52 protein-coding genes (1 of these 52 running past the window's edge) are annotated in these 57,671 nt (G+C 46.3%); 31 read left to right on the forward strand and 21 right to left on the reverse strand.

The features are described 5' to 3' along the window. Together ABUE20_RS11805 and pepT are read right to left on the reverse strand one after the other, a co-directional pair. Window positions 1–3,782, reverse strand: a 3,782-nt coding sequence (locus ABUE20_RS11805) for a DUF6531 domain-containing protein (RefSeq protein ID WP_408620135.1), incomplete at its 3' end; no start/stop codon positions are given. A gap of 257 nt (window positions 3,783–4,039) precedes the next feature. Beyond that, entirely contained in the window at window positions 4,040–5,266 is a 1,227-nt protein-coding gene (gene pepT / locus ABUE20_RS11810) for a peptidase T (RefSeq protein WP_408620136.1), read from the reverse strand. A 269-nt stretch (window positions 5,267–5,535) separates the two neighbouring features. Here pepT and ABUE20_RS11815 point away from each other — a divergent pair, with 269 nt between their 5' ends. Further along, a complete protein-coding gene (locus tag ABUE20_RS11815; RefSeq protein WP_408620137.1) occupies window positions 5,536–6,438 on the forward strand; it encodes an SDR family NAD(P)-dependent oxidoreductase in 903 nt (300 codons plus the stop codon). Here ABUE20_RS11815 and ABUE20_RS11820 read toward each other — a convergent pair. Continuing rightward, window positions 6,435–6,992, reverse strand: a complete 558-nt coding sequence (locus tag ABUE20_RS11820; protein WP_408620138.1) for an RBBP9/YdeN family alpha/beta hydrolase — start codon at window positions 6,990–6,992, stop codon at window positions 6,435–6,437. The genes ABUE20_RS11815 and ABUE20_RS11820 overlap by 4 nt on opposite strands. A 343-nt stretch (window positions 6,993–7,335) precedes the next feature. Between ABUE20_RS11820 and ABUE20_RS11825 the strand changes: the two genes are divergently transcribed. Continuing rightward, a complete protein-coding gene (locus ABUE20_RS11825; RefSeq protein ID WP_408620139.1) occupies window positions 7,336–7,848 on the forward strand; it encodes a cytochrome b/b6 domain-containing protein in 513 nt (170 codons plus the stop codon). A gap of 12 nt (window positions 7,849–7,860) precedes the next feature. On the opposite strand, the gene ABUE20_RS11830 is transcribed toward ABUE20_RS11825, so the two are convergent. Continuing rightward, window positions 7,861–8,664, reverse strand: a complete 804-nt coding sequence (locus ABUE20_RS11830) for a PhzF family phenazine biosynthesis protein (protein WP_408620140.1) — start codon at window positions 8,662–8,664, stop codon at window positions 7,861–7,863. A gap of 661 nt (window positions 8,665–9,325) precedes the next feature. After that, entirely contained in the window at window positions 9,326–10,921 is a 1,596-nt protein-coding gene (locus ABUE20_RS11835; RefSeq protein WP_408620141.1) for an ABC-F family ATPase, read from the reverse strand. 547 nt (window positions 10,922–11,468) lie between these two features. Here ABUE20_RS11835 and ABUE20_RS11840 point away from each other — a divergent pair. Then, window positions 11,469–11,798 carry a hypothetical protein gene (locus ABUE20_RS11840; protein ID WP_408620142.1) on the forward strand — a complete coding sequence of 110 codons (330 nt, stop codon included), beginning with the start codon at window positions 11,469–11,471 and terminating at the stop codon, window positions 11,796–11,798. 235 nt (window positions 11,799–12,033) lie between these two features. Here the strand turns inward: ABUE20_RS11840 and ABUE20_RS11845 are convergent, their stop codons facing one another. Then, a complete protein-coding gene (locus ABUE20_RS11845; RefSeq protein WP_408620143.1) occupies window positions 12,034–12,177 on the reverse strand; it encodes a hypothetical protein in 144 nt (47 codons plus the stop codon). A 174-nt stretch (window positions 12,178–12,351) separates the two neighbouring features. Beyond that, the gene (locus ABUE20_RS11850; RefSeq protein WP_408620144.1) at window positions 12,352–13,230 is read right to left on the reverse strand and encodes a LysR family transcriptional regulator; all 879 of its coding nucleotides are present in this window, start codon (window positions 13,228–13,230) and stop codon (window positions 12,352–12,354) included. Between the two features lie 101 nt (window positions 13,231–13,331). Between ABUE20_RS11850 and ABUE20_RS11855 the strand changes: the two genes are divergently transcribed. The 7 genes from ABUE20_RS11855 to ABUE20_RS11885 all read left to right on the forward strand — a co-directional run bounded on the left by ABUE20_RS11855 (window position 13,332) and on the right by ABUE20_RS11885 (window position 21,152). Then, entirely contained in the window at window positions 13,332–14,294 is a 963-nt protein-coding gene (locus ABUE20_RS11855; protein ID WP_408620145.1) for an agmatinase, read from the forward strand. A gap of 33 nt (window positions 14,295–14,327) precedes the next feature. After that, complete coding sequence (locus ABUE20_RS11860; protein WP_408620146.1) at window positions 14,328–15,059, forward strand: transporter substrate-binding domain-containing protein; 732 nt, start codon at window positions 14,328–14,330, stop codon at window positions 15,057–15,059. A gap of 9 nt (window positions 15,060–15,068) precedes the next feature. Continuing rightward, complete coding sequence (locus ABUE20_RS11865; protein ID WP_408620147.1) at window positions 15,069–15,740, forward strand: amino acid ABC transporter permease; 672 nt, start codon at window positions 15,069–15,071, stop codon at window positions 15,738–15,740. Beyond that, entirely contained in the window at window positions 15,737–16,483 is a 747-nt protein-coding gene (locus tag ABUE20_RS11870) for an amino acid ABC transporter ATP-binding protein (protein ID WP_408620148.1), read from the forward strand. The genes ABUE20_RS11865 and ABUE20_RS11870 overlap by 4 nt, the downstream gene beginning before the upstream one ends. A gap of 13 nt (window positions 16,484–16,496) precedes the next feature. Next, window positions 16,497–16,742, forward strand: a complete 246-nt coding sequence (locus ABUE20_RS11875; RefSeq protein ID WP_408620149.1) for a hypothetical protein — start codon at window positions 16,497–16,499, stop codon at window positions 16,740–16,742. A 178-nt stretch (window positions 16,743–16,920) separates the two neighbouring features. Next, the gene (locus ABUE20_RS11880) at window positions 16,921–20,262 is read left to right on the forward strand and encodes a hybrid sensor histidine kinase/response regulator (protein WP_408620150.1); all 3,342 of its coding nucleotides are present in this window, start codon (window positions 16,921–16,923) and stop codon (window positions 20,260–20,262) included. Beyond that, entirely contained in the window at window positions 20,259–21,152 is an 894-nt protein-coding gene (locus ABUE20_RS11885; RefSeq protein ID WP_408620151.1) for a response regulator, read from the forward strand. Before ABUE20_RS11880 ends, ABUE20_RS11885 begins: the two co-directional genes overlap by 4 nt. Window positions 21,153–21,444: 292 nt before the next feature. Here the strand turns inward: ABUE20_RS11885 and ABUE20_RS11890 are convergent, their stop codons facing one another. The 3 genes from ABUE20_RS11890 to ABUE20_RS11900 form a co-directional block, all read right to left on the reverse strand. After that, window positions 21,445–24,681 carry a leucine-rich repeat domain-containing protein gene (locus ABUE20_RS11890; RefSeq protein ID WP_408620153.1) on the reverse strand — a complete coding sequence of 1,079 codons (3,237 nt, stop codon included), beginning with the start codon at window positions 24,679–24,681 and terminating at the stop codon, window positions 21,445–21,447. A gap of 218 nt (window positions 24,682–24,899) precedes the next feature. Next, a complete protein-coding gene (locus tag ABUE20_RS11895; RefSeq protein ID WP_408620154.1) occupies window positions 24,900–25,325 on the reverse strand; it encodes an organic hydroperoxide resistance protein in 426 nt (141 codons plus the stop codon). A gap of 57 nt (window positions 25,326–25,382) precedes the next feature. Continuing rightward, the gene (locus ABUE20_RS11900) at window positions 25,383–25,829 is read right to left on the reverse strand and encodes a MarR family winged helix-turn-helix transcriptional regulator (RefSeq protein WP_408620155.1); all 447 of its coding nucleotides are present in this window, start codon (window positions 25,827–25,829) and stop codon (window positions 25,383–25,385) included. Between the two features lie 249 nt (window positions 25,830–26,078). On the opposite strand from ABUE20_RS11900, the gene urtA reads away from it, so the two are divergent. From urtA to ABUE20_RS11970, 14 genes are all read left to right on the forward strand, one after another. Further along, window positions 26,079–27,365, forward strand: a complete 1,287-nt coding sequence (gene urtA, locus ABUE20_RS11905) for an urea ABC transporter substrate-binding protein (RefSeq protein WP_408620156.1) — start codon at window positions 26,079–26,081, stop codon at window positions 27,363–27,365. 51 nt (window positions 27,366–27,416) lie between these two features. Continuing rightward, a complete protein-coding gene (gene urtB / locus ABUE20_RS11910; RefSeq protein WP_408620157.1) occupies window positions 27,417–29,042 on the forward strand; it encodes an urea ABC transporter permease subunit UrtB in 1,626 nt (541 codons plus the stop codon). After that, window positions 29,042–30,133 (forward strand): urea ABC transporter permease subunit UrtC, encoded by a 1,092-nt coding sequence (gene urtC, locus ABUE20_RS11915; protein WP_408620158.1) that lies wholly within the window; start codon window positions 29,042–29,044, stop codon window positions 30,131–30,133. The genes urtB and urtC overlap by 1 nt, the downstream gene beginning before the upstream one ends. Then, on the forward strand, window positions 30,133–30,942 hold the full coding sequence (gene urtD / locus ABUE20_RS11920; RefSeq protein WP_408620159.1) for an urea ABC transporter ATP-binding protein UrtD: 810 nt from the start codon (window positions 30,133–30,135) through the stop codon (window positions 30,940–30,942). The genes urtC and urtD overlap by 1 nt, the downstream gene beginning before the upstream one ends. Continuing rightward, entirely contained in the window at window positions 30,939–31,628 is a 690-nt protein-coding gene (gene urtE, locus ABUE20_RS11925; protein ID WP_408620160.1) for an urea ABC transporter ATP-binding subunit UrtE, read from the forward strand. Before urtD ends, urtE begins: the two co-directional genes overlap by 4 nt. Before the next feature lies 1 nt (window position 31,629). Further along, on the forward strand, window positions 31,630–32,499 hold the full coding sequence (locus tag ABUE20_RS11930; RefSeq protein WP_408620161.1) for an urease accessory protein UreD: 870 nt from the start codon (window positions 31,630–31,632) through the stop codon (window positions 32,497–32,499). A 17-nt stretch (window positions 32,500–32,516) separates the two neighbouring features. Then, window positions 32,517–32,819 (forward strand): urease subunit gamma, encoded by a 303-nt coding sequence (locus ABUE20_RS11935; protein ID WP_408620162.1) that lies wholly within the window; start codon window positions 32,517–32,519, stop codon window positions 32,817–32,819. A gap of 9 nt (window positions 32,820–32,828) precedes the next feature. Next, the gene (locus ABUE20_RS11940; RefSeq protein WP_408620163.1) at window positions 32,829–33,149 is read left to right on the forward strand and encodes an urease subunit beta; all 321 of its coding nucleotides are present in this window, start codon (window positions 32,829–32,831) and stop codon (window positions 33,147–33,149) included. Continuing rightward, window positions 33,146–34,852, forward strand: coding sequence for an urease subunit alpha (gene ureC / locus ABUE20_RS11945; RefSeq protein ID WP_408620164.1), 1,707 nt, complete (start codon window positions 33,146–33,148; stop codon window positions 34,850–34,852). The genes ABUE20_RS11940 and ureC overlap by 4 nt, the downstream gene beginning before the upstream one ends. Window positions 34,853–34,864: 12 nt before the next feature. Beyond that, window positions 34,865–35,308 carry an urease accessory protein UreE gene (ureE, locus tag ABUE20_RS11950; protein WP_408620165.1) on the forward strand — a complete coding sequence of 148 codons (444 nt, stop codon included), beginning with the start codon at window positions 34,865–34,867 and terminating at the stop codon, window positions 35,306–35,308. Next, window positions 35,289–35,966, forward strand: coding sequence for an urease accessory protein UreF (locus tag ABUE20_RS11955; RefSeq protein ID WP_408620166.1), 678 nt, complete (start codon window positions 35,289–35,291; stop codon window positions 35,964–35,966). Before ureE ends, ABUE20_RS11955 begins: the two co-directional genes overlap by 20 nt. An 18-nt stretch (window positions 35,967–35,984) precedes the next feature. Beyond that, on the forward strand, window positions 35,985–36,626 hold the full coding sequence (gene ureG, locus ABUE20_RS11960; RefSeq protein WP_408620167.1) for an urease accessory protein UreG: 642 nt from the start codon (window positions 35,985–35,987) through the stop codon (window positions 36,624–36,626). A gap of 491 nt (window positions 36,627–37,117) precedes the next feature. Further along, window positions 37,118–38,080 carry an ADP-ribosylglycohydrolase family protein gene (locus ABUE20_RS11965; RefSeq protein ID WP_408620264.1) on the forward strand — a complete coding sequence of 321 codons (963 nt, stop codon included), beginning with the start codon at window positions 37,118–37,120 and terminating at the stop codon, window positions 38,078–38,080. A 17-nt stretch (window positions 38,081–38,097) separates the two neighbouring features. Beyond that, window positions 38,098–38,925, forward strand: coding sequence for an NAD(+)--dinitrogen-reductase ADP-D-ribosyltransferase (locus tag ABUE20_RS11970; RefSeq protein ID WP_408620168.1), 828 nt, complete (start codon window positions 38,098–38,100; stop codon window positions 38,923–38,925). A gap of 48 nt (window positions 38,926–38,973) precedes the next feature. Here the strand turns inward: ABUE20_RS11970 and ABUE20_RS11975 are convergent, their stop codons facing one another. Together ABUE20_RS11975 and ABUE20_RS11980 are read right to left on the reverse strand one after the other, a co-directional pair. Further along, on the reverse strand, window positions 38,974–39,585 hold the full coding sequence (locus ABUE20_RS11975) for a LysE family translocator (protein WP_408620169.1): 612 nt from the start codon (window positions 39,583–39,585) through the stop codon (window positions 38,974–38,976). A 24-nt stretch (window positions 39,586–39,609) separates the two neighbouring features. Further along, window positions 39,610–40,440 carry a helix-turn-helix domain-containing protein gene (locus ABUE20_RS11980; protein WP_408620265.1) on the reverse strand — a complete coding sequence of 277 codons (831 nt, stop codon included), beginning with the start codon at window positions 40,438–40,440 and terminating at the stop codon, window positions 39,610–39,612. Between the two features lie 337 nt (window positions 40,441–40,777). Between ABUE20_RS11980 and ABUE20_RS11985 the strand changes: the two genes are divergently transcribed. Further along, window positions 40,778–41,959 (forward strand): acyl-homoserine-lactone synthase, encoded by a 1,182-nt coding sequence (locus ABUE20_RS11985; protein ID WP_408620170.1) that lies wholly within the window; start codon window positions 40,778–40,780, stop codon window positions 41,957–41,959. Continuing rightward, complete coding sequence (locus tag ABUE20_RS11990; RefSeq protein WP_408620171.1) at window positions 41,949–44,441, forward strand: response regulator; 2,493 nt, start codon at window positions 41,949–41,951, stop codon at window positions 44,439–44,441. The genes ABUE20_RS11985 and ABUE20_RS11990 overlap by 11 nt, the downstream gene beginning before the upstream one ends. A gap of 53 nt (window positions 44,442–44,494) precedes the next feature. On the opposite strand, the gene ABUE20_RS11995 is transcribed toward ABUE20_RS11990, so the two are convergent. Continuing rightward, complete coding sequence (locus tag ABUE20_RS11995; protein ID WP_408620172.1) at window positions 44,495–44,824, reverse strand: DHCW motif cupin fold protein; 330 nt, start codon at window positions 44,822–44,824, stop codon at window positions 44,495–44,497. A 381-nt stretch (window positions 44,825–45,205) separates the two neighbouring features. Here ABUE20_RS11995 and codB point away from each other — a divergent pair, with 381 nt between their 5' ends. The 3 genes from codB to codA are packed head-to-tail and all read left to right on the forward strand — an operon-like array spanning window position 45,206 to window position 48,900. Beyond that, a complete protein-coding gene (gene codB / locus ABUE20_RS12000) occupies window positions 45,206–46,462 on the forward strand; it encodes a cytosine permease (protein ID WP_408620173.1) in 1,257 nt (418 codons plus the stop codon). Window positions 46,463–46,465: 3 nt separating this feature from the next. Continuing rightward, complete coding sequence (locus ABUE20_RS12005; RefSeq protein ID WP_408620174.1) at window positions 46,466–47,641, forward strand: PucR family transcriptional regulator; 1,176 nt, start codon at window positions 46,466–46,468, stop codon at window positions 47,639–47,641. Between the two features lie 8 nt (window positions 47,642–47,649). Next, on the forward strand, window positions 47,650–48,900 hold the full coding sequence (gene codA / locus ABUE20_RS12010; protein ID WP_408620175.1) for a cytosine deaminase: 1,251 nt from the start codon (window positions 47,650–47,652) through the stop codon (window positions 48,898–48,900). A gap of 60 nt (window positions 48,901–48,960) precedes the next feature. Here the strand turns inward: codA and ABUE20_RS12015 are convergent, their stop codons facing one another. The 7 genes from ABUE20_RS12015 to ABUE20_RS12045 all read right to left on the reverse strand — a co-directional run bounded on the left by ABUE20_RS12015 (window position 48,961) and on the right by ABUE20_RS12045 (window position 54,376). Further along, a complete protein-coding gene (locus ABUE20_RS12015) occupies window positions 48,961–50,703 on the reverse strand; it encodes a right-handed parallel beta-helix repeat-containing protein (protein WP_408620176.1) in 1,743 nt (580 codons plus the stop codon). A 312-nt stretch (window positions 50,704–51,015) separates the two neighbouring features. Then, window positions 51,016–51,486, reverse strand: a complete 471-nt coding sequence (locus tag ABUE20_RS12020; protein ID WP_408620177.1) for a DoxX family protein — start codon at window positions 51,484–51,486, stop codon at window positions 51,016–51,018. Beyond that, window positions 51,470–52,252 (reverse strand): HvfC/BufC family peptide modification chaperone, encoded by a 783-nt coding sequence (locus ABUE20_RS12025; RefSeq protein WP_408620178.1) that lies wholly within the window; start codon window positions 52,250–52,252, stop codon window positions 51,470–51,472. The genes ABUE20_RS12020 and ABUE20_RS12025 overlap by 17 nt, the downstream gene beginning before the upstream one ends. After that, complete coding sequence (gene bufB / locus ABUE20_RS12030) at window positions 52,249–53,121, reverse strand: MNIO family bufferin maturase (RefSeq protein ID WP_408620179.1); 873 nt, start codon at window positions 53,119–53,121, stop codon at window positions 52,249–52,251. Before bufB ends, ABUE20_RS12025 begins: the two co-directional genes overlap by 4 nt. A gap of 12 nt (window positions 53,122–53,133) precedes the next feature. Then, entirely contained in the window at window positions 53,134–53,409 is a 276-nt protein-coding gene (locus ABUE20_RS12035) for a BufA1 family periplasmic bufferin-type metallophore (RefSeq protein WP_408620180.1), read from the reverse strand. Between the two features lie 99 nt (window positions 53,410–53,508). Further along, complete coding sequence (locus ABUE20_RS12040; protein WP_408620181.1) at window positions 53,509–53,688, reverse strand: zf-HC2 domain-containing protein; 180 nt, start codon at window positions 53,686–53,688, stop codon at window positions 53,509–53,511. An 82-nt stretch (window positions 53,689–53,770) separates the two neighbouring features. Next, a complete protein-coding gene (locus tag ABUE20_RS12045; protein WP_408620182.1) occupies window positions 53,771–54,376 on the reverse strand; it encodes a sigma-70 family RNA polymerase sigma factor in 606 nt (201 codons plus the stop codon). A gap of 196 nt (window positions 54,377–54,572) precedes the next feature. Here ABUE20_RS12045 and ABUE20_RS12050 point away from each other — a divergent pair, with 196 nt between their 5' ends. Then, complete coding sequence (locus ABUE20_RS12050) at window positions 54,573–55,520, forward strand: bile acid:sodium symporter family protein (RefSeq protein ID WP_408620183.1); 948 nt, start codon at window positions 54,573–54,575, stop codon at window positions 55,518–55,520. 288 nt (window positions 55,521–55,808) lie between these two features. After that, window positions 55,809–57,050 carry an OFA family MFS transporter gene (locus ABUE20_RS12055; protein ID WP_408620184.1) on the forward strand — a complete coding sequence of 414 codons (1,242 nt, stop codon included), beginning with the start codon at window positions 55,809–55,811 and terminating at the stop codon, window positions 57,048–57,050. A gap of 95 nt (window positions 57,051–57,145) precedes the next feature. Here the strand turns inward: ABUE20_RS12055 and ABUE20_RS12060 are convergent, their stop codons facing one another. After that, window positions 57,146–57,671: the 3' portion of a LytR/AlgR family response regulator transcription factor gene (locus ABUE20_RS12060; RefSeq protein WP_408620185.1), read on the reverse strand. It continues 257 nt past the right edge of the window; 526 of the gene's 783 nt are visible here — the last part of the coding sequence; its start codon lies beyond the right edge, outside the window — the gene reads right to left on this strand; its stop codon occupies window positions 57,146–57,148.

A 57,671-nucleotide genomic window follows, 5' to 3' on the forward strand; every position in this document is an offset into this window, starting at 1 on the left:
TTTTTGGCCTCTATTTTTTCAACCAGTCGGCCGCACTCATCGTACTGGTATTGATTATTCCGAAGTTTTAGAACCCGACCGGCTCGGTCATATTCGGTTTTATGGACCTTCAATCGTTCGTCAGTAAGGCTGATAATGTTGTCGGTGGTATGCGCTTTAGCATTCAGGTTCAGTTCGCTATCGTAACCAAACAGGGTGCGTTGCAACTGCTGGTTATCGTTGCGATCTTGGCGGCGAACTTCACTAATTTGGCCATTTGGGGTCAGTGTAAATTGCTGGTTCCCCCAGTACGGGTCATCAATCCCAATCAGTTGATCGAGATTATCATAGTGATAATTGCGCAAGGTCAGCTTATCGTCGACGCGCTCTGGATGATCATGCTGAAATCCGAGCTTCTGGCTTTGCAGCAATCCTGTCGGGCTCCATTGCTGATGCAAAGCAAAGCCTTGGCCGTTATCTCGATACTGTTCAAAGCCCTCTGGGGTATACGCGAAGTTCAGTGGATCATGCTCACCCAGTTTGAGCTGGCTCAGTTGGCCTTGCTGGTAACTGAGCTGGCGAGCGGTAATAGCGCCGCTGAGTTGGCTGCGGATCCCGCTTTCATCGTAATCCGAGGTGAGCGCTTCGCCGTTAACTATTTCCTGCACCACTTGCCCAGCAGCGTTATATACAAACTCAACTTTGGCGTCGTCGTTCTCAGCGCTGATGAGTCGCCCGGCGGCATCGTAGCGGTAATCACTGGCGGAAAGGAGTTCATCCTCTGCGTTACGGTGTTCAATACCAATCACTTGGCCCAGTGCATCATATTGGAATAGTCGGCGAATACCATCCGGTTTGATATGTTCGCGCACTCGCCCCGCTTCATCGTAATGATAGAGTTCTTTGCGACCATCGTAATGTTGCTCACTCACGAGCTGCCCAGAGGGGTTAAAGTCAAACTGCCAGCTGTTTTTCTGGCTGTTGGTGACACCGGCAAATTCGGCTTCGGGGTTGTAGTGGTAACGGGTGCTGGCCCCCATCGGATCAACGCTACGGAGCAGTCGATCAAATGGGCCATATTGATACTGGTGGCGATTGCCCGCGGCATCAATAATGGTGGTCAGGTTGCCTTCGACATCATATTCAAACTGGGTGCTACTGCCATCTTCATAAACCACCCGCTCCGGCTGGCTCTGATGCTGGTCGTAAAACCAACGGCGCTGGGTCTGGTTGCTGGCTCGGCGCTCGATCAATCGATATTGTTGATCGTAGATAAATTCATAGCTCAGCCCCACCTGCGGTTTAACTGCCGCTAATAAGCCATATGGGTTGTATTGATAGGCGGTGGTGACACCATCGGGTGCGGTAGATTGCGTCCGCTGCCCCTGATCATCATAGTCATAGTGCCACTGTCGCCCTAACGGATCGGTGACCTGAGTGAGTTCACCTTGGACGTTGTAATCATAGTGCCACTGGCTACCGAGGGGATCGGTATAGAGGATGGGCCGTCCCCAGTCATCATACTCATAGTGATGAACACTGCCGTCCGGAAGTTTAGCCTCCGTCATATTGCCCCAGTCGTCATAGATGTATTCAGTGGTGGCGCCGGTGGGATCAGTTACTGCAATGAGGTTATCCAGTTCCCATTGCTGCTCGGTGCGGTGACCATCTGGGTCAACGATGGCGATGAGGTGATTTTGTTCGTCGCGATGATATTCACTCACACCACCAAAGGCACTGGTGTAATAAGTAATATTGGCATCGTTATCATAGCTGATTTTATCGTTCCAGAAGTGACCACTACAGCGAGTGGCAATGGCGCGCCCCTGTTCATCGTAGTCGTGTTCTACCCAAGTGTAGGCCAGATCTTGCCAACGTTTCAGGTAACCTTGCGGGGTATATTGATAATCAAAATTACAGCCTTCACCCGCTCGGACTTTAATCAAGCGCCCCTGTTTATCGTAGTGATAGGAAGCCAGCGGTTTGATCAACTGCCGTTCGGGAGTCAGCAACGCAAGCGCGGTGATCCGGTTGTGATCGGTGCTCACTTGGATCAAGTTATTGTCGGCTAAAACCACCCATTTCAGGGTTCCCAACTCGTAGAGGAAGGTCACTTGATGGCCATAGCTATCGGTGATGGCTGTTAATCGAACCGTTGAGCCTAATGCATAGCCAAAGTGATAACGCACCCCACTTTTGTGGTAGAGCACAAAATCTTGGTTATTACGAAACAGTCGCCATTGCGGCTGCAATGCGGAGCGGGTCGCTTCCCCTTCGGCCATCGGGATGGGGAAAATAGCAGTGGTATAGTCTTTATCGACAAAGGTGACGGTATCATCCGTCATCTCTAAACAAACGTCCCAGCTACTGCGCCAAGCCCGCCCCATTAATCCGATATCACGCCGTCCACAAGAGTGAAAATAACGCTCGTGATTTAGTGACAGGTAACCCGGCAAGATGAAGTCCTGACGGGATTCAAATACCTTCCCGGTATTCATATCAACCGGTTCGCCATTTTTACAAACTTTCTGGGTATTGGCCGTTGCGTTTTCGGCTTCGCTGGCTTGGCCCCCTATCTCTTTTTCAGTTTGATGCGGATCAACTTTCCCGGCATCCACATCTTCCGGTCGTTTTGCGCTTTCCCGTTTAGGCTTACCAGTTTTCACAGTCAGAACTTTGGGAATAAATTCTTCAATTTTCGAATTAATCCAAGTTTCAAGTTGCGTCAGCTTTTCATTAAGTTTTTGGATCACTTTAATCAGTGATTCAAAAACCCCATGCACTAAGCGCAACAACCAACTATCCGAATTTTTCAGCGTCTGTGAGAGTCCATGAATAATTGATTCCAATAACTCGGAAGCTTTTTGAATATAACTCGACAGATGCCCAGCAAACGAGGACAAGAATTTCACCACATTCCCGTTCGAAAGGCTTCGGATCATTTTAATTCCAAGTTGAACTGCCGCTTTATCCGATGCTTTTAACGCCTTAAGTACGGATTGACCGGTCGTTTTTAACGCATCCCCCAGTCCCGGAATAAACCCAACGAGGATCAGTGCTCCATTGGCCCAATGCCAAGCATCATCTTTGCCCTCGTAGGTTTCCCAGCACCAATCTCCAAGGAAATAAAGATCCATCGCCTGACCGACCACAGGAACACAACCCAAAATAACCTGACACATCAGTAATACGGCTTCATTACTTTTGGTATGTCCGGCCACCTCGGCCGCGAGCGATGAATGAATTTTATGAACCGCCTTACGCTGCTCAAGAGGCCCCGAATTGATCTGCCGATACAACTGCCAAAAACGCTGATAAGCAGGTTGATACTGGTCGGGAATTGATTTAAACCAAGCACTATCGACATCAATATGGCTATCTGAACTGTCATCCGCGTCGTAAGTTAAAAGCTCCTGACGATTTAAGATCGTGTATAGGGAGAAATATTCCCCAGCGACAGCGGCGTATTTGGGGTCAACTTGTAACGACGGGTTATTCACCAACGTTAGCTGTGGGGAAAATTCATCACTGCCCTCACCCAGCATCAACTTATAGCTACCGCAGCCCATCTGGTCGACTTTACATAACCCGTTTTTATCGGTTTTAGCTTCAACCTTGGTATCGGTACTATCAATCAGTTCTAAGTTGGCATCGGCAATCGGCTGACCGTCATCGTAGTGATAGCGAATAAAAAGCTGGCAGTTACATGCTTTGCAGCCACCATGTTTGACATTATCCGTAGTGAAGTTTTGTTTGGCCGCTTCGGCACTGGACATTAAATCGACTTTAGCCTGCTTACTCATGCCTAGCTGCATCCTTCTGTGCTGGACTCGCATCCGTTAAGGTGCTGATAAATTCATAAACAAAGGGATAATCAATCTTTATGCCAGAATGAGGGTGTTTATAACTTAATAATTAATAAGTATTTTTTTAAAGACTGTTAAGAGAAGTATTACGTCTGAGCAACTTCTTGCCCAGATCGAGCAAAAAGTTGCCCAGCGGGCCAAAAGTTGCCCGGAGTTTCAAAATCAGCCAATCAGCAAGGTGAACTTAACCACCATCAGATCTTTTCGGCCGTTTTTTCAGCAATTTTAACAATCAGTTGTACGGCTTGTTGCATCCCTTGTACCGTAATACATTCATGAATACCATGAAAATTGTACCCTCCGGTAAACAGATTCGGACAAGGCAACCCCATATAAGATAACCGAGCCCCATCGGTTCCCCCTCGAATGGGCTGTTCAATCGGCTCAATATCCAACGCCTGCATAGCCTGCTTCACCAAGGTAATAATTTCAGGATGGGGCGCAATTTGTTCACGCATATTGAAATAGCTATCACTGATTTCAACCGCTACCGAACCTTTACGCAGTTGTGAATTCAGCTTTTCAGCCTGCTGATGCATAAACGTTTTACGACGCGCCATCGCCTCTAAATCAAAATCACGCAAAATATAGTGCAGTTCACAGCGAGCAATCCCCGATTTTATCGATACTAAATGATAAAAACCTTCACGACCTTCAGTGGCTTCCGGCGTTTCATCTTCAGGCATTGTCACCTGAAATTTAGCTGCAATATTCATCGCATTGACCAGTGTATTCTTTGCGGTTCCGGGGTGAACACTCACCCCATGACAAATAACTTTTGCGCTACTGGCATTAAAGTTTTCCCACTCCAGTTCCCCCACAGGCCCACCATCTACGGTATACGCCCACTGCGCCCCAAATTTTTCGACATCAAAATGATCCGCACCGCGACCAATCTCTTCATCGGGCGTGAAACCAATACATATATCGCCATGCCCGATTTCGGGATGTTGGATCAAATACTCTATCGCGGTGATAATCTCAGCCACTCCGGCTTTATTATCAGCGCCTAATAATGTCGTGCCATCGGTGGTAATGACATCATCACCAATCAACTGGTTTAAAAATGGATACTGAGCCGGATCCAGCTGCTCCCCGCAAGTTCCCAGAGTGATCATTCCACCCTGATAATCATGAACGATCTGAGCTCTCACATTTTGGCCAGATTCATCCGGAGCCGTATCCATATGCGCAATAAAACCGATAGCAGGCACGGCATGGCTCACATTACCGATGAGTTTTGCCATCAGATAACCTCGCTCATCGAGCGTTACATCACTTAAACCCAGTGCCGTGAGTTCCGAGTATAATTGCCGAGCCAACTGCAATTGGCCCGGAGTACTAGGGCTATATCCACTTTCACTATCCGACTGTGTATTGATCGCCACATAACTTAAAAAACGTTCTACTAATTTTTGCATCAGAATTCACTTCTATATCATTCATGTCGACCGAACGAATAGATAGACTCCCGTTCAGGCCGCTGATTAAAAAACAGTTTATGGCTATTATCGTAACCGCTTCTGGCTCATTTATCCTCACAAACGGCCATCCAAACAATGGTTTTGTCATAATGATTGACGCTAAAAATCATTGGAATCAAAATTCGGCCATTGTCGCCTGTGTTGTTTTTTGCTACCAATAGGATAAAAATTAATCACCTGCTGATGATCTTAAGAGGATGTTTTTGATGACTGAATTTTCAAGACGCCGTTTTTTAAAGTACAGCTCAGCATTTATGGCAACCACCGCCATGTCGGCAGTTATTCCATTCCGCTCTGCACGAGCAGCCAGCTGGGATCGATTGCGGGCCTCAGGAACCGGCAAGCGTGTTTTTATTACTGGCTCAACCTCGGGCATCGGTTTAGTCGCTGCGGAGCAACTCATTCAGCAAGGGCATCGCGTGGTGGCCCATGCCCGCAACCCCCAACGAGCCCGCGAACTAAAAACAGCCTTAGCCGGTGCTGAACATATCGTTATTGGCGATCTTTCAAATATGCAGCAGATAAAAGAGATGGCTAAAGAATTAAACCAACTAGGTCACTTTGATGCTGTCATTCAAAATGCTGGGACTTATGCGAGTGGTTCTCGTGAAGCGGTTGCGGGTAACATCCCCTATATTTTCATGGTGAATACCCTCGCTCCCTATATGTTGACTGCTTTAATGGAGCGTCCCGAACGCATTATTTTTGTCAGTTCCAGTTATCATCGCGGCGCTAACATTGATATCACCGACATCACCTGGAACCGGCGGCCCTGGAGCGGTTATCAGGCTTATGGCTGTTCAAAGTTCTATGATGCCTTATTAGCCAATACTCTGGCCCGTTACTGGCCCGAGCGTTTCATTAACACTATTCGTCCCGGTTGGGTTCCAACTCATATGGGAGGAGCTGGTGCTCCAGATGACTTAGAAGATGGGGCTTTTACTCAAAGCTGGCTCGCCGTATCTGATGAACCAGCCGCTCACGTTAGTGGTAAATTTTTCTTTCATATGCAAGAAGAACGAGCAGACCCTCGTTTATCTGATCCACAGTTACAAGATCAATTTATTCGGGCCTGTGAATCACTCACTCAGTTACAGCTACCCAGCTAGCGGCTTTTAAGGACACTCATTTCGCTAAAACTCTCAATTAATGTCTCGCATTGGAGCCAATCCCCGTACCCACTGTCGGCATTCACATGTCCGGCTTTTTCCAACACCACCAGCGGACATCCCCAGACCTCAGCAATCGCATGGCTTTTGTCCAGACTCATATGCGGATCATCATCACTGCAAACCATAACGGCTTTAAACGGTAACATCGACACAGGAAGTGGCCGCTGAACTTTGATTTCATCCATTGCATAAGGAGAATCCACATCAGCAGGGGCGACCAGTAAAGAGCCTTCAATACGCCGGCTTACCGGATGCAATTCCGCCCACTGAGCAATCGCTATGGCACCACAGCTATGCCCGACTAAAATAATTTTTCCGGAAATTTGTTTTAACGTGTTATCAATACTTTCAATCCACTCTTCCCGAACCGGAGAAAACCAATCCCGTTGCTGCACACGAACAACATTGACATATTTACGTTCTAAAAAAGACTGCCAGTGTAGGCTGGAAGAATCACCAAATCCGGGGACCAATACTACCGTTATATCCATTTTTTATTCCTTGGGACATAAAAAGGCCAGACAAGATAACGGCCTATTCATTAACGTTCCAATTTTACCGAAATTAGTGGCATTGATCGAAAAAAACTCGCCAAAATCCCAAAAAATCTATCTCACTCTGGTTAGCGGAGAATCGGCAATCCGCCGATCAATCTTGACGACTCTTACGCCATGATCACAAAAGCGAATAAATTATTCGATGACTTAAGCATTCCTTAAGTTCTATTCGCTAATCTAATGATGTCACTACAATAATCCTTGCATGAGCTTTCGTATTTAATTGGCCCGGCAGGATACATACGAGCTGACCGATATTATCAGAGGCTAAAAAACTATGAATAAAATTTATGTATGGGACTGGTTTGTACGTCTGACGCACTGGATAGTCGCTATCCTGTTTCTGGCAAACTACTTTGTATTACCCAAAGGAAGCGAACCTCATCAAATTGCAGGCTACATCGTGATTGGAGCGGTAGTTCTACGATTACTCTGGGGATTAGTGACTCACTCCCCGGCCCGATTATCCGAATTTAAACCCTCCATTCCCAAAGCATTGGATCATATCCGTTCAGTTATTGCTACCGGAGAGGACGATCATGTCGGACATAATCCCGCAGGTGCTATCATGATCTGGGCCATGTGGGCATTAATTCTGATCACAGCTTTTACCGGTTGGGGAACCCAACTTGATGCGTTTATACATGCTAAATGGCTACGAGAAACGCATGAAATATTTGCCAATATCACCATGCTGGCTGTCGCCGTACATATTTCGGCAATTGTGGTCATGACCCGACTCACCCATCGTTCTTATGTAAAAGGCATGTGGTTTCAGCGAAAACAATAGAAAACAACGGCACTAAAAAGAAAGCGTGCCTTTAAACATGGTTACGGCGGTACCACTGATGCGAATGCGTCCCCGGGCCAAACGCTCGACATCCACAAAACCGCCTCGGCTAGAAGCCTGATATCCTCGCAAACGAGTTCTAGCTAATTTTTGGCACCAGTAGCTGGCTAATGCGCAATGAGCCGATCCCGTTACGGGATCTTCATTCACACCAACCCAAGGGGCAAAATAACGAGAAACAAAATCAGCGGACAAGTAATTTGAATTAGCCGTCACAATGACGCCTCGCCCCGGCCCTTGTTTGAGCAAATCAAAATTAGGCGTCATTTCAATAATCGTTTCCATATTATCAATGACAATCAAGTCCTTATTGCCATCAAACTGTAGCCATACCAATATCTGAGATGGTTGGAGTCCCAGTGCATTTAACAACAACTGATTGTATTGATGGATCCGTTTTAATTTAGGTTCAGGAAAATTCATATTCAGCATCTGGCCTTGTACATGTACTGAAAGCATTCCCGATAAGGTGTTAAATTTAACCTGCTGCTCATCATGAATAAATGCTAATTCTCTTAATACGTGCGCAGTTGCCAAGGTTGCATGGCCACACAGTTCCACCTCAACCAAGGGTGTAAACCAGCGTAAATACATATTATCGAGTGTTAAAAAGGCAGTTTCAGAAATAGCAAGTTCTTTAGCAATGGATAACATCAAGCTACTTTCTAGCGGTTCTTGGGTAATACAAACACCCGCTGGATTCCCTTTAAAGGGTAACGAAGTAAAAGCATCAATCTGGTAAATATCTAATTGCATTCAACTCGTCCTTTTGAATCATTACTTTTATTAATCAGCTATCATGCCGAATCCCATTTGAGCCTATAATTCATTCTTTATAATTAATATTCACTACGATATTGTTCAATCAATCCATGCCTAAATATCTTTATCAATAATTTTAGTGCGGGTATAACGTGACACTAGATACCCCGTAAATACGAGTTATTATTTATATAGTAAATATTTTTAAGTTAAATAAAATGATGATACACGCAATTATTCTTAAGGATATACATATCAAACACTAAATAATGATTAACAGCATCGGCTCAAACAAAAGATTAAAAAGATCCAAAGCTGCTCTTTGAATATGGCACAACCAAACTAATGGAAATTGATCTAAAACAATTTGTCCCCCCACTTCGTGCGTGTATTCATCATACCAATACACTCCATATTGGAAACAACTGATTGGGGCCCACCCCGAGAAGGCAGGTTACTTCCATTATTGATAACACTACCAACATCATAAAATTCGCAGAAAACATCCGCAACAAGCTTGCCACCCGTCATACAGTCGATGGTCAATTAACACTGATAAAAACACAGCTTCCAATCACAGGCCCGCAACCGAATCTGTGGAAATAAAAAACCCGGCGATGTAGCCGGGTTTAGCTTGGCGAAACAAACAGAACCGTTAGCCGATCAGTCCCTGTTTAGCTAGATATTCATCATAGCTGCCGTGGAAATCGTTGACACCATCTTTAGTGATCTCAATGATGCGAGTGGCAATCGAGGAAACAAACTGACGATCATGGGAAACAAACATCAAGGTCCCTTTGTAGTTTTCCAGTGCCAGGTTCAATGCTTCAATCGATTCCATATCCATGTGGTTGGTTGGCTCATCCATCAGCAGAATGTTAGGCTGTTGCATAATCAGCTTACCGAATAACATTCGGCCTTGTTCGCCCCCGGAGATCACTTTCACCGATTTTTTAATCTCATTTTGTGAAAACAGCATCCGCCCTAAAATACTGCGCACCGTTTGCTCGTCATCGCCTTCTTTTTTCCACTGCGCCATCCAGTCCAGAAGATTCATATCTTCACTGAATTCATGCGCATGATCCTGTGCATAAAAACCGATATTGTTATTTTCCGACCATTTGATCTCACCCACCATCGGCGTCATCACACCCGCTAAGGTGTTCAACATGGTCGATTTACCAATGCCGTTTTCACCGATAATCGCAATGCGCTCACCAACTTCAACCATTAAATTCACATCATCAAATAGGATATTGTCGCCATAGCCTTGTTTTAAACCGGTGACTTCCAATGCATTACGGAACAGTTCTTTTTCTTGATCAAAGCGAATAAAGGGCGACTGCCGGCTGGAAGGCTTAACCTCTTCAAGCTGAATTTTATCCAGCAATTTCTGGCGTGATGTCGCCTGTTTGGCTTTGGATGCGTTTGCCGAGAAACGGCTCACGAAGGTTCTAAGCTCCGCAATCTGGGCTTTTTTCTTGGCATTATCCGCCTGCAAACGGTCACGTGCTTGCTCGGCGGCAATCATGTACTCATCGTAGTTACCGTGGAACAACCGCAGCTCACCATAGTCTAAATCGGCCATGTGGGTGCAAACAGTATTTAAAAAATGACGGTCATGGGAAATGATAATCATCGTACAGTTACGTGCCTGCAAAATTTGCTCAAGCCAGGCGATGGTGTGCATATCCAAGTTGTTGGTCGGTTCGTCGAGCAGCATAAAATCAGGTTCTGCAAACAGCACCTGCGCCAGCAAAACTCGCAGTTTTAGCCCCGGTGCAATCTCACTCATCAGGCCAAAATGCTGCACTTCAGGGATCCCTAACCCCAGCAACAGTTCACCGGCACGCGCTTCGGCCGAATAACCATCCATTTCGGCGAATTGTACTTCCAAATCGCCAACGCGCATCCCATCTTCATCGGACATTTCAGGCAGCGAATAGATCCGATCGCGTTCCTCTTTTACCTGCCACAGTTCTTTGTGGCCCATGATCACCGTATCGATCACGGTGAATTGCTCAAATGCAAACTGATCCTGACCTAATTTAGCCATTCGCTCATTCGGATCGGTGGCCACGCTGCCTGCAGACGGTTCCAGCTCACCACTTAAAATTTTCATAAAAGTGGATTTACCGCAGCCATTGGCGCCGATTAAACCATAGCGATTCCCATTACCGAATTTAATCGAGATGTTTTCAAACAATGGCTTAGCGCCAAATTGCATGGTGATATTTGCAGTTGTTAGCACAAGAGACTTCCAGATTGGATGGTGAACATAAATAAAGCCAGCCATCAGCCAACTTTTCGAATCGGCGATTCTAACAGGTTTTATCCGCCATATCAGTCTCTATTATGGCTGATCACGGCGAGATGATAGCAACCTTCCGGATACAACGCGGACGCTCGAGTTTCGCGGCCCTGTGGCCCCGGCATCCGCTGCGCTACAGCCGGGCTACCCGTGTATATCCCGTGTATCCCGCAAATCGTAGCCCGGATGCAATATCATGGAATCCGGGGCTATTCGGGCACCGTGACCATCTTTAACCCTGTTACCCCGGCATTCGCTGCGCTGCTGCCGGGCTACCCAAATGCCGGATATTATCGCCCTATAAACCGTGAATTGTCGCCCGGATGAAATGACATGGAATCCGGGGCTATTCAGGCACCGTGACCACTTTTAACCCTGTGGTCCCGGCATCCGCTGCGCTACTACCGGGCTACCCGTGTATATCCCATATATCCCGCAAATCGTAGCCCGGATGGAATAGCATGGAATCCGGGGCTATTCGAGCACCGTGACCATTTTAATCCTGTTACCCCGGCATCCGCTGCGCTACAGCCGGGCTACCCGTGTATATCCCGTGTATCCCGCAAATCGTAGCCCGGATGCAATATCATGGAATCCGGGACTGTTCGGCACCATGACCATCTTTAGCTCTGTGGCCCCGGCATCCGCTGCGCTACAGCCGGGCTACCCATGTATATCCCGAATATCCCGTGTATCCCGCAAACGTAGCCCGGATGGAATAGCATGGAATCCGGGGCTATTCGGGCACCGTGACCATTTTTTAACCCTGTGGCTCCGGCTACCCAAACGCCGGATATTATCGCCTTATGCACCGTGAATCGTAGCCCGGATGCAATACCATGGAATCCGGGGCTATTCGGGCACCATGACCATCTTTAGCTCTGTTGCCCCGGCATCCGCTGCGCTACAGCCGGGCTACCCAAACGCCGCATATTATCGCCTTATACACCGCAAATCGTAGCCCGGATGCAATACCATGCAATCCGGGGCTATTCGGGCACCGTGACCATCTTTAGCTCTGTGACCCCGGCATTCGCTGCGCTACAGCCGGGCTACCCGTGTATATCCCGTGTATCCCGCAAATCGTAGCCCGGATGGAATACCATGCAATCCGGGGCTATTCGGGCACCATGGCCACTTTTAACCTGTGGCCCCGGCATCCGCTGCGCTACAGCCGGGCTACCCAAATGCCGCATATTATCGCCCTATACACCGTGAATCGTAGCCCGGATGGAATACCATGGAATCCGGGGCTATTCGGGCACCGTGACCATCTTTAGCTCTGTTGCCCCGGCATTCGCTGCGCTGCTGCCGGGCTACCCAAACGCCGGATATTATCACCCTATAAATCGTTAATTCTAAAATCGCACCTACTCTGCATGGTACTGATCTAACAACTCTAACAAGGCGCTGGCTGCCGGTGATATATTGCGTTTCGGATGAGTAATGGCATAGTGCTTAATATGGTAGATAGGCAACTCTTGACACTGTTTAAATGGGATCACCTGTTGCAACTCTCGCATATACGCAATCGGTAAAATTCCAATATATAATCCCGTCGAAACCAGTGTTGCCACCGCCTCAATTCCACTGGCTTCAGGTCCGCGCTGAAATCCAAAATCAGCCAATGCTCGATGCACAAAAGCCTGATTTCGATAAACCAAGGGGCGCTGCAATGGTTTTAAATCATGATGCAAGTCACAATAACAAAAACCACATTCTTCCTGAAACAACGGTAAATAGTTCAAACTCTCGACAAGATCATCATCCAGTACCCCCCGAATCACAATATCCAATTGATGGCTATGTAGATTCTGCATCAGCTCATTGGAAGTCATTGTCGCGACCGACAAATCAGCATCGGGTGCCAATCGTAAAAATTCAGAAAGAGCCTGAGATATTCGTGAATGCCGGTTGCTTAGCAGATTATCCGTAATACCTAGCTGCACTTTGCCACTAATCACACCACTGAGCGCATCCACTTCAGCGTGAATACGCTCCAGTGCCAATAAGACTGGCCGGGTAAATTCAATGGCTTTTTCACCGGCCGCCGTCAACGAAAAACCTTGTGGCCCTCGAAAACAGAGCCGGGTGCCTAAATTTTCTTCAACCTCTTTGATATGACGACTTATCGTCGCTTTGGTCATATTCAAAGTCGATTCCGCCGCCGAAATTCCTTCTGCATGAGCGACTTCCATAAGGATCCGCAGGCTACGAAGATCTTTCTCAGTCAGTGTATGAAGAGGCATAGTTGCAGTTTCCGTAACCTTAGTTGCAAATAAACATGATTGTTTAATACCTTATAGCTCAATACAATCAAATTTATCAATTATTTTTGTGAAAGAAATCTATGTCAAAACCACTCACAGTGCCGCCACAAACCAATCATAAGTCGATGCTATTTTCGGAATTAGCCTTGGATCTGGATAATCTGGTTGCAGATATTGCCATCTTGGGAGTGCCCTTCGGCAGCCCTTATACTCCTAAAGATTACAATAACGATCAAAGCAACGCGCCCACAGCTATCCGGCAGGCTTCTGATCGAGTGATCCGTTCTCCTGAACGCTATGACTATGATATCGAAGGACCGTTGCTACAACACCGTGACGATATTCGTTTTGTCGACTGCGGCGATGTTCCCTCCGATCTTTACAATCCGGAGATTCACTATCAACGCACCGTCAGTGCCGTCAAAAAAATTCTCAAAGCCGGGGCGCTGCCTTTGATTTTAGGAGGCGACCATGGGATCACGAATCCAGTGATTGAGGCTTATGCAGATGAAGAACCTTTTTATCTAGTACATGTTGATGCCCATCTGGACTGGCGTGATGAAGTCAACGGTGTTAAAACTGGCCTGTCGAGTCCAATTCGACGTGCTTCAGAAAAGCCTTATATTAAAGGCATTTATCAGGTTGGTATGCGTTCATCGGGGAGTGCTCGTCAACAAGAAGTCGACGATGCAGCCGCTTATGGATCGCATGTCATGACCTCCTATGAATTGCATAAAGTCGGCATGGAAAGCTTTTTAGCTCAGATCCCGGATGGTGCCCGCTACTATTTGACGATCGATGCTGATGGACTTGACCCAACCATCATGCCTGCCGTTTTAGGGCCTGCACCGGGCGGTGTGGACTACATACAGATCCGGGAGTTAATCCACGGACTGATCCATAAAGGTCGCTTGATTGGGATGGATATTGTGGAGATCACTCCAGCCAAAGATATCAATCAAATGTCTTGCTTAGTAGCAGGACGACTGATCCTGAATGTCATTGGAGCAACCATTAAAGCCGGTTATTACGATGAGAAATAACCCATAGGGAATTATCAGACAAGAGGTCTATATATGAACTTATATCATAAAATTATACTTTCAGGTGCCGCCGCACTGTTGTCACTGCACGCGTTAGCCGCTGAGCCAATCCGGGCGGCCCTCGACCCGACTTATCCGCCGATGGAATATATGCAGGATGGGCAACGCACCGGTTTTGATATTGATCTGGCCAAAGCCTTGCAGCAAAAAATGGGACGCGAAATTGTCTATACCGATATGGACTTTAAAGCGATGATCCCATCGATTATCGCAGGTCGTCAGGATATCGTGTTATCCGCCATCTATATCACGCCAGCCCGTAAAAAAGTGGTCGACTTTACCAACTCCTATTTTTCAGCCGGGCTGGTGGCATTGGTCCGAAAAGACAGCGACATCCATAAATTAAGCGATTTAAACGATAAAACTGTCGCGGTACAAGTCGGCACGAAATCCGTCGCCTATCTACGCGAACACTTTCCAAAAATCAAACGGATGGAAGTCGAAACCAACGAAAGTATGTTTAATGCACTTGCCAGCAAACGTGCTGCAGCAGTGATCACCGGTCGTCCCGCCGCCTTACTCTATGCGAAAAAAACGGGTCACAGTCGCGTACTGGATGAAATGGTCTCGCATGAAGAATATGGAATTGTGGTTAGCAAAAAAGAACCGGAGCTCACAGCCGCTCTAAACAAAGCACTGGATGAACTCAAAGCAGACGGAACCTACAGCAAAATAGTTGCTAAATGGTTCGGTAGCGATAAATAGGTTCTTGATATGCCGGAATTTGATTTTTCACCCGTATTTGCCGGATGGGAAGACTTGCTACATGGCACAGGAGTGACGATTGAAGTCACTCTCTGTTCCCTGATCCTCAGTTGCATTTTCGGGATTATCTTAGGCTTAGGCCGACTTGATCCGAAAAAACGGATTCGCTATACCCTCGCGAATACTTACGTGATTATCATCCGCGGCACCCCGCTGCTGGTTCAGCTCTTCATTTTGTTTTTCGGCCTCCCCTATTTCAATATTATGCTCCCGGCCTTTTTCTGTGGAGTCATCGGGATGGGGTGTTATTCCGCGTCCTATGTTTCAGAAATTGTCCGCGGCGCTATTTTGTCCGTCGATAACGGTCAGATGGAAGCGGCTCGCTCAATGGGCATGCCGCACTCGCAGGCGATGCGGATCGTGATCCTGCCCCAGGCACTGGTACGGATGGTGCCACCACTGGCCAATGAGTTTATCGCGCTCACTAAAAATTCCGCCCTGATTTCACTAGTGACGATCAACGATGTAATGCATGAAGGGCAAAAAATTATCAGTGTCTCCTATCGTTCACTGGAAGTTTATATTGCGATTGCCGGCATCTATCTGGTGTTAACCACCACCATCATGTTTGCCCTGCGCAAATTAGAAAACCGCTTACGAGCTGGGGGGATGGTGCAATGAATCCACCCTTAATCTCCATTCAGGATCTCCATAAATCATATGGCGATTTAGATGTACTTAAAGGCATTAGCCTTAACGTCGCTCGCGGAGAAGTCGTCGTTGTCATCGGGGCCAGTGGCTCGGGGAAAAGCACATTTTTACGCTGCTGCAACGGTTTAGAAGCAGCCCAACACGGCAGTATTCGGATCTGCGGTCAATGGCTGTTAAAAGACGGGCAAGATCTCTGTGATAAAGCACTCAATGAATTACGCCGTCAGGTTGGCATGGTTTTCCAGTCATTTAACCTGTTTCCGCATATGTCGATTCTCAGTAACGTCGCTGTAGGCCCGCGTAAAATTTTAAGGTATTCCAAGAGTGAATCCGAGGCCATGGCCATGCAGTTACTAGAAAAAGTCGGTCTGGTCGATAAAGCCCACAACTATCCGGGGAGCTTATCCGGCGGCCAAAAACAGCGGGTTGCCATTGCGCGAGCACTGTCGATGCAACCGGAAGTCATGCTATTTGATGAACCGACTTCAGCACTCGATCCACAGCTGGTGGGCGAGGTGCTACGCGTCATGAAAAATTTAGCACAAGAAGGCATGACCATGATGGTGGTCACTCATGAAATGTCTTTTGCCCGAGAAGTCGCCGATACCTTAGTGGTCATGGCCGAGGGCAAAATTGTTGAATCCGGGCCGGCTCGGGCGATTTTTGATAACCCGCAGCATGAGAGCACACAATTGTTGCTCCAGACCCTTTAGGAATTTCCGAACCATGATGAACATGAAAGGAGAAAATCGGTTAAACCGGGCATTTACGGGGATACCCACATTTTTAAAATCCAATAACGCGCCACGACTCAAACAACTAAACGCAAAGATGGCCGTTTTTGGCGTTCCCTTCGATGAGGGACTCCGTATCTGCCCGGTATCCATGTTGCGGTGGTCAGACCACCACCCCGGCACTCATTTCGCTGCTACCGGGCGACAGCGTATATCTCCACTATTAATCGCCGGATGAAATGAGACCCGGGATAAATATTGGCGAAACCACTAATGCGGGAAACACCGCCACTATTGAGCGATCAGATTTTAGTTCTTACCCTCTTATAGCTACCGCTCAAAGATGGTATTAATACATATCTGTCGATAATCAAAACGATTGCTTTCTCGCACTGATACAGCAAGGATGTTCGTTCGTGCCCGCCTATCAAAAAATTTTTAAGGTCCGCCGCCGCTATAATCAGTGGGTGGCCAACCAAACATTAGAAGATTACGCACTGCGTTATACTGCCAAAAAATACAGTGCGATGTCTACGCTTAAAGTCGGTCAAACGGCACTGGGGGCGACGGCTTTTTTAGCCTTAGAAGGCTTAGCGGCAACCGTCACCCTATTATGTGGTTTCACCAACACCATCAGTGCCATGTTGGTGGTTTGTAGCATTTTTTTCATCACCGGTCTGCCGATTAGTTATTACAGTGCCAAACATGGTCTGGATATCGATTTACTGACCCGTGGCGCCGGTTTCGGCTATTTGGGCTCGACCCTTACCTCGCTGATTTATGCCTCATTCACCTTTATCTTTTTTGCTATTGAATCGGCCATTTTAGCCTCGGCGTTACACGCATTACTGCATATTCCGCTAGCGCTGGCCTATTTGATCTGTGCGCTAGTCGTGATCCCGATAGTGATCCACGGTATTACCGCCATCAGCCGTTTTCAGGCGGCTAGCCAATGGATCTGGCTGACGCTGCAAATCATGGCGCTAGCGATTGTGATCGGTTACGAATACCCCAACTTACATGATTGGACTCAATACCCGGCCCCCGGCGAATCTATCGACCATTTTGATCTGATGCGCTTTGGCATCGCCGCCTCGGTGTTTTTTGCGATGGTGGCGCAGATCGGCGAACAAGTCGACTATCTGCGATTTTTACCGCCCAAAACGGATCAAAACCGCAAACGCTGGTGGTTCTGGCTCATTCTCACCGGTCCCGGATGGGTATTTGTCGGTGCCATAAAAATGCTACTCGGCTCCTTCTTGGCCTATTTGGCCATTACGCAGGGCGTCTCGGGGGAACAAGCTTCAGACCCCACTTACATGTATCAGGTAATCTTCACCACTTTAAGCCACTCACCGCAATGGGGACTGATTTTAGCGGCAGTGATGGTAATCGTCTCGCAGATGAAAATTAACGTGACCAACGCCTATGCGGGTTCCATTGCCTGGTCCAACTTTTTCTCACGCGTCACCCATAACCATCCGGGGCGCGTCGTCTGGTTAATCTTTAATGTCTCACTCGCCTTGCTGCTGATGGAGTTCGGGATCTATCACGCCCTCGAAGCCATTTTGGGGGTGTTTGCCATCATTGCCCTGAGCTGGCTCTCCTGCGTAGCCGCCGATCTCATGATCAATAAACCGCTCGGGCTCAGCCCAGCCAAGATCGAGTTTAAACGCGCCCACCTCTACGATATTAATCCGGTCGGTTGCGGTGCGATGGCCGTCGCCACTTTCGCGGGAATGCTCTGCTATCTGGGATTTTTTGGCGAAGTGGCCAAAAGCCTCTGTGACTTCATCAGCCTGTTGTGTTGCTTTATCTGCGTGCCATTATTTGCCTGGCTGACCCGAGGTAAATATTATCTGGCCCGGGAACCCAATGATGCACAGATCAATCCTGAGCAAGCACACACCGTCCAATGCGGGATCTGTGAAAATCATTTTGAACCGGAAGATATGAGCTACTGCCCAGCCTATGGCGTGCCAATCTGCTCACTGTGCTGCTCACTGGATGCCCGCTGTTTAGATAGCTGCAAACCGCATGCCCGCATCGGCCGACAAACTCTCAATGTGCTGCGCCATCTGCTACCACGACGCTATATCCGCAAACTGCGCTCGCGATTAGCACGCTTTATCAGCTGCGTACTGGCCGTTAATATCGTCAACGCTGCCATTCTCTATCTGGTGTTTCGCCAGTTTGACAGCCCGATTGCGGCCCAAAGCCAACTGCTACAACAAGCGCTCTGGTCGCTATTCTTTATCATTTTGATCTGCTCCGGGGTGATTTCATGGGTCTTACTGCTCGCCCATGAAAGCCGCTTGGTCGCACAGTTAGAATCCAATCGCCAGACCCGCAAGTTGTTGCGTGAAATCGATGCCCACCAGCAAACCGACCGAATGTTGCAAGAGGCCAAAGAGCAGGCAGAAAAAGCCAACGCCGCTAAAAGTCGTTATTTAAGCGGCATCAGCCACGAACTGCGCACCCCGCTGCAATCGATCATCGGCTATGCACAGCTGCTAGCCATGCAACCCCAACTAGCTGAAAAAACCCGCCAGGGCCTGACTATCATCAACCGCAGCAGCCGCTATCTGACTGACTTAATCGACGGTCTGCTTGATATCTCGCGAATTGAGGCCGGCAAACTAGAACTGGCACGTAACGAACTGGATTTAGCCGAACTGATCCACGAGCTATCCGAGATGTTCAGCCTGCAAGCGGGACAGAAATCATTGCAGTTTAACTGTCACATCCATCATCGTCTGCCACAAACCGTGGTGACCGATACCAAACGACTGCGGCAAATTTTAATTAATCTGCTCAGCAATGCGGTGAAATATACCCCGAGCGGTTCGGTTAACTTTGAGATCTTTTATCGCAATCAGGTCGCCGAATTTGTAATTACCGACACTGGCCCCGGCATTCCAAGCGATCAACGCCAGCGCCTGTTCATGCCGTTTGAACGCAGCGATGATGTGCAAAATATCCCCGGCACCGGTTTAGGACTGACCATCGTCAAGCTGCTCACCGAAATTATGGGGGGCGACATCCATCTGGACAGTAGTGACCAAGGCAGCGCCTTTCATGTCAGCTTGATGTTGCCATGGGTGTTACATTCGACCCAAACGAAACCCGTAAATCGCACCATCACCGGCGTTCAAAACGGCTCCCCATCGATATTGATGGTGGATGATGACCGGCAGTTTACCCAGCTTTTTAAAGATTACTTTTCTTCGCTGGGATTGACGATCCACTGTGCCGCCAGCAGTGAACAGGCCCGACAAATCTGTGCCCGGCAGCAGTTTGACCTCTATCTGCTCGATATCAATATGCCCGGTGAAAACGGTTTGTCGCTTGCCAAATGGCTAAGAGAGCAGCCGCTGACCGCGCCCATTTTAATGCTCTCAGCCAACGCCGCCGAACAATTTAAAAGCGCGCCACATCAAGATTACAATGTTTTTTTAGCCAAACCGATTACCTTAGATGCGCTGCGCAGCCACATTGGCGAAGCACTCCATCTACAATGGCGTTATGATGAACCCGTCGCGACACCCGTAACAGCGATCCCGCTGGTCGATGCGGCGCTCTTATCCCAGTTCCATCGCTTTGCCCAAATTGGCTATAAAAAAGGGGTTAGCCAAATTCTCACCCAACTGGCCAATCCACCGCAGCTCACCGCTGCGCAACAAGCCGAACTGGAACGACTCAATGAGCACTGTCAATTTGCCGCGATGGTGACCTATCTGGAGCAGCTCAGAACATGACTTTTAATAACGAGACGATTTTAGTGGTCGACGATGCCGCGGATACGCTCTCTTTTATCAACGATACCCTCGAACAGGCCGGTATGGATGTGTTGGTCGCCCTCGAAGGCAAACAAGCGCTGATGATCGCTTCACAGATCCGTCCGGATATGATCCTGCTGGATGCAATGATGCCGCAGATGGATGGCTTTGCCACCTGTCAGGCGCTCAAAGCCGACCCGAAACTGGCCGATATTCCGGTGATTTTTATGACCGGCCTATCACAAACTGAAGATATCATTCGCGGCTTAGAAGTGGGTGGGGTTGACTATCTCACCAAACCAATAGAACCGGCCGAACTACTAGCGCGCATGCGTGTTCATCTCGACAACGCCAAACGTGCCGCCCAAGCCCAAACCGCCTTAGATGCCACCGGCCAGCAGCTCGTCACCGTCAACCGTTTAGGCCGGATCACTTGGGCAACGACCCAAGCGCAAGCAAGCCTCACATCGATATTAGACGATGCCACAACGCTTAACGCCTTCGCTGCCCAGCTCATCGCCTGGCAAGCGCAAAATCCGCATATCGGCAGCAGCTTCAACTGGCCTGAATGCGATTTAAGCTTTGATTATCAAGGCTTAACCAATCAAGGCGATATGCTGCTGCGCGTCGAAGATAAAAGCCAGGAACAAGGCGCCCCGAAACTACGCCAGCGCTTAGCAGGGATTACCGAGCGCGAATCCGAAGTGCTTTACTGGCTCGCCAACGGCAAAACCAACCGCGAAATCGCCCTGATTTTATCCGTGAGCCCGCGCACCGTGAATAAACATCTTGAAATGTTATTCCCAAAATTAGGCGTCGAAAACCGTACTGCCGCGGCAGCCATTGCACTGAAAATATTGGCGTATTAAGGACTTATCACAACGACCTATGATGAATCACTATAAGGTTTGGATTGTCATCAGTTTCGCCAGCTTATTATCAGCCGCCGATAACTGGATCGCATCGCTATTACTGCCCAATATTGCTCACAGCTACAGCTTTCAGGACCCAAAACGCTGAGGGGATAAACCACACCTCAACGACTACTAGCATATTGCAGCTAATTTAAGTGTTATTAAGAACATCTAACTTTATGATTCATTTGAGCCATCACCACCAATGTAAATACTTTCTCTGAATTCTGCATTATTCCATGTTTCATTAATGTATGACCTTCAGCCGAGGCAACCGACTTATCTCCGGCGGCAACTGGGTGAGTTGATTACCGCTAATATCCAGCCCAGTCAGCTGAGTCAACTGACCTATCTCCGGGGGCAATCCGGTCAATTGATTACCACGGAGATTCAACCAAGTTAACTTCGTCAACTGACCTATCTCCGGCGGCAACTGGGTGAATTGGTTACCGCTCATATCCAACTTAGTTAACTGGGTCAACTGACCTATCTCAGGGGGCAATTGGGTGAGTTGATTATCGCTAATATTCAGCTGGGTTAACCTCGTCAACTGACCTATCTCCGGGGACAACTGGGTGAATTGATTACCGCTGATGCCCAGCGCAGTTAACTGAGTTAATTGACTTATCTCCGGTGGCAATCCGGTCAATTGATTACTACTGAAATTCAACCAAGTTAACTTCGTCAACTGACCTATCTCCGGCGGCAACTGGGTGAATTGGTTACCGCTCATATCCAGCCCAATTAACTGGGTCAACTGACCTATCTCCGGCGGCAACTGGGTCAGTTGATTACCGCTAATATCCAACTTAGTCAACTGGGTCAACTGACCTATCTCAGGGGGCAATTGGGTCAGTTGATTATCCTTCATATATAGGTCAGTTAACTTCGTCAACTGACCTATCTCCGGCGGCAACTGGGTGAGTTGATTATCGCTAATATTCAGCTGGGTTAACCTCGTCAACTGACCTATCTCCGGGGACAACTGGGTGAATTGATTACCGCTGATGCCCAGCGCAGTTAACTGAGTTAATTGACTTATCTCCGGTGGCAACTGGGTGAATTGATTACCACTGATGCCCAGCGCAGTTAACTGAGTTAATTGACTTATCTCCGGTGGCAATCCGGTCAATTGATTACTACTGAAATTCAACCAAGTTAACTTCGTCAACTGACCTATCTCCGGGGGCAATTGGGTCAGTTGATTATGATCCAGATCCAACCAAGTTAACCAAGTCAACTGACCTATCTCCGGCGGCAACTGGGTCAGTTGATTATGATCCAGATCCAACCAAGTTAACCTCGTCAACTGACCTATCTCCGGCGGCAACTGGGTCAGTTGATTACCGCTCATATCCAACTTAGTTAACTTCGTCAACTGCCCTATCTCCGGCGGCAACTGGGTCAGTTGATTATGGTCCATATCCAATCGAGTTAACTTCGTCAACCGACCTATCTCCGGCGGCAACTGGGTGAATTGGTTACCGCTCATATCCAGCCCAGTTAACTGGGTCAACTTACCTATATCTGGAGACAATGTAGTCAATTGATTAGCGCTAATATTCAGTACAGTTAGATGAACTAGCTGTTTTATCTCAGAAGGAAGCTCACTTATTTGATTATTATCTAACTCTAGTTTTTCAAGATTAGGAAACGCTTTAGCTATTAATGCAACTTGTTCAGAGTCTAATTTATTATCCGAGAGAATTAACTGCTTTATATTTTTGAGCAATAACGCTTCGTCAGGTAATGTTGTAAGTCCATAGCCCCTTAGATCTAATATAGAACCTCTGTGTGATCGCACTCCGGAAATAATCGCAAGAGGTGATACAATTTCAGGGGCCACTTTATTAAACGCATCTTCTGAAAAATCATCAATAATATTATTTATTTTATTTTTTTCTTTATAATTTATTAACTTATTATTATTTACTTCCACCACATCGTATATTTTACAATTGGCATACTGAAATTGTTGCATGTGCTTCACGACAGTTAAAGCCTGAACACGGCAGTCTTTAATAGACGTATGTGAGAATTTTATTGGAATATCTTGTTTACTACTTTTATCCTGCTCTTTAATATATCGAAAATCTACACCATCTAACGTTGAATGAGAGAAAGAACTTCCTTCCAAATTACTGTTACGAAATGAGGTTTGATTCAACTCGACCCGGATAAACTGTGCATGATTCAATGTTGCCCCTGTAAATCGGGTTTGTGGACCACTGGCTTGTACCCCCAAAAAATAAGCATGCTTTGCAGATATATCGGTCATATTGACCCCGCTTAATCTCGAAAGGCTAATCTGAGCATGATTCAAAATAGCTCTAGAAAGATCAGTCCCTGGCAAAACCACCGTATGTTCTAACGTTGAATAGGCAAGATTCGTTCCGATTAAATCACCACTGATAGTGGTATCTCGGATATCAGCGCCGCGTAAATCGGCCCCTATAAAATTTGCAGTACACAAATCATTATAAGACAATTGAGCAAGTCTGAGATTTCTATCTTTAAGGTAGAGCCTAGGTAAGTTCTGCTTCGTTTTACACCTATTTTCAAATTGCTGAATAGATATATTCTCAATACTTTGATTAAATGGATTATCTATTCGTAGCTGTGACGATATATCAACATGTGGAATTAACCAAGCGATTTTTGGATATTCAGCGATCAGATGGCTAAGTTTTCCAGGATAAATATCAGTAGCAACCAGAGCCCCACTCCTAAACAAAAGGATCAACAATGCGGCAATCAAATAAATTATTGTGAACTTACAACTTTTAAATAGACTGAATCTAATTTTTCTAAAATTAAATTTTTCTGTAAAAAATTGGCGATATTGAATCGGTAGCCAGTAGATAATATGTAAAAAAACACAGACCAAAACACAAACTGTATGAATAGTCGTTATCCAATAGCTTTGGTAACTCGCATATTTCCAACCAATAAATACAAACAATGCCAGTGGGAACAACGATATAGTTCCTACAATGATAACATTCAGCAACCAGTAGCTAAGTGAACGAGACATAGGCTGCGGACTAAATTTACCCGCAGGATAACGATCATATTTAGCACGAGTATTAAACATAAAAGCATGTAATAGATGAAAATTAGCCTGCTGATCATTCTCCGAATGAGCTAACCATGCTTGTAGAATTTTCGTGTGCTCATGTAAATTTAAAAGTAGGTTATAATAAAAAGCCAACAGTATCATCGGGGCAAAAATTATAAAGTATATCAATGGCACCGGGATCCCAATAAAAGGCAAGGTCAATTGTTCTTGCAACAGAAATAACTGAAGATCCGTTGTGCTTAATGCGGTTATAAACACATATAATTGAAAAATAAAAAACGCGATCATTAAATTGCGATTTTTATTACTACTATCATCAAGAGCTGCTTTTAACTCAGATAATGAGGAAGAGCGCGACGGACTAGTTCCCTGATAATTCATGAGTCCATTCTCACCTAGTTTCATAATACACGCATTGCATCACTATAGCTCTAAAATGCTTTTTTTATCATCAATTTTCTACAATTTATCCACATATATACAATTACAAAGACATCCACGGCACAACCCGAGGTATGACGATACAGAAGGCTACTTAAACAAGCCGAAGGGCTAAGTGATATGGGTCGCTTTGCTTGCTGATGGCAAACCGTTAAGTTGGCCATCAGCGATGATCAATACGCTTAAGCAAGCGTCAGGGTCACGTTAATGTTGCCGCGGGTCGCGTTGGAATATGGGCAGACGATATGGGCTCGGTCAACCAGTTCCTGAGCTTCGTCTTTGGCAATTCCGGGCAGATCTATCACCAGTTCCACTTCAATACCGAATCCATCTGACAGTGGGCCGATGCCGACTTTGCCGGTCACTGTCACATCCGGGCTGATGCTCAGCTTGTCACGGTGAGCGACAAATTTCATCGCCCCTAAAAAGCAAGCTGAATAACCAGCGGCAAAGAGCTGTTCCGGATTGGTGCCAGTTGCGCCATTGCCACCGAGTTCTTTCGGAGTCGTTAAGGCAACATCTAATACCCCATCTGATGACAGGGCTCGGCCATCACGGCCTCCGGTTGCGGTTGCTTCGGCTTGGTAGAGTACTTGAGAGATAGGCATAATTATTGTTCCTTTAGGTTATTTTATTAATCGGGCTCAAAGGCCCTGTTTGACCAGTTAAAGGCTGGCCGCCTGTAGTGATTGGCGCAATTGCACCAGCTGCTCACGCAGGTATTGGATCTGCTCGGGTGTGCATTGTGTGGCACAACCGACCAACTGCGGTATTTCAGCCGCTTGTTGACGCATGGCCTGACCTTTATCGGTCAGCATGATGAAAACCTGCCGCTCGTCTTGATCGCCGCGTTGACGGGTAAGCAACTGCTGACTTTGCATCCGTTTGAGCAGCGGGGTTAAGGTCGCGGAATCTAAAAACAGTCGTTCCCCCAACTGGCTGACCGTGAGCCGATCTTGTTCCCATAACACCAGCATCACTAAGTACTGCGGATAGGTGATGGCTAAAGGCTTGAGCACTTGTCGATAAATTTTATTCATCGACAACGTTGTCGAGTGCAATGCAAAACAGAGCTGGTTGTCCAGCGCTAATGGTGAAGCATGTGAGTTCATGACCCTAACCTGTGATTCGTGGTTTTCTCATCTGTTGAAATAAATATAGTGCACTATTTAATAGTGATCAAATATTTTTTAATCACCTAAAATATAACTGTGCAACAAGCCATTAATACCTCAACCTCCCCCCCAACTACGTCAAATGACGTAGCTCACCGGTGCGATTACCGAATAGTCAAGCGAGCGCCCTCTTTTTAGGATGAGATGAGTTTTGGAACATCTCAACTGACAAGGGAATCGGAAGTTATGAAGATTAAGCTTTTAACGATGGGTGTCGCGCTCGCGCTTAGCGCAAGTTCCATCACATTCACGGCACAGGCCGCGGATGACACGATTAAAGTGGGTATTTTGCATTCGCTTTCAGGCACGATGGCGATCAGTGAAAGTACCCTCAAAGACACCGTACTGATGATGATCAAAGAGCAAAACGCGAAAGGTGGTTTGCTGGGTAAAAAACTGGAACCGGTCGTAGTGGATCCCGCATCAGACTGGCCGATGTTCGCTGAAAAAGCCCGTGAGCTGATTACCAAAGATCACGTTTCCGTTATTTTCGGTTGCTGGACATCTGTATCGCGTAAATCGGTTCTGCCTGTCGTTGAAGAGCTGAACAGTCTGCTGTTCTACCCAGTTCAGTTTGAAGGGGAAGAATCATCGAAAAACGTCTTTTACACTGGCGCTGCGCCAAATACTCAGGCCATTCCTGCGGTTGATTATTTGATGAATGAAGTCGGCGTAAAACGCTGGGTTCTGGAAGGCACTGACTACGTTTATCCACGTACCACCAACAAGATTTTGGAAACTTATCTGAAATCGAAAGGGGTACAAGATAAAGACATCATGATCAACTATACCCCGTTTGGTTATTCAGATTGGCAGTCCATTGTTTCCAACATCAAACAGTTCGGCAGTCAGGGCAAAAAAACCGCCGTAGTTTCTACCATTAACGGTGATGCTAACGTCCCATTCTATAAAGAATTGGCGAACCAAGGCGTCAGCGCTGAAGATATCCCAGTGGTTGCTTTCTCCGTGGGTGAACAGGAACTCTCCGGTATCGACACCAAACCATTGGTAGGTCACTTAGCCGCCTGGAACTACTTCCAGAGCATTGAAACACCAGCCAACGAAGCATTTATCAAAGACTGGCATAAATTCACCGGCAATCCTAAAGCGGTAACCAATGACCCCATGGAAGCCACCTACATCGGTTTCAAAATGTGGACACAAGCGGTTAAACAGGCCGGAACCACCAAAACAGATGCTGTAGAACACGCGATGATCGGCCAGAAAGTAGCTAACTTGACTGGTGGCGTCGATGTGATGAATAAAAACCACTACCTGAGCAAACCGGTGTATATCGGTGAAATTCAAGGCAATGGTCAAATCGATACCGTTTGGGGTACCGATAATGTGGTCCCAGGGGATGCCTGGTCCAATTATCTACCGGCAGATAAAAACATTATCGCCGACTGGACAGCACCGATTAAGTGCGGTCATTACAACACCGTAACCAAGGTGTGTAGCGGTCAAAAATAATCAGAAAAGGCCGGACAACCGGCCTTTTATCTTTGCTGCGAAGGAAAGTCCATGAGCACACGAGCCTTACAAAGTCCCCTCCATTGGTTATGGTTGTGGGCTATTCTGCTATTTGCGCTGCCCTCTCAGGCCGCCCCCACCCAACCCGATCCGGCCCAGCTCAACGCGCTGACCCAGATCGGCTTTCAATTTAAAAAAGCAATTCCTATTCTGACTGCGCTGGAACGAGATAACGGCGCAATGTTGCTGCCGATGTTTCAGGCGATGCTAGCCGGCCAGCTCGATTACAATCGCAGTGACCGGCAATTACTGATCCGTCATCGCATTGATGGTAAAACCGTTTATCTAAACCCATTTACTCAGCAACCGCTACCGGACCAAAGCGCCATTAGCGCTAAAAAAATTGGGATAAATAATGCCCTGCGGATCCATTTGCGTGATGCTATCGCCCGTTTAGAATTGGTGAGCCATGATCAGGCGCTGCAAGCCAAAGCCGCTCAGGAACTGCTCGGCAATACCAGTGCGCTTACGTTGGAGCGGATGCAACAAGCACTCCAGCAATCACTCAGCTCTGATACACGCCATCTATTAACGCTCAATTTAGCGATGGCCCAACTGAAAAATGCCACCGATAATGACACGCGGATGAAAGCCCTGGCAGCCATCGGCACGCCACTAGAACCTCAGGTTCGTAACCTGCTCAGTCAGATCCGCAATACCACCCAAGATCCAGACTTAAAAGCAGCCGCGCAGCAAGCGCTGGATAAAATAGCCTCGCGCACCAGCCTGTTTCATCTGCTGGATCAAGTGTTCTTCGGCCTCAGCCTCGGTTCAGTGTTACTACTGGCCGCCATCGGTTTAGCGATCACCTTTGGCGTGATGGGCGTGATTAATATGGCCCATGGCGAAATGATGATGCTCGGCGCTTATACCACGTTTGTGATCCAACAAGCACTGCCCAACGCTATCAGTCTGTCCTTATGGTTATCACTGCCCTGTGCGTTTATCGTCGCCGGTGGCGTCGGCATTTTAATCGAACGCTTTGTCATTCGTTATCTGCGTGGCCGTCCGCTGGAAACATTGCTAGCCACCTTTGGGATTAGTCTGCTGTTGCAACAGCTGGTTCGAACCGTATTTACCCCACTCAACCGCCAAGTGGCCGCTCCGGATTGGATGAGTGGCTCGCTGGCTATTAACCCGGTGTTTTCACTGACCTATAACCGCCTTTATATTCTGATCTTTTCGTTGATCGTGTTCGCAGCGCTGATATTGCTGTTGAAAAAAACCTCGCTCGGTCTGCATGTGCGTGCCGTGTCGCAAAACCGGCAGATGGCGCGTGCGCTGGGGATCCGCTCGGATCGCGTCGATGCGCTCACCTTTGGCTTAGGCTCCGGGATTGCAGGCATCGCCGGGGTAGCGCTCAGCCAGCTCACCAACGTAGGACCCAATCTCGGCCAATCTTATATCATCGATTCATTCATGGTGGTGGTGTTTGGCGGTGTCGGTAATCTATTTGGCACCTTGGTCGCAGCGTTCAGTTTGGGCTTGGTGAACAAGTTCTTAGAACCCTTGGCGGGTGCCGTATTAGCGAAAATTGTGATTCTGATTTTCATCATTCTATTTATTCAAAAACGGCCGAAAGGACTCTTTCCACAAAAAGGGAGGGCAGCAGAATAATGGCTACTGTCAAAGCAAATCGCCCACTACATTATTTTGTTGGGATTTTACTGGCCGCGTCCGTACTGACGGCGCTCAGTCACCTGCTACTCCCGGCCGGATCGCCGTTTGCAGCCAGCACTTACACCATCACCTTGCTCGGCAAATATCTCTGTTATGCGCTGCTGGCGCTGGCGGTCGATATTATCTGGGGTTACTGCGGCATTTTAAGCTTGGGCCACGGCGCCTTTTTCGCTCTGGGCGGTTATGCCATGGGCATGTATTTGATGCGCCAAATCGGGAGCCGTGGTGCTTACGGCAACCCAATTCTGCCGGATTTTATGGTGTTTCTAAACTGGCATGAACTGCCTTGGTATTGGTATGGCTCTTCGCATTTTTGGTTCATGCTGGTATTGGTGTTGGTCGTTCCGGGCTTACTCGCCTTTGTCTTTGCCTCGCTGGCATTTCGCTCACGGGTCACCGGGGTCTATTTGTCGATTATGACGCAAGCGCTCACTTACGCGTTGATGCTGGCCTTTTTCCGCAACGAGATGGGGTTCGGCGGCAATAATGGCATGACCGATTTTAAAGATCTGCTTGGCTTTGATCTGCACGCCGACAGCACTCGGGTGGCACTGTTTTTAATCACGGCGTTACTGCTCTGTGCAGCACTATGGGTCAGTTACCGATTGATCCACTCCCGCTTTGGCAAAATTATTATTGCTATCCGCGATGGTGAATCCCGGGCACGCTTTTTAGGTTATCGCACCGAGCACTTTAAGGTCGCGCTGTTTGTCTTCTCGGCTATTCTGGCAGCGATTGCCGGTGCTTTATATGTGCCACAGGTCGGCATTATCAATCCCAGTGAGTTCTCACCGATCAACTCGATTGAGATGGTGATCTGGGTCGCCGTCGGAGGGCGAGGCAGCCTGTTCGGCGCGATTATTGGAGCAATTCTGGTCAACTATGCCAAAACCAACTTAACCGCCGTATTGCCAGATGCCTGGCTCTACGCGCTCGGCGGGTTATTTGTGTTGGTCACTATCTTCCTACCGAAAGGGCTGATGGGGCTGTGGCAAAAACTGATGACAAAACAGGCGGTGAAATCCTAATGAAATCATTTAACTGGCCCCATCGTCGGGGTGATAAAATACCTGAAAAAGCCGTGGATGTTTCACATCAGGTTTTATTGTATGTTGAAGATCTCAGTGTCAGTTTTGATGGTTTTAAAGCGCTCAACCATCTGAATTTATATATTAATGATGGTGAACTGCGTTGCTTAATCGGCGCTAACGGCGCCGGTAAAACCACCTTAATGGACGTGATCACCGGCAAAACCCGCTGTGATGAAGGTCAGGTCTTTTTTGGGCAAAATCATAACTTGTTGCGTTATCAGGAAGCCGAGATCGCTCAATTAGGCATTGGCCGCAAGTTTCAAAAGCCAACCGTGTTTGAAGCGCACGATGTCAATACCAATTTAGAACTGGCACTGGGTCAACAAAAAGGGCTATGGGCCAGTTTGCGTTATCGCATCAGTGGTGAACAGCGTCAGTGGCTGGAATACGTCCTCGAAACCATCGGCCTTAGCGAACATCGCTACCAATTGGCGGGCTCATTATCTCATGGTCAAAAACAGTGGCTGGAAATCGGCATGTTACTGGCTTCGCAGCCACGACTGATGTTGGTCGACGAACCGGTCGCCGGGATGACCCCACAGGAAACCGAGCGCACCGCCGAGCTCTTGACGCAATTGGCCGGAGAGCGCACCGTGGTGGTGGTTGAACATGATATGGAGTTTGTACGCAGCATCGCCCGCACCGTCACCGTGTTGCATCAAGGCAGCGTGCTGGCCGAAGGCACGATGGAACAGATCCAAAACGATCCCAAAGTGATTGAAGTCTATTTAGGAGAAGAAGCATGATTGAGATCACCCAGCTGAATCAACGCTATGGGGGCACCCAGATTTTATGGGATCTCAATCTGTCGATCCCCAAAGGCGAATGCACCTGTATTATGGGCCGTAACGGTGTCGGTAAAACGACGCTCTTAAAATGTCTGATGGGGCTCTTGCCGGTCACGTCCGGCTCGATTAAGCTCGATGGACAGTCGATTGAAAAGCAGGCGGCCGAACAGCGAGCCCGGCTCAAGATCGGTTATGTTCCTCAGGGACGTGATATTTTTCCGCTGCTCACGGTTGAAGAAAATCTCAAAGTCAGCTTAGCTGCGGCGGGGAAAAAAACCATTCCAGAGCGGATCTATGAGCTGTTTCCGGTGCTCAAAGAGATGCATGCGCGTCGGGGCGGCGATCTCTCTGGGGGTCAACAACAGCAGCTGGCAATAGGTCGTGCGCTGGTGCTCGATCCAACAGTGCTGATTCTGGACGAGCCCAACGAAGGGATTCAACCGAATATTGTGAATCAGATAGGTGACGTTATTTCTAAATTAAATCAACAAGATGGTCTGACGGTGGTTCTCGTCGAACAAAAATTGGGCTTTGCCCGTAAAGTCGGCCACCAATTCCGCTTGATGGAAAAGGGCCAAATCGTGGCAGCTGATCGCATGGATCAACTCTCGGATGAGTTGATTAAACAGCATTTGGCGGTCTGATATGACAGTGATGGAGACTCCGATCCTACCGCCATTGCAATGGCCTGCGCAGCTTGAACTGAAATTAGCGCTGACCGAACGCGGTAATCGCTTGATCCATAATCGTCATCACGGCCCGCTGTATATCCAAAAACCATTTTACCCCGAGCAGCGCGACTGTGCGCATCTGTATTTATTGCATCCGCCGGGCGGCATTGTCTCGGGCGATCAATTACACATCGATATCACCCAGCAAGCAGGGGGTCATGCACTAGTCACTACCCCCGGTGCTGCCCGCGTCTATAAAGGCCGCTGCGATCAAAGCGAACAGGGCCAACACGTAACGCTGACCATCGAAGATGGTGCCAGTATCGAGTGGCTACCGATGGAAACACTGATTTATCCCGACTCGTTCAGCCGCTTGACTCAGCAGGTCCATCTGGCTGAACACGCTCAATATCTGGGTTGGGAAGTCGTTTGTCTGGGGCTGCCGGAGTGTCAGCAACCGTTTACCACCGGCCGCTATGAACAGCAACTGGCGATTTATCGCGCCGGGCGGCTAAAATTTCATGACCGATTAGTCGTGCTCGGCTCGGATCATCCCGAAAGTTTAATGCAGCCGAATATTGCACTGGCCGGTTATCCGATCCACGGGCTGCTGATTGCCACCATTGCGGCTGATGCCGATCTACTCACCCAACTGCGAGAGCTGACCAGCCGCGAGGAAGAGGATCAGCATGTCGGTATCAGTTGTATTCATGATATGTTGATCGTCCGCTATTTGGGCCATCATAGCGAATTATGCCGCCAACTATTTACCCGGATCTGGAGCGAACTGCGCCCTAAAATGCTCGGTCGCAATGCGTGTCCGCCACGGATCTGGCGCACCTAAATTCAAAGGAGACAACTGTGGAATTGTTGCCAAAAGAGAAAGATAAGCTATTGGTGTTTACAGCAGCGCTGCTGGCCGAACGCCGCCTCAATCGCGGCCTGAAGCTGAACTACCCCGAAGCAGTAGCCTATTTAACCATGGCGATTGCCGAGGGTGCTCGTGACGGGCAAAGCGTGGCAGAGCTGATGAGCTATGGCAAAACCATTTTAACCAGTGATCAAGTGATGGACGGGGTTCCCGAATTAATTGAAGAAGTTCAGGTCGAAGCGACCTTCCCCGACGGCACTAAACTGGTCACCGTGCACCATCCCATTGGTTAAGGAGCAATTATGATACCGGGAGAACTGCAACTCAAAGCCGACCCGATTGAAATCAATGTCGGTCGCCCTACCCTCACTTTATCGGTCACCAACACCGGGGATCGCCCCGTGCAAATCGGCTCACATTATCACTTTTATGAGGTCAATCCCGCGTTAAGTTTTGATCGGGAAAAAGCCTTAGGCTTTCATCTTAATATTGCCGCCGGGACCGCCGTGCGCTTTGAGCCGGGACAACGCCGACAAGTGGAACTGGTCAGTTATGCCGGTAAACGCGAGATTTATGGATTCCGCGGCGAGGTGATGGGTGCACTCAAGGAGCAACAATCATGACATCAATGGATAGAACCACTTATAGCCAGATGTTTGGTCCAACTACTGGCGACCGCGTTCGCTTAGCCGATACGGAACTGTGGATCGAGGTTGAAAAAGATTTCACCCATTATGGCGACGAAGTGAAATTTGGCGGCGGCAAAGTGATCCGGGATGGCATGGGCCAGAGCCAATGTGACCAATCACTTGCAATGGATACAGTGATCACCAACGCCTTAATTTTGGATTACTGGGGCATCGTCAAAGCCGATATTGGCCTCAAAGAAGGCAAAATCGCGGCCATCGGCAAAGCCGGTAATCCAGACACCCAAAGCGACGTCGATATTGTTATCGGCCCCGGCACCGAAATCATCGCTGGTGAAGGCCATATTGTCACCGCCGGTGGCATCGACTCGCACATTCACTTTATTTGCCCACAGCAAGTTGAAGAAGCACTGATGTCCGGCGTCACCACCATGATTGGCGGCGGCACTGGCCCTGCCACCGGCACCAATGCCACGACTTGCACCCCAGGCCCTTGGCATCTGGGGAAAATGCTGCAAGCCTGCGATTCACTGCCGATGAACTTTGGCTTTTTGGGTAAAGGGAATGCCAGCCGCCCCGAAGCACTCGTCGAGCAGATCAAAGCCGGGGCTTGCGGCTTGAAATTACATGAAGACTGGGGAACCACGCCAGCCAGCATCGATGCCTGTTTAAGTGTGGCCGACCAATATGATGTGCAAGTAGCGATTCACACCGATACCCTGAATGAATCTGGTTTTGTCGACTCCACCCTCGGAGCGTTTAAAAATCGCGTGATCCACACTTATCACACCGAGGGGGCAGGCGGCGGCCATGCACCCGATATTATCAAAGCCTGTAGTTTGCCGAATGTACTACCGTCATCGACCAACCCAACCCGGCCTTATACCGTCAATACCATCGATGAACATCTGGATATGCTGATGGTTTGCCATCACCTCGACAGCAATATTCCGGAAGATGTCGCGTTTGCCGATTCTCGTATTCGCCGCGAAACCATCGCCGCCGAAGATATTCTGCATGATCGCGGTGCTTTCAGTATGATTGCCTCTGATTCACAAGCTATGGGCCGTGTCGGCGAAGTGATTACTCGCACCTGGCAAACCGCGCATAAAATGAAAGTGCAGCGCGGCCTGCTCGAAGAAGATGCGGCGCTCGGCTGCGATAACTTTCGCGCCAAACGCTATATTGCCAAATACACGATCAACCCGGCGATCACCCACGGCGTCAGCGATTATGTCGGTTCACTAGAAGTCGGGAAACTTGCCGATATTGTGCTGTGGAAACCAGCCTTTTTTGGCATTAAACCGGCGATGATCCTCAAAGGTGGCATGATTGCAGCAGCTCCGATGGGCGATCCCAACGCGTCGATCCCCACACCGCAGCCCGTTCATTATCGGCCGATGTTCGGCAGCTTTGGCATTGCCGCCGCGAAAACCAGCGTCAATTTTGTCAGTCAGGCTGCATTAGATGCCGATATCGCCGGGCAATTAGGGCTACAACGACCGTTGGTGGCTTGCCATAACACCCGCAATCTTTCTAAAGCCGATATGATCCACAACAGTTGGCTACCCGAGATTAGTGTCGATCCACAAACTTATGAAGTGCGAGCCAACGGCGAACTGCTCTACTGTGAGCCGGCAACTAAACTGCCGCTAAGCCAGCTTTACTGTTTGTTTTAAAAGGATAATAGAATGTTAGAAATTGAACTGCGCCACGCACCTGATCCGGCCCGAGAAGTACTGACCAAAGTGGCGCTCGATTATGAACAGCGGGATAAAGGTCGGCAAAAATTAGTCGCTGAAAATGGTGAAGAGCTGCGACTGTTTTTAGAACGAGGCAAAGTCCTACAAATCGGGGAATTGCTGGAGGCCAAAACCGGCGAACTGGTGCGAGTAATTGGTGCGATTGAAGAAGTCTGTGAAGCTCGCTGTGAGGATTGGCAAACCTTTGCCAAAGCTTGCTATCACCTAGGTAACCGCCACGTCCGGCTGCAAGTTGGTGATCGCTGGCTGCGCATGAAACCTGATCACGTACTGGAGCAGATGTTGGAACTATTGGGTCTGAAACTGAGCCACTCGCAGCAGATCTTCGAACCCGAGTCAGGAGCCTACAGTCATGGCCACCACGCTCACTGATCTATCGCTGCTGCGGCTGATGCATTTAAGTAGTGCCGCGCTGCCGGTTGGGGGGTATTCGTTCTCGCAAGGGCTGGAGTTCAGCATTGATCAAGGCACGCTAACCACACCGGAGCAGATTGCCGACTGGCTCAGCGCACAACTGCGTTATTCGCTGGCTTACATCGATTTGCCTCTGCTGGAGCGCGTTTATCAGGCGCTAAGCGATGATGATCTTGGCGCGTTGCGCCGTTATAACGATTGGCTTCTGGCCTGCCGCGAGAGCTTTGAGCTGCATCAGGCCGATACCGCAATGGGCGCGGCGCTGGCAAGGTTGCTGCCTAATTTTGGGATTGAACTTCCCGATTTTGACAATCCGCAGCTCAGTTACGTCAGTTTATATGCGCTCGCCGCGTGGCATTGGCAGATCCCTTACCCGCAATGTGCCACCGGCTTTTTAAGTGCCTGGCTGGAAAATCAGGTGGCCGCAGCAACCAAGTTGGTGCCGCTGGGTCAAACACAGGCACAAAAACTGATTCATCAACTCCAACCCCAGCTCATTCAAACCATTGCGTTTGCAACCCAGCTGGATGAAACGCAGATCGGAATGGGGCTACCCATGTTCGGTATTTTAAGTGCCCATCACGAAACCCAATATTCTCGATTATTCCGCTCATAAGTTGCTAAGGAGACAGCTATGGCTAAACAAACATTACGGATCGGCGTGGGCGGCCCCGTCGGCTCCGGCAAAACCGCACTGCTACGCTCACTATGTAGTGCACTGCGCGATTATTACCAGATCGCCGTGGTCACCAATGACATTTATACCCAAGAAGATGCCGAGTTTTTAACCCGCCATCAGGCGTTAGAAGCGGATCGCATCATCGGCGTAGAAACCGGCGGCTGCCCACACACCGCGATTCGGGAAGATGCTTCGATGAATCTAGCAGCCATCGACACCCTGCTCGCCCGTCATGGTGAACTCGATATTATTTTTGTCGAAAGTGGCGGTGATAATTTAAGTGCGACCTTCAGTCCCGAGTTATCCGATCTCACCTTATATGTGATCGACGTATCGGCGGGCGATAAAATTCCGCGTAAAGGCGGCCCGGGGATCACCAAATCGGATCTATTGATTATCAACAAAACCGATCTGGCTCCAATTGTCGGTGCCTCATTAGAGGTGATGGACCGAGATGCGAAGAAAATGCGCGGCGCTCGGCCGTTTGTATTTTCAAACCTTAAAAAAGCCGAGGGGTTACAGCAAATTATCGATTTTATTATCGATCAAGGGATGTTGGAGCCCAAAGCGATCCCCGCGCCACAGGCCGTCGTGTAATCATCGAGTTTTCACGGAATCTGTTTGGCCCGTTAATCCCGCACTCTCCCGGCATTCGCTTCGCTGCTGCCGGGCTACACATGATGTTCATCTCGAATTGTCGGCCCGGATATGATGGAATCCGGGAGAACTCTTCTCATCGCACGCCCCTCCCCGGCATCCGCTTCGCTGCTACCGGGCTACACATGATGTTCATCTCGAATTGTCAGCTCGGATATGATGGAATCCGGGGAAACCCACGATGCCCCCCATCATTTCATTTTCACATTATTCCCCGGATGTCATGGAATCCGGGAGAACTCTTCTCATCGCACGTCTATCACCGGCATCCGCTTCGCTGCTACCGGACTACATCATGTCTATAACCACAGGTTTAACCATCGCCCCAGTCATAGCGATGAGATGATTCGTTGATAGACATATTTATAACCAGAGTCAAAAATCGTATTCTGGTAACGGTTTTCATACAGAGGATGTTTATGATGTCACATATGGACAATGCCCATAAGCCCAAGCCATCGCAGCCAACTGAAGACATTGTGCCTTGTCTGGATCGCTCCAGAGGATGTTTGATCGGCTTGGCGGTTGGTGATGCCATCGGAACAACGCTTGAATTCCGCCCTCGAGGTACATTTAAGCCCATTACCGATATGGTTGGCGGTGGTCAATTTTGCTTAAAAAAAGGCTATTGGACCGACGATACCTCGATGGCTTTATGTCTGGGACACAGTCTGGTTGAGTGTCAGGGATTTAATGCGCTTGATCAGATGCAGCGTTATTGTCACTGGATGGATAACGGCTATATGAGCAGCATTGGGATCTGTTTTGATGTCGGCGTCACCGTCTCATCAGCACTACGACGTTTTCAAAAAACCGGTGAACCGTTTTCCGGTTCAAAAGCTCGTTGGAGTTCGGGGAATGGCTCGGTTATGCGTCTGGCGCCCATCCCCATCGTCTATCAGCAATTTCCAGATCAAGCAGTGCATTATGGGGGAGAAAGTTCTCGAACGACCCACGGAGCCGAGCTTTGCATCGATGCCTGTCGCTATCTTGCCCAAGTACTGGCGGCATTGATCCGAGGTGAAGCGAAGCCGATCTTTCAACGGATCGCTTATGCCCCACAAACAGAAGCCATTGCGTCACTAAAGGCGGGACAGTTTCTAGAAAAAACGTATCAGGAACTGCGCGGGACAGGATTTGTAGTCGAAAGTTTAGAAGCGGCACTTTGGTGTTTTATGCACACCGATTCATTTGAGAGTTGTGTGCTAGCGGCAGCCAACTTAGGGGATGATGCCGACACCACAGCAGCGATTGCCGGGCAGCTGGCCGGTGCTTATTACGGCCACCACCAGATCCTTTTGCAATGGCGGCAAGCACTCTACATGCATGATGAAATCAGACAGTTAGCCGACGCGTTATATACATTGTCACAATCAAATATCCAACAGGATTAAATAGGTATTTTTCATTGATGGAGCCTCTTAAATACAGCTGTAGCCCCCTTGAATTAGAACTTTTGCAAAAAGTTACATTGCCTTTGAATCACTGTAGTATCCCTTCTTGGCTTTTGGCTAGCTTGGGCTATCAACGCCATCCGATCCCATTAGAAATCGATGGGATCAACACTTGGTACCCCACTTTATGCCAGATGCTGCAAACGCTTAAAACGTCCTCCGAACGCGCCGCTTATTTTGATCATTTCATGACGCTGCGTTTCGGGTTAAACACAAAACAAGCCCCCATTCACGATGAAGTGTCTCAGTGTCGCCCCAGCGTGAATTATCGCCGACTATTATTAGGATGGCTGTTTGATTCGGATAACGATCAAGGCGCAGCTTGGCGCAGTTGGGTTGAGTCCCGATTCGGTTTGCTTACTTTATATCATGAGCACCCAGTCCCCAGCCCTGAAAGCTCAGAATATCTACAATTTCGGAAAAAATGCACTCGAGCCATTTACAATACTAACGAACTTTATGATCAGTTGGATCTGCTCTATTGTTTTTGCCAACAGGAACTGCAGCTACGTTATCCTAATCAAGACACGTTGACGCTGTATCGAGGCTGTCTGGATCTTCCTCATTATCAAATTGAGCATCAATCGGTTTGGTTATTTAATAATCTAAGCTCATTTACCATAGATGAAGAAGCCGCACTGCGTTTTGGCTCTAAAGTATTTTCGGTAGCCGTGCCACTCACTAAAATTGCCTGTTTCGACTCGCTATTACCCGGCCGTTTAGCCGGAGAAGGTGAATTTATGGTCTTAGGGGGACTCTATCAAGCCACCCGAATCCGAATTTAACTCAACCGCCATTCAATCCCTAAACTCCCCCTCCATTTGACAGACTAATTAAACGGTAGTGAGTTTCAAGTAAACCGACTCATAGCCCATACTGCATACCACTCCGATTAACAAGATCGCCATGACGCGGTTAAACATTTTAAAGTAAACGGGTTGATGTAATTGTTTCCCGCACCATAATCCGATCAGAGAATAACTAGCTGGAGCCCCACCGCCCATTGCCGACAAGATCAAAACCCAAAAAAGGAGCATCATTCCATGAATACCTTCAGCAGGAAACTGAATCGTTACAATCGGTAATGTAGCCATAAATCCTTTGGGATTCAGCAGTTGGATCAACAGTCCATTCCAGAATGATAACGTCCGAGCCTGCACGGGCGATGCACTTTCGAGTGACACATCTGCACGCAGAATATGCCAGGCAACGTATAATATATACACACAGCCCACCAGACTAATATAGGGTAAAAACCGGGGTGAAATCAGCATATGACTCACCAGACTCAGTGAGACAAACATGATAAATAAAGCACACCCCACACCGATAAAAAATCCAATATGACGCCGGGTTAACCCGTGTAATCCCCCATGAAGGCTTAATAAATTGACAGGACCGGGCGTATACATAATGCCAAAGGCATATGCAAAAATAGCAAACATAACGAGCTCCGAGAGAATTTTGAATTAATCGACGAGTTGTCGTTGAAAGTATTTAGGAGCCATTCCATAGACCCGCTTAAAGTAGCGGTTTAAATGGCTATGATCGGCAAAACCTGCCGCATAGGCCGCAGACGTCAATGATTGCCCCGACGCAATTAGCTTACGGGCCAAGTTCACCCGACAGTTCAGGACATACTGATGAGGCGTGATCCCAAATTGCTGCCGAAATGAACGGATAAAATGAAATTTCGACATGCTGGCGACCCCGGCAATATCGTCAATCGAAATATCCTGATCCAAATGCGCTAGAATATAATCTTTCGCATGTATCAGGAGCGTATCCGTCCGTTTATGGACAGGGCTGCCGATATCTAACTTTCCGGAAAACGCCACCAGCGACTGAGCGATCTGAAAGACAACCGACTCATATTCCATCCGGCTCGAATCCGGCTGACGCATCAGAGCCGACAGATGCAAAATCTGACGGCGCAATGCCGGGGCTGTAAACAGGGGCCGTTGCAGTCTCAACGGAGAATCAGAGGAACATCCCAATGCCTGAAAGAGAGGCTTAAACGTATCCGGATGAATATACAACATGACATATTCCAGATGATCACTTCCTCCGGAATGCCCATCATGAACATCTTCCGGATCAAAGACCATCACCCCACCTACCGGACTCCGGTAAAAAGCATTCTGACAGAAAAAATCCTGCCGTCCCTGAAGGGTCACCCCCAGCGAATACTCTTCATGAGCATGTCGAACATAAGAAAAGTCACTCATCACCGCATTGAGTGCGATGATATGCTCACAGCGACTACTATTGGTAAACTGGAACTGATTCTCACGCTTCATCATACTCTCAACCGTATTTCATGTTTTTCCCGACAAAGGCTACTATAAAAAAATATCCTTTTATAAACTTGAACAAAATTGCTCAATTCAAACCCCGTCGCATACGATATCAATCTTTCAGTATCAGCCCTCAATCTCTCAGAGAACTATTTATACGTTCGATTCAGAAGATGTCTTTAAAAGAAATCAACAAATAAAGCATAGATATAAAATTGACTGTTCGCACAGATTAATTATACCAATCAATAATTTATAGGCTTTTATCAACAATTGAGTTACTATCGATGATAATGACTACAAGGTCAATATCAACATATGGATTTATCGGAGTATCATTATGAATGACATTGTTAATCTGGACCAATCTATTTCATTCAATAAATCTGAAAAAATTAACAAATTATTTGAAAAGTTAACCGTTGAATTCAAAAAAAGTCATGATATTACTAATTTTTCTAGTCTTATTCAGATCCGGAAAAATGAACTATATCGTGTATACCCAGAACTCACATCAGGTAATCTAGCTTACCTTTTCGAACATCCCAAAGTAATAAATTATATCAAAAATAATTCAATTAGACAGATAAGTAATATATGGCATACAATAGAGAAAGAAGCGCTTTCTTTATTCAATAGCTTACTGGAATGCTGGGCTTACTATGACCGTTTTATGATAGAAAATAAATATAAAAATACGCCTATAGAAATGAACATAGCCACCTGTAAAGATGAGCATAACTTTCGTTCAGAAATAATTCCATCAATTGAGACTGACTCAAGATTTTTTTATACACTTCATAGTCAACATGCAATGTCTTTAACCGATGCCATTGCATTAATTAATATCGAAGTATTCATTATAGAGCAAAAGTGGTATGAAATGTTATTTTGCTTATCCCTATCTCAACATGGCACTCATTTCATTCTATATATCAATAATGGTCTATCTCATCCTATTATTGTTTCAACTGCATTAATTCAAAATTGGGAAGATCGAAAAAATTGGTTAAGTTTCGATGAATTTTTCCAAGGGAAACGTTGGCATTCCTGCATTCCTAAAGATGCTTGCAATACCTTATATAAAACTGGAATATTCAATCAAACTATATTTAGAAATCCCAACTATGAATATGAATCGACATTTTCTGAACTTTTAATAAAACCAGAATCTATCTGTGAAGTGTTACGACTAACAGTTAGTGGGCCTAAATTACTTCGATACTTTCTTCTTTATCTTTGTCAAAAGCATTTGATGCAACAATTAGTAAATAATGGAAAAAAAATAGCATTTACAATTATTGAACAATCATTAATGCTCAATTTATACTCTCAGTTAGGATGCCAATGTTATATCAACCATTCTTTCTGTGATATTAATAACTCACATCAAATAACCTATAAAGGATTTTGGGTAACTGAAGAGTTAAGTAAAAAATTAAATAATTGTGACTATAACATATATAAAAGATTAGTTTCCAGAAAGAATAATAGCCATATGGAAATACAAGATGTTAAATAATGTAATAGATAATTTATTCTATTCTAAAGCACTATTATTAATTGCTATTTCTTTATTTAGCTTGGGATGGTTGATTTATTTTACTTACTGTTCAACTCTCCAAGGGTGGTATATATTAAAAACTTCCCATATTCCATACATCTGTTATACCTTTTTTATCATGCTATGGATACTAAGCAATGCTTACTTCCATTCTGGATGGTTAGTTAGTTATGGCGAACATTATGCCATAATTGTAGATAGAGCCGCTAATGTATTTTCATATATGGCGTTTACATCCGCCTGTATATTTTCGACAAAATTAATATCATCAGAACGATTTAATAGTTTTAAACGAAAACAATATCTATTAATGTTTGTCACCACATGTTATGTATTATATATAAATGTATTTAATAATTTAATAGTAGAACATGTTGATATTCAATCTCCTAGTGATTTTTACATCCAATTTACATCGCGTTCATCTATATTTTTCTCATTCTTAGTCATATATACTTTTCTCACATTAATCAATTTAATTATTTTAAATAGAAGTAGCAATAAAATTAATAAAGTTAAATCTAAATATATGGTAACTGGCATTTTAATTTTCATGATATCAACTACTATATTCCATATTATCATGCCTACATTTTTTCATGATTTTAGATTAACATGGTTACCTCCTGCGTTATCCACTGTAGAACTTTTTCTTATGGGATATGCAACCCTTGTACATCGATTTTATAGTGTCAAATATATCATATATTTAACCGTTAAACCTATTATCCTATTTTTTACATATATAATACCCATTATATTAATATCCAAACTCCATATAACCGATAGTTATTATTTGATTTTTACCCTATGGAGTCTGGTCTATTTTTCATTTTATAAAAAATTCTATTCATATATTGGAAAAATAATAAGTTTAGTATTATATGGTGATTCAATTACACCTATTGACAAAATTTTAGCGTTAGAATATGACTTCCAAAAGTCGGTAGATATTGGATTAGATAAATTATCTAAATTATTAAAAATAGATGATTCAAATACTATTTTTGTCTCTGATGCAAAGATAAAAAATTTATATTCGAAATATTTATTAAAAGACAATTCCGCTTTATTATTTGATGAAGTTGAATATCACTTTGATAATACTAAAAGTAGACAATTCAGTTCTATTAGAGAACAAATGTCTAAAAATAAATCGGCCATTATATTACCCATTTATGACAGTCATAATTCACTCACACAACTATTTATATCACCTAATAAAACAGATGGTTCTCTCTATTCCAGAGAAGAAATTATTGCACTACAAAAGCTACTTAAGAAAATCAAATACTATTTGTTTAGTGAATTCAAAGTAAAACAATCTCAGGCATTAGCTAAATCCATTGCACATGAAATCCGAAATCCTCTAGCACAAATACAACTCCATCTGGAAAAGCTATCACAAATGGTCGGCTCGGCCTCTAAGGAAGAATTCTATTATCAAATTCACAATGCCACCGAAGTTATCGAACATGGTAATCAATTGATTGATATCATTCTCCATGAATCGGATAATCCAACTTTGGCTAATGATTCACTAAAACGCTATTCAATCCGCCAATTGGTGCATCAGGCTCTAAATAGCTATGGTTATGAATCCAATACCGATATCAACCGGATCAAGTTTATCGATCAACCGGACTTCACTATCGAGGTCAATGACATTTTATTTGAATTTGTTATTTTTAACCTGCTTAGAAATGCGATCTATTATTTCAATGAATACCCGGAATGTACCATTGAAATCAGCTTGGTGACACACGCCGATCACCATCAACTCCACTTTAAAGACACCGGTCCTGGTATCGAACCCCAAGTACAACAGCATATTTTTGATGACTTTTTTACATATCAAAAAAAAGGCGGAACAGGCTTAGGGCTAAGTTATTGTCAGCGAGTCATGCATTTATTCGGGGGCAACATCAGCTGTCATTCCAACTATGGGCAATCAACTACATTTACCCTGACTTTTCCTAAACTGAGCCCCCTACTTCCTCAAAACCAAAGTTTATCTGAGCAACCTTTAGAACAATCATTCAAGCCACTCAAAAAACCTCTTCGAGTTTTACTGACCGATGATAACCGTTCACAACGAAAACTCGTCCAGCTTTATCTGGAGCAACTAGGCTGCCAGGTTGTTGAAGCCCAAAATGGGCAGCAAGCCATTGAACAAATTCAACAACAAACATTTGATATGGTATTCATGGATATTCAAATGCCGGTGATGGATGGTTTCACGGCATGCCAGCACATAAAACAACTTCATCCGACATTACCTGTCATTGCACTCTCTGGGGAATCAGGTAAAAATGAAGTATTAAAGATCAACCAAATGATGGATGGCCGTTTAATTAAACCGATCACCAAGCGGCTATTGACACAAATTGTCATGAAATGGAGTCAACATCCTCACGCCTTCGAACATCATCTGACCTAACATTTGCAGCGCATATCGTCCTATTGAATCGAGCGATGCCCTAATGCATTGAATTAATCGACAATAAACAGTCGAGCGCCGATAGCGGTGGATGAACGGTGAGCTTCAGCCTGATCAGCGACTTGATAACTCATCCCCGGTTTCAGCACAAAAACACGCCCATCTTCTAACTCTGTATGCAGTTCTCCGGAAAGACACAACAAAATATGCCCTTTATGGCACCAGTGATCGGCCAAATAACCTGCCGTATATTCCACCATTCGTACTCGCAGGGTTCCAAATTGCTGAGTACGCCAATAAGCCATCCCGGAATCACCTTGATGTTCAGTAGGCTCGATGCTTTCCCAGTCTGTGACCCCAAAAGGTAAATTATTTATTTCCATATAAAAAATCTCTCAAAGTTCATCTAAAAACATTAAAGACTCTGCATATCAATAAAATAGCTGCTTCAAACTCATACGGGATTACCATAACGAATAACGCCATTCAGACATAGCTATTTCCAAATTATTTATTCTTTTTACAAAGAGTCAGATCATCACTCTACATGATCCTCCAAATAAATACCGCGGCACAATACGCACCATATATGTTCAATGTCGCACCAAATTGATTCAAATTGTTTATTATTAAAACGATTTGATGGCTATTTTGTACATTTAATAAAACATCCCATGATCCAACTGGTACAGTTTTGAGAACTCCATTGTCTGGCACAATATTTGTTTATCTGTTGCTAAATTCATCCTCAAGGGAATGCCATCATGCAAGGAAATAACGATTACCCATTAAGTGAGGTTCCATCCAATAGCCGCAAAGGATTAATTTCGATGATGGCTGTTTTGCTTGGATTTACCTTTTTTACCTCCACTATGTGGGCAGGCGGCCGGCTAGGAACGGCTTTTTCACTCGATCAGCTCATGACTATCTTATTAGTCGGCAATTTAATTCTTGGAGTTTATGCTGCAGCCCTCGCCTATATTGCCTATAAAACCGGCTTAAATACCGTATTGCTGGGGCGTTACTGTTTTGGAGAATACGGCAGTAAACTCTCAGATTTTGTACTCGGATTTACCCAAATTGGCTGGTACGCTTGGGGCGTGGCCACCATTGCTATTGTCTTGGTAAAACTGTGTCACATCAGTGAAGCCTGGCAAACGCCATTAATCATTCTGTTTGGTTTTGGCTTTTGTATCAGCGCTTCCATTGGCTATCGAGCAATGGAACTTCTCTCTAAAATTTCAGTACCCGCCATGCTGATTTTTATCGGCATCTGTTTTTATAAAGGTCTGATTGATGTCGGGGGCATGTCAGCGCTGTTCCATATTGAGCCCAAACAGACGATGGGGTTCAGTGCTGCCATAACCGTAGTGATTGGGACCTTTATCAGTGGTGGAACTCAGGCTACAAACTGGAGCCGTTTTTCTAAAACCGGTAAAATTGCAGTTATCTCGACCCTCGTTGCTTTTTTCATCGGCAACGGTTTAATGGTTTTCGTCGGTGCATTTGGTGCGATGATCTATCAACATGCCGATATCGTCGATGTCTTGGCAGCCCAAGGGTTTATTCTGATCGCAGTACTGATGCTGTTTGCCAATATCTGGACCACTCAGGACAATACTATTTACAACTTTGCCGCCGCAGGGTGTAATCTGTTTCGCAGTGATAAGCGGCGCACCATCACCGTGATCGGTGCAGCTATCGGAACCATTCTGGCATGGTTTGGTATGTACAATTACCTCATTCCATTCTTAATTTTACTCGGTACCTTTATTCCGCCGATCGGGGCCATCATCATGGCAAATTTCTGGGTTATTCATCGCGCCAACCCACCTAAACTAGCCCATATTGAGTTACCAGGATTTGATGTCTGTGGCTTGGCCGCTTATGTGCTGGGATCGGGAGCGGCTTATTTTTCACCTTGGATGCCTCCGATTGTTGGTATGATCGTCGCCAGTATCAGTTACGTCGCTTTAGCATCTGTATTTGCAACGCGGCGCAGCCAGGCTCAGTTAGGCTAATAGATGCTGACCGTACGGGATATCCCAACAATTTCTGGATTGGAACAAATTCAGATCCGTGCCAGTATTAACTCAGCAGATAAGGCCATTCGTTGGCCTTATATTGCCGAAGATCATGAACTGACCCCGTGGCTGGTCGGTGGGGAAGTCATTTTTATCACTGGGATCAACCGCAGTTGGCAAGATGAGCGTTTTTTACGATTACTTAAAGTCACCCAAGAAAAAAACGTCGCCGCCATCGTCGTATTAACAGGCTCGACTTATATCCCAACTTTGGATCCCCACTGGATCCAATGGGCGAATGACTATCAAATTCCCCTGTTGGAGCAGCCCTATTCACTACCGATGGTTACTGTCACTGAACGACTATCCAATGCTATCGTTCAGGATAGTTTTGCCAATCGCTCTCAACAATGGTTTTTAATGCAATTAATTGAAAGCCCTTCTCTACCCGCAGCGATCACCTTAGAACAGGCGCGCGAGAATGGCTTTCCAACCGAGATCCCGCTTAATGTTGCGATGCTATTGCCCAATGTAACCCCCAATCACAATATTGAATCCTGGCAATTTGCGCTACGAGAATTTTTAGCGTCACAACACAGTCCTTTTCCATTAGTCGAATACCGGCGAGGCTGGTTGCTATTACTACCGGAAACGACAGCAGAAGCCGAAGGCGATCCCCTACAATACTGGCAACTATTGCATCAAGATCTGCAGCAAAAACAGCTTTCGGCATCAATTGGTGTCAGTAATGGCCAGACTCTGAACCATTTAAACCGGCTCGCTTTTCAGGCCCGACAATGTGCTGAATTTATCGACCGCCATTATCAGGGACAACTGTTTCACCATAAGGCCTTTGCGTTGCAGCAGTTGTTTGCTGCCGTTGATGATCACCAGCTGTTACATGATTTTTGCCACCACACACTAGGGCCTCTCTATCAATCCCGAGAAGCCGACCTGATCCAGGTGAAGCAAACCCTTCGCCACTATTTTCTAAATCTATGTTCGGTCAGACGCACTGCCCAGCAGATGCAGATCCATCGCAACACCGTAACCTCTCGTCTGCTCAAATTTGAACAACTGACCCATCTGTCACTGGCAGATGCAGATAACCGACTCACAGTACAAAATGCCCTACTGATTGAATCGTTTGTCCTGCCACAAGATGAGTCATCCTAAGGAATACTATGAAAATTATTAATGCCCGATTACGTCATCAACCTTCTCTGTTTACCCTTGAGTGCGAAGAAGGACGTTTCTCTCAGATCACCGCTCAGGACACAACGCTGAATAGTCCCTGTGATATTGATGCCAAGGGGCAGCTACTCTGTGCTCCATTTGTAGAACCGCACATCCATTTAGATGCGGTTCTCACTGCGGGGGAACCTCGCTGGAATAATAGTGGTACCTTGTTTGAGGGGATTGAATGCTGGGCACTACGTAAAGAATCACTGACTATCGATGATGTGCAGCAACGAGTTTATCGGGCTGTTCAACTACTGATCGGTCAAGGAGTTCAGCATATTCGGACGCATGTGGATGTCACCGATCCCCAACTCACCGCACTCAAAGCCATTGTGCCGCTTAAGTCAGTTCTCGCACCTTATATTGATTTACAAATTGTGGCCTTTCCTCAGGAAGGGATCCTATCGTTCCCCAATGGCAAAGCCCTCATGCAGCAAGCTTTGGAGATCGGAGCCGATGTGGTCGGTGGTATTCCTCATTTTGAATTTACCCGTGAGTATGGGGTGGAATCGATGCGCTGGGTGATGGAACTAGCCCAAACGCAAGGCAAACTGGTTGATGTCCACTGTGACGAAATCGATGATGGGAACTCCCGCTTTTTAGAAGTGCTGGCAACGGCAGCCCTTGAAACAGGGATGGGTGATCGTGTGACGGCCAGCCACACGGTCGCTATGCATTCCTATAACAATGCCTATTGCTCAAAACTATTCCGGCTGCTCAAAATGTCGGGAATTAATTTTGTCTCCTGTCCAACGGAAAACACCCATCTGCAAGGCCGCTTTGACAGCTTTCCCAAACGCCGTGGTATCACACGAGTCAAAGAGCTGCGTGATGCGGGAATGAACGTCGCATTGGCTCAGGATTCGATTCAGGATCCTTGGTACAGCTTAGGCAATGGCAAACTGCTGCGACAGGTAGATTTTGCACTACATGCCTGCCATATGATGGGCTACGATGATTTTAAAACCGCTCTAGATTTTATTACCGATAACGGTGCCAAAGTGATGCATATGGCTGATCGCTATGGCATTGAAGTCGGCAAACCCGCTAACTTCATTATTTTGGATGGCATTGATGATGTTTCGGTGATCCAAAAACAAGGGGATGTGCTTTGGTCGGTTCGGGAGGAAAAAGTGTTACTCGAGCGCCAACCAGCCATGATCAAACAGCAAGTCACATTAGCGACAATATAATCACCTCACGGAAAAAGAGAAGCTTATCGCTTCTCTTTGATTTTGGCTTTTTAAAGCTGATTAATTGGTTTCAAAAGCACCGATATCCGGCGCAGAACCATGATAACTCTGCCCAACATTGGTTCCGGCATCGATCAGGTCACTATTGCTACGCAAATGGAAGAAATTCACATCTGGCAAGCTCCCATCGGCTTTACGAGCCCCGAGTAACTCATCAATATTAGTACTGATGAAATCACTCGAGCTGACACTATGCCCATTCTGCCAACTATTATGACTAATGTCGGTAGTACTGGCATGGAAGCTATCCGAAGATTCAACGTATGAATAAGATATCGTATTTTTAATCGTTAGACTGTTAGCCTGATTTGAACTACCAAAACCGATATTACGACCATTCCGATAAGCTATCCCATTATAAATGGTGATATTGCCTCGGTTACTGTTGTGGTCGAAGCCATCGACGGCATTCCCGGCAGCAATACTGTTAATATAAGTGGCATTGTGACGCAATTGTTTATTATCACTCCCCCCTGTTTTAAAACCATTCCCATCACCACCACTCGGGCTACCACTTTCCAGATAACCATTGCGGATCGCCCAACAATTTTCATAGGTTGTAGTTATATTATCCGATCCCCGTAGATAACCATCATATCCATCGTCCAGATTATTCCAGGCCCGGCAGCCATAAAATCGGTTCCCGGTTCCTACGGTCAATTTAGCCGCAAAGCCGTCGGCGTTTTCCAGCGAAGCATCCGCATTAAAGAATGAGTCGACGTTTCGGATCAGGTTGTAACTTGCACCGCCATCCAACTGTAACCCAGTATCGGCACAATGAGAGAAGGTCGAAAATTCCACAGTGTTATGAGAACCGGTAATGTGCATGCCGTTATCGCCTGCATACTGAACATCGATGCCGTAGATATACCAATAATCGCCTGAGAGTTCGATCCCGCGATTACTACCGCTTTCGGACATGGCCGAGAAATCAAGCACCGGACGGGCACTATCACTCGGATATTTACTCAGCGTAATTTGTGCAGAAGAGGAACCATTGTGTGACAGTACGATGGGTTCACTAAAATGATATGTGCCGCCACGTAGGTAAATGGTATCTCCGGCGCTGGCTGAAGCAACCGCAGATATCAACCCGGAAGCAGAGTTGACAACTGTAGCACCTTCAACAGGAGTTGCGCCTTGCGGGGTCGCACTAAAGGCATTTGAATTCACCTCATTACCATTGGCATCCGAAGTTTTAATCCAAAACCAGTAGGTTGTTCCGTTTTGCAAATTTCCGGCGGTATACGAATGAGTGCTGTTATTCACAACACCAATCCTGACTCGTCCGGAGGGTGAACTATCGGTATCGTAATAAATCTGGTAATTCGCTGATCCGGAACCTGCAGTCCAATTTAAAGTGACACTATTGCTACCCGCACTCCCACTTAATGTAATTGCACTGCTGCTACTTCCGCTACCACCGCTATCTCCCCCGCCGCTGCTCCCACCACCACTAGCATCAGCAGGAATGGAACATTCTTTTACGGTTTTACTGGGAATGGGATCCGAGCCAAATGTCGCTACATTACAGACAAAAGAACCATTTAACTGTTGGTATACAAACTGTCCGGAAGCCCCAAAGGCAACATTGGTGGGCTGGTTAACCGTACAGGTTTCATCACTCGAACAGATCGTCACATAGCCACTTGGACGATTCGTCACCGCCTGAGAATAAGGCGTTAACCAAAGAGAGGTCAGTGCCGCAACGGTAACCGCAGCACTTCTGAATACTAATTTCATCGATATCTCCTTATGATCCAGTTATTAATCTATAACCACTGCATCAGTAGACATCCAACTTCCTACTGGTTCAGGTGAGCACATTCATCATCATAAAACCCTGACTCATGTTCCTTAGATAAACATTATATTGACTTTATTATTAGTAAATAATGCCGTGTGACTGAGAGGAAGATCACAAGAAGTGAATTTTTGAAAAAATGTTTTAATATTGGAGACCATTACGAGGAACTGTATATGGCCTTCCAATACACCACCAAGGCAAACTGTAGGGATACTCATCCCGGAATAAAATCCGTGCGCCCCCTACACTTAAGCGCGTCTGAATAAAAACGGACCGGATCGCCATGCATCCAATGAAAATCGTCCGGCACCCAGCCAAAAAATAAAGAGCAATAAACTTAGCCATGTTCCATGCGTGGCATAGGCTAATGGGTAGACAAAGATTTGGATCACCAGTGTCATCATCCCCAAAATCAATACCGCGATCCGTGTCTGCCAGCCGATGACTAACAAAATAGAACAAAGATGTTCGGCAATGGCAGCCATCCAAGCCGCCAAAAGGGGAGGAATGAGAGGTAAAGCATATTCATGTTCAAATAAGTACAGAGTGCCATCTGCTAATTGCGGCCATCCCCAATGCCAGTGAAATGGAAATATCGAGAGTGCAAAACCGGTGATCTTGGTTTGCCCAGATAGCCAGAAAACACTCGCAATGGATAACCGGGCCATCAGTAACAGTGCATCTGTAAACCAGCTCGGCATCTTAATGGGATCCGTCATCACTTTCTCCTTTTATTCCTGCGATCAACTGCCACTGGATCAGCAACTGTAATGCCTGGGACAAATCCAATGTTTCTCCGGCCGCCTGCAAAGCTAACTCAACCGAGGCATCCTGACGTAGTGAGCGAATAAAACAAGCCATTGGATAATCTAAGATTTCCAGACAGGCTCTCATTCCACTCTTAAAAAGTAACAGGTAGTTGGAAACATTCAGGTCAATCGCCGCTACCGCCTGACCGATCTGTTCGTCATCAGGTAGTTGGTGTGCCGCATAAATAGCTCCGACCGGATACTGACTGACCCATAGTTGGGTACTGGCTAATAAATTGAATTGCAACGATTCACCGGAATGCTGTTGTAACTGTTCTTGAAGTGCTTGAATCGGCAGCCCTTGTTCATCCGGTTGATGGGTGATGTTCAATAGCGTACGTTCCAAACCCGCCAGTTCCGATAGAAAAGGCAAGGGCTTTGCGGCCTCAAACGAAGCAATAAACGAAGAGAAATGCTGTCCATAATCACTGAGAACCACGGAATCCGGTGGATACTGGCGAATATAGCGCCGTGCCATCTCCCGAAAAAAATCATCTCCCACAACCTGCTTCGTCACATGGAAGATCTCTGAAAGTGCTTCCGTTAATGAGATCACATAGTTGTGTCGATAAATATCCAGCCGTTCCGGGTGATCGACCATAGACCGGATTTTTTCGGTCTCCACCGATTCTCCCCAACCCAACAACATTTCAGAAAAAGCATCATTCATCTTCATGAGCCATGGCTCCGCATCCGTTCGCTGATTTGTTGACGATAGTGATCGGCCTGATGCGCCTCAGCGACCAATTCGCCAAGCTCCGGTATGTTTCCGTCTCGCTCAATCAGGGTCAAATGAACCCCGGTATAAGCCATTACCTGCTCAAACAGAGCCCAGACTTCTGGATCAATCGGCTGGTCATGACTATCAATTTTAAGCTGTTGCCGATGGCTATGCCCCGCCAAATGAAACTGACGCACTTCAGCAAAAGGGAAATCGGCCAGATAGTCCCAATAATCCACTTTCAGATTATGGCAAGAAACAACCACATTATTGATATCCAGTAACATGCCGCAGCCGGTGCGAGACACCAGTTCCTGCAGAAACTGACTTTCACTCATAGACTGTTCATGAAATGACAAATAACGCGCCGGATTTTCAATCAAAATCGGTTGTTGCAGTGCATTTTGGATCTGATCAACATGTTCACAAACTCGAGCGAGCGAATGTTGCTCATAGATGACTGGAAGCAGATCGTTAAAGTAGTGACCGGTATGCCCGGACCATGCCAGATGCTCTGAAAAATACAACGGCTGACATCGCTCCACCAATTGTTGAACCCGCTGTAGGTGTGCCACATCCAATGGCGCTTCGCCGCCCACGGATAAACCAACTCCATGAATGGTTAACGGATACTGTTGTCGGATCTGTTCCAAATAATAGTGACGGGGTCCCCCTTCGCTCAAATAATTTTCAGCATGAAGTTCCAAAAAACCGATAGGAACGGGTTCAGTTAATAGCGCATCATAATACTCAGGTTTCAGACTAATACCCGAAGGGGTTACAGAAGGCGCTTGCGCGCCTTGTTTTATGCCCAGATTTCCCATCTACATCCCCTGTTAGAATGGTTTTAACTGACCAAAACCTGTTGATGAGCTATCCGATTTCATCTCCATGCAAGTCCCTGCCGGAACCAATTTCCAGGAATTCGACTGATAGTCGACTTTAGAAGTCCCGGCACAGGTTGTGCCCGGTCCGGCAGCACAATCATTTTGACCAGCCAGAGCCACGCCATAACATTTTTCTTTCCCTGCTGCCTGTGCAGTCGTAGCAATTGTTGAAAGTGCTAATGCGGTTCCTAAAGCGATTACGAGTGAAGTTTTTGTGTTAGCCATCAGATAAATTCCTCTTAAGTTTTATCAATACCCTGTTGTATTGCAATTATCTGACGAACCTAGCCCCGACTTTATTACAAAAAAATATAAAAAAATTTACTATTTTTTTTCATCTTTCACATATTCATTTGATATTGAACGAATTTCTCCCATATGTTTGGAGAAATTTCGACAGCCACCACACATTCCTAAATGAAATTTCAGCGCTAATTTTTGTTTAACACTCAGCCGATGATCCAGTTGCAATGACAACAACCAAGTCGCTTGCTTACAGTTCATAATTCAACTCCTAAGATCTGTATGTAGGCTTCAAATACCGCGTTCTGGTTTTGCAAATACAACGGCTAACAATGGAATGGTTCTATGCGTCATACCAGTTATCTTCCAGACATTCCCGCAATCGCAATCGGGCTCGATATAAAGTGACATTTAACTGGTTTTGAGTCACGGAAGCTGACTCACAAATTTCCGGTGTAGCTAGCTCCAAAAATTCTCGCATCATGAAAAGCCTAGCATACTGTTCAGGTAAGGCTCCCAAACAAGCCTCAAAAACCCGCCAGAAATGTTCGGAATGCACCTCCTGATCCGCTGATTGCCAATGGGTCGGACGTTCATACTTTTGCCAGTGACCATTTTCCTGAAACAACACATCCATCAGATCTTCACCGCTTAAATTCGATCCCTCTTGCAGATCTTCGGCCGCTTGGAATTTACGTTCCTTACGCAATAAATCCACAATTTTGTTTTTCAAAATAGCAAAAACCCAAGTCTGAAATGCCGCATGTCGATTGAACTGATCGATATTTTGCAATGCACCAATTAAAGCCTCTTGCACGGCATCCTCAGCGAGCTGACTATCCCGAACCTGCATTCTTGCAAATTTAACCAGTTTTCCCCGAAGCTCACTGATCCCTTCAGAAGTTAACCACTGAGGCGGTGTTTCAGATGTTCCCAATGTTTGTTCCATATCCACTCCCGTAGGAATATCTCTATTAGCGTAGACAACCCAAAGCTCAATGAGCAACTCCATATCACATCAATACTAATGCTATTAATGTAATTAATTTTAAATAAACATGCTAACAAAAATAAAAATATTGATTTTTTAAATTATAAAAATACGGTAATTTAATACTCAACGCTTTCAATCAGCATACTCGAACATGTTAAAAAAAATAACCCAACTATTTCCACTGTGGGCCATCCTGCTCTCCGTTCTGGCCTACCAACAACCCCAATGGTTTACATCCCTCAAAGGCGATATTATTCCGTTGCTTATCATCATCATGCTTACGATGGGGCTCACCCTGCAACGAACCGATTTCATCAATGTCATTCATAATAAAAAAGCAATTTTGACGGGCCTCATTTTGCAATTTACCGTAATGCCGCTGTCGGCGTTGCTCATTAGTTTGATCCTCGGTTTTAATAGCGAACTGACCATCGGGATGGTACTGGTCGGAAGCGTCGCCGGTGGCACATCCTCAAATGTCATGTGTTATCTGGCGAAAGGTGATGTGGCGTTATCGATCACCATGACGGCCATATCAACTCTGGTAGGTGTCATTTTAACCCCGTTATTGGTCGGGCTACTCGCCGGACACAGCGTTGATGTTCCAGTATTCAGTATGCTATTAAGTCTGGTCAAAATTGTATTAATTCCGGTCGTCGTTGGGGTACTGATTAATACTCAATGTCACCGTTTTACTCAAAAACTGGATACGTTATTGCCCGTTATTTCGATGCTAGCCATCGTGACGATCATTGCCATCGTCGTTGCATTAAATCAGCGTAACCTGACTTCTATTGGTCCCTTGGTGGCAGCGGCTGTTATTTTACATAATAGTGTGGGGCTGCTTAGCGGATACTGGATCTGCCGGTTACTCCGATTCAATGAAACTATCTGCCGTACGGTTGCTTTTGAAGTCGGACTACAAAACTCCGGATTAGCCACTGCCTTGGCGATGAAATTTTTTACGGCCACGGCTGCGGTACCCGGAACACTGTTCTCGGTTTGGCATAATATCTCCGGCTCCTGTCTGGCGGGATACTGGTCCCACAAAAAAGGCACCTCTACAGCGAATGTCTCTTTAAAAGGCACATCCGAATAACAATAAACGATGACTTCTGGTTCGTGATTCAAACCGTGACCGGAAGTCATCATCATGTTTTAAAACATAAATTTGACATTTACTTTACATTTATTTAGAGTTTGACTTCGATCACATCTCTCTATTTTCCCGCTGCCGTCGTTTATTCCCGATTGTATTTCATTCTCTCTCAACGCCATTCATTCCTGTCTGAACGCCAGTTTTTTTATCTTTATTTCAAGCTATTGCGGTTGAAATTCAGGCGTATTTAATAGGTTCCAGATACTTAAAAATTAACTGGAGGCAGAGATGACTCAATCAAAAATCAGCTCTCGTGCACTAACCTTAATTGGAACAATCATTACTCAATTTGCCCTAGGTTCGGTCTATACTTGGAGCCTGTTCAATTCAGGATTAGCCCATAAATTATCAGAACCCGTCAATCAGGTTGCATTTTCATTTGGCCTATTAAGCTTGTCATTGGCCATTGCCTCTTCTATTTCCGGTAAATTGCAAGAACGTTTTGGCGTCAGAAACGTTACCATCGCCGCGGGCCTGTTAATGGGCATCGGTTTCGGATTAACTTCGGTTTCCAATAGTTTAATCATGCTGTATATCTGTGGCGGTATCTTACTGGGATTTGCCGACGGCACCGGATATTTAATGACCCTCTCCAATTGCGTGAAATTATTTCCGGAGAAAAAAGGTCTTATTTCAGCGCTATCCATCGGCGCTTATGGTTTAGGCAGCTTAGGCTTTAAATATATTAACTTGTTCCTGCTCAACCACTATTCGCTGGCGACTACCTTCCAGGTGTGGGGACTCATCGCAATGGTGATGATTTTAATCGGAGCATGCATGATGCACGATGCGCCCAATCTACCTACTCAGCGAGGTACTTCCCGCTTCAATACCAACGTACAAGATTTGACACTCGCCCAATCGATGACTCGTCCTCAATATTGGATGATGGCATTGATCTTCCTGACCATCTGCATGAGCGGCCTGTATATTATTGGGGTAGCGAAAGATATCGGTCAGAACTATGCGCATTTAGGCTTTGAATATGCAGCTCAATCCGTTGCAATTATCGCTCTGGCCAATCTATTAGGCCGTCTGGTTCTGGGGATCCTTTCTGATAAAATGTCACGGATCCGGGTGGTATCTATCGCGGTTGCTTTCAGTCTGGCTGGCATGGCAATTCTGCTCTTCACTCCTTTAAACAGTGTCTGGTTTTTTGCCGCTGTCGCCTGTATTGCTTTCAGCTTTGGCGGGACCATCACCGTCTACCCATCTTTGATTAGTGATTTCTTCGGCATGCAAAATCTGACTAAAAACTATGGTTTTATTTACTTAGGTTTTGGGGTCGGCAGTCTGACCGCATCGGTCGTTGCCAGTCTGTTAGGTGGATTCATCCCAACTTTCTATCTGATTTTCACACTGCTCGTTATTTCTTTATTCCTGACCTTGGTTGTGAAAGCACCGCAGAGTGCCTCTGATAAATCGCAGTCTATCCAACCCCGTCATCACAACTTGCAACATGCTAATTAATCCTTAACGCATATCCCTATGCTTGGCGCCTCACGGCGCCTTTTTTATGCGATTGATTTAGAGGCGAGTTTAAGAGAGTGCCGTCTCATTCGGCACTAATGAATATTCATCCGTTCCCGGAACAATTTCAAATTCGAGCGGCTAACCGGGATCATGGTATCAATATCCCGCAGTCGAAGTTGGTAGGTACTATTAAACCCTGGGATAATCTCTTCTATCTGTTCAAGGTTAACGCAATAAGAACGATGACAGCGAAAAAACTGTTCTCGAGGCAGCTGAGCATAAACTTCACTCAATAATTGATTCAAACTGAAACGCCCCTGAGATGTCACAAGCTCCGTTTGTTTTTCATTGGCTTCCAAATAAGCAATATCCGCCACTTTTATCACTACGATTCGATTGTCTCTAAGTACACTTAACGTCGCTACCGATACGGGCGAATTCATCGGACTCACCGCCGAGGGTTCCGAGGCCACGACAGTTGCAGATGCAGCGACCGTCGGGGCTATAGTCGTCGCCGATGACACATTTTCCAGCTTATTTAAAAGCCCTTTGACCCGACTCTCACTCAACGGTTTGAGTAGATAATCAAATGCCTCCAATTCAAAGGCATCTACAGCA

The organism is Celerinatantimonas marina (assembly GCF_046054165.1).
Classification (GTDB): Bacteria; Pseudomonadota; Gammaproteobacteria; order Enterobacterales; family Celerinatantimonadaceae; genus Celerinatantimonas.

Coding starts and splice junctions, on each gene's coding strand:
- pepT (WP_408620136.1), bottom strand. CDS start 5,266: ATGCAAAAATTAGTAGAACGTTTTTTAAGTTATGTGGCGATCAATACA.
- ABUE20_RS11815 (WP_408620137.1), top strand. CDS start 5,536: ATGACTGAATTTTCAAGACGCCGTTTTTTAAAGTACAGCTCAGCATTT.
- ABUE20_RS11820 (WP_408620138.1), bottom strand. CDS start 6,992: ATGGATATAACGGTAGTATTGGTCCCCGGATTTGGTGATTCTTCCAGC.
- ABUE20_RS11825 (WP_408620139.1), top strand. CDS start 7,336: ATGAATAAAATTTATGTATGGGACTGGTTTGTACGTCTGACGCACTGG.
- ABUE20_RS11830 (WP_408620140.1), bottom strand. CDS start 8,664: ATGCAATTAGATATTTACCAGATTGATGCTTTTACTTCGTTACCCTTT.
- ABUE20_RS11845 (WP_408620143.1), bottom strand. CDS start 12,177: ATGCGGCATTTGGGTAGCCCGGCTGTAGCGCAGCGGATGCCGGGGCCA.
- ABUE20_RS11850 (WP_408620144.1), bottom strand. CDS start 13,230: ATGCCTCTTCATACACTGACTGAGAAAGATCTTCGTAGCCTGCGGATC.
- ABUE20_RS11855 (WP_408620145.1), top strand. CDS start 13,332: ATGTCAAAACCACTCACAGTGCCGCCACAAACCAATCATAAGTCGATG.
- ABUE20_RS11860 (WP_408620146.1), top strand. CDS start 14,328: ATGAACTTATATCATAAAATTATACTTTCAGGTGCCGCCGCACTGTTG.
- ABUE20_RS11865 (WP_408620147.1), top strand. CDS start 15,069: ATGCCGGAATTTGATTTTTCACCCGTATTTGCCGGATGGGAAGACTTG.
- ABUE20_RS11870 (WP_408620148.1), top strand. CDS start 15,737: ATGAATCCACCCTTAATCTCCATTCAGGATCTCCATAAATCATATGGC.
- ABUE20_RS11875 (WP_408620149.1), top strand. CDS start 16,497: ATGATGAACATGAAAGGAGAAAATCGGTTAAACCGGGCATTTACGGGG.
- ABUE20_RS11885 (WP_408620151.1), top strand. CDS start 20,259: ATGACTTTTAATAACGAGACGATTTTAGTGGTCGACGATGCCGCGGAT.
- ABUE20_RS11890 (WP_408620153.1), bottom strand. CDS start 24,681: ATGAAACTAGGTGAGAATGGACTCATGAATTATCAGGGAACTAGTCCG.
- ABUE20_RS11895 (WP_408620154.1), bottom strand. CDS start 25,325: ATGCCTATCTCTCAAGTACTCTACCAAGCCGAAGCAACCGCAACCGGA.
- ABUE20_RS11900 (WP_408620155.1), bottom strand. CDS start 25,829: ATGAACTCACATGCTTCACCATTAGCGCTGGACAACCAGCTCTGTTTT.
- urtA (WP_408620156.1), top strand. CDS start 26,079: ATGAAGATTAAGCTTTTAACGATGGGTGTCGCGCTCGCGCTTAGCGCA.
- urtB (WP_408620157.1), top strand. CDS start 27,417: ATGAGCACACGAGCCTTACAAAGTCCCCTCCATTGGTTATGGTTGTGG.
- urtC (WP_408620158.1), top strand. CDS start 29,042: ATGGCTACTGTCAAAGCAAATCGCCCACTACATTATTTTGTTGGGATT.
- urtD (WP_408620159.1), top strand. CDS start 30,133: ATGAAATCATTTAACTGGCCCCATCGTCGGGGTGATAAAATACCTGAA.
- urtE (WP_408620160.1), top strand. CDS start 30,939: ATGATTGAGATCACCCAGCTGAATCAACGCTATGGGGGCACCCAGATT.
- ABUE20_RS11930 (WP_408620161.1), top strand. CDS start 31,630: ATGACAGTGATGGAGACTCCGATCCTACCGCCATTGCAATGGCCTGCG.
- ABUE20_RS11940 (WP_408620163.1), top strand. CDS start 32,829: ATGATACCGGGAGAACTGCAACTCAAAGCCGACCCGATTGAAATCAAT.
- ureC (WP_408620164.1), top strand. CDS start 33,146: ATGACATCAATGGATAGAACCACTTATAGCCAGATGTTTGGTCCAACT.
- ureE (WP_408620165.1), top strand. CDS start 34,865: ATGTTAGAAATTGAACTGCGCCACGCACCTGATCCGGCCCGAGAAGTA.
- ABUE20_RS11955 (WP_408620166.1), top strand. CDS start 35,289: ATGGCCACCACGCTCACTGATCTATCGCTGCTGCGGCTGATGCATTTA.
- ureG (WP_408620167.1), top strand. CDS start 35,985: ATGGCTAAACAAACATTACGGATCGGCGTGGGCGGCCCCGTCGGCTCC.
- ABUE20_RS11965 (WP_408620264.1), top strand. CDS start 37,118: ATGGACAATGCCCATAAGCCCAAGCCATCGCAGCCAACTGAAGACATT.
- ABUE20_RS11970 (WP_408620168.1), top strand. CDS start 38,098: ATGGAGCCTCTTAAATACAGCTGTAGCCCCCTTGAATTAGAACTTTTG.
- ABUE20_RS11975 (WP_408620169.1), bottom strand. CDS start 39,585: ATGTTTGCTATTTTTGCATATGCCTTTGGCATTATGTATACGCCCGGT.
- ABUE20_RS11980 (WP_408620265.1), bottom strand. CDS start 40,440: ATGAAGCGTGAGAATCAGTTCCAGTTTACCAATAGTAGTCGCTGTGAG.
- ABUE20_RS11985 (WP_408620170.1), top strand. CDS start 40,778: ATGAATGACATTGTTAATCTGGACCAATCTATTTCATTCAATAAATCT.
- ABUE20_RS11990 (WP_408620171.1), top strand. CDS start 41,949: ATGTTAAATAATGTAATAGATAATTTATTCTATTCTAAAGCACTATTA.
- ABUE20_RS11995 (WP_408620172.1), bottom strand. CDS start 44,824: ATGGAAATAAATAATTTACCTTTTGGGGTCACAGACTGGGAAAGCATC.
- codB (WP_408620173.1), top strand. CDS start 45,206: ATGCAAGGAAATAACGATTACCCATTAAGTGAGGTTCCATCCAATAGC.
- ABUE20_RS12005 (WP_408620174.1), top strand. CDS start 46,466: ATGCTGACCGTACGGGATATCCCAACAATTTCTGGATTGGAACAAATT.
- codA (WP_408620175.1), top strand. CDS start 47,650: ATGAAAATTATTAATGCCCGATTACGTCATCAACCTTCTCTGTTTACC.
- ABUE20_RS12015 (WP_408620176.1), bottom strand. CDS start 50,703: ATGAAATTAGTATTCAGAAGTGCTGCGGTTACCGTTGCGGCACTGACC.
- ABUE20_RS12020 (WP_408620177.1), bottom strand. CDS start 51,486: ATGACGGATCCCATTAAGATGCCGAGCTGGTTTACAGATGCACTGTTA.
- ABUE20_RS12025 (WP_408620178.1), bottom strand. CDS start 52,252: ATGAAGATGAATGATGCTTTTTCTGAAATGTTGTTGGGTTGGGGAGAA.
- bufB (WP_408620179.1), bottom strand. CDS start 53,121: ATGGGAAATCTGGGCATAAAACAAGGCGCGCAAGCGCCTTCTGTAACC.
- ABUE20_RS12035 (WP_408620180.1), bottom strand. CDS start 53,409: ATGGCTAACACAAAAACTTCACTCGTAATCGCTTTAGGAACCGCATTA.
- ABUE20_RS12040 (WP_408620181.1), bottom strand. CDS start 53,688: ATGAACTGTAAGCAAGCGACTTGGTTGTTGTCATTGCAACTGGATCAT.
- ABUE20_RS12045 (WP_408620182.1), bottom strand. CDS start 54,376: ATGGAACAAACATTGGGAACATCTGAAACACCGCCTCAGTGGTTAACT.
- ABUE20_RS12050 (WP_408620183.1), top strand. CDS start 54,573: ATGTTAAAAAAAATAACCCAACTATTTCCACTGTGGGCCATCCTGCTC.
- ABUE20_RS12055 (WP_408620184.1), top strand. CDS start 55,809: ATGACTCAATCAAAAATCAGCTCTCGTGCACTAACCTTAATTGGAACA.